General features: G+C 62.1%; 65 protein-coding genes and 2 pseudogenes (1 of these 67 running past the window's edge). 27 read left to right on the top strand and 40 right to left on the bottom strand.

The window, feature by feature from the left end:
• From CXY71_RS08300 to CXY71_RS08290, 3 genes are all read right to left on the bottom strand, one after another.
• Positions 1-350: the 5' portion of a carbohydrate ABC transporter permease gene (locus CXY71_RS08300; RefSeq protein ID WP_104135169.1), read on the bottom strand. It extends 598 nt beyond the left edge of the window; the window shows 350 of its 948 coding nt (coding positions 1-350); it begins with the start codon at positions 348-350; the stop codon falls past the left edge of the window.
• A complete protein-coding gene (locus CXY71_RS08295) occupies positions 347-1,372 on the bottom strand; it encodes a carbohydrate ABC transporter permease (protein WP_233204554.1) in 1,026 nt (341 codons plus the stop codon). Before CXY71_RS08295 ends, CXY71_RS08300 begins: the two co-directional genes overlap by 4 nt.
• Positions 1,373-1,433: 61 nt before the next feature.
• Positions 1,434-2,819 carry an ABC transporter substrate-binding protein gene (locus CXY71_RS08290; RefSeq protein ID WP_104135168.1) on the bottom strand — a complete coding sequence of 462 codons (1,386 nt, stop codon included), beginning with the start codon at positions 2,817-2,819 and terminating at the stop codon, positions 1,434-1,436.
• Between the two features lie 278 nt (positions 2,820-3,097).
• Between CXY71_RS08290 and CXY71_RS08285 the strand changes: the two genes are divergently transcribed.
• Genes CXY71_RS08285 through CXY71_RS08265 form a run of 5 tightly spaced genes read left to right on the top strand, consistent with a single transcriptional unit; the run spans position 3,098 to position 9,123 of the window.
• The gene (locus CXY71_RS08285) at positions 3,098-4,132 is read left to right on the top strand and encodes a zinc-binding alcohol dehydrogenase (RefSeq protein ID WP_233204553.1); all 1,035 of its coding nucleotides are present in this window, start codon (positions 3,098-3,100) and stop codon (positions 4,130-4,132) included.
• The gene (locus tag CXY71_RS08280) at positions 4,129-4,935 is read left to right on the top strand and encodes a sugar phosphate isomerase/epimerase family protein (RefSeq protein WP_104135166.1); all 807 of its coding nucleotides are present in this window, start codon (positions 4,129-4,131) and stop codon (positions 4,933-4,935) included. The genes CXY71_RS08285 and CXY71_RS08280 overlap by 4 nt, the downstream gene beginning before the upstream one ends.
• Complete coding sequence (locus tag CXY71_RS08275) at positions 4,932-6,227, top strand: hypothetical protein (protein WP_104135165.1); 1,296 nt, start codon at positions 4,932-4,934, stop codon at positions 6,225-6,227. Before CXY71_RS08280 ends, CXY71_RS08275 begins: the two co-directional genes overlap by 4 nt.
• Positions 6,224-7,207, top strand: coding sequence for a Gfo/Idh/MocA family protein (locus tag CXY71_RS08270; RefSeq protein WP_158253029.1), 984 nt, complete (start codon positions 6,224-6,226; stop codon positions 7,205-7,207). Before CXY71_RS08275 ends, CXY71_RS08270 begins: the two co-directional genes overlap by 4 nt.
• Positions 7,207-9,123: a glycogen debranching N-terminal domain-containing protein gene (locus tag CXY71_RS08265; protein ID WP_104135163.1), complete on the top strand. Its 1,917-nt coding sequence runs from the start codon at positions 7,207-7,209 to the stop codon at positions 9,121-9,123. The genes CXY71_RS08270 and CXY71_RS08265 overlap by 1 nt, the downstream gene beginning before the upstream one ends.
• A 131-nt stretch (positions 9,124-9,254) precedes the next feature.
• Here the strand turns inward: CXY71_RS08265 and CXY71_RS08260 are convergent, their stop codons facing one another.
• Genes CXY71_RS08260 through mobC form a run of 3 tightly spaced genes read right to left on the bottom strand, consistent with a single transcriptional unit; the run spans position 9,255 to position 12,270 of the window.
• Positions 9,255-10,124, bottom strand: a complete 870-nt coding sequence (locus tag CXY71_RS08260; RefSeq protein ID WP_104135162.1) for a hypothetical protein — start codon at positions 10,122-10,124, stop codon at positions 9,255-9,257.
• 14 nt (positions 10,125-10,138) lie between these two features.
• Positions 10,139-11,782: a relaxase/mobilization nuclease domain-containing protein gene (locus tag CXY71_RS08255; protein WP_104135161.1), complete on the bottom strand. Its 1,644-nt coding sequence runs from the start codon at positions 11,780-11,782 to the stop codon at positions 10,139-10,141.
• Positions 11,779-12,270, bottom strand: a complete 492-nt coding sequence (gene mobC / locus CXY71_RS08250) for a plasmid mobilization relaxosome protein MobC (protein ID WP_104135160.1) — start codon at positions 12,268-12,270, stop codon at positions 11,779-11,781. Before mobC ends, CXY71_RS08255 begins: the two co-directional genes overlap by 4 nt.
• Positions 12,271-12,404: 134 nt before the next feature.
• Here mobC and CXY71_RS08245 point away from each other — a divergent pair, with 134 nt between their 5' ends.
• The 3 genes from CXY71_RS08245 (at position 12,405) to CXY71_RS08235 (ending at position 13,430) form a co-directional block, all read left to right on the top strand.
• Entirely contained in the window at positions 12,405-12,713 is a 309-nt protein-coding gene (locus CXY71_RS08245; protein WP_104135159.1) for a hypothetical protein, read from the top strand.
• 248 nt (positions 12,714-12,961) lie between these two features.
• On the top strand, positions 12,962-13,222 hold the full coding sequence (locus CXY71_RS08240) for a glutaredoxin domain-containing protein (RefSeq protein WP_104135158.1): 261 nt from the start codon (positions 12,962-12,964) through the stop codon (positions 13,220-13,222).
• Positions 13,223-13,232: 10 nt separating this feature from the next.
• On the top strand, positions 13,233-13,430 hold the full coding sequence (locus tag CXY71_RS08235; RefSeq protein ID WP_104135157.1) for a hypothetical protein: 198 nt from the start codon (positions 13,233-13,235) through the stop codon (positions 13,428-13,430).
• 165 nt (positions 13,431-13,595) lie between these two features.
• Here the strand turns inward: CXY71_RS08235 and CXY71_RS08230 are convergent, their stop codons facing one another.
• From CXY71_RS08230 to CXY71_RS08220, 3 genes are read right to left on the bottom strand one after another with little or no spacing between them, the layout of a single operon-like run.
• Positions 13,596-14,213: a recombinase family protein gene (locus CXY71_RS08230; RefSeq protein ID WP_104135156.1), complete on the bottom strand. Its 618-nt coding sequence runs from the start codon at positions 14,211-14,213 to the stop codon at positions 13,596-13,598.
• A 5-nt stretch (positions 14,214-14,218) separates the two neighbouring features.
• Positions 14,219-15,016 carry a Fic family protein gene (locus CXY71_RS08225; protein WP_104135155.1) on the bottom strand — a complete coding sequence of 266 codons (798 nt, stop codon included), beginning with the start codon at positions 15,014-15,016 and terminating at the stop codon, positions 14,219-14,221.
• A complete protein-coding gene (locus tag CXY71_RS08220) occupies positions 15,016-15,252 on the bottom strand; it encodes an antitoxin VbhA family protein (RefSeq protein ID WP_104135154.1) in 237 nt (78 codons plus the stop codon). Before CXY71_RS08220 ends, CXY71_RS08225 begins: the two co-directional genes overlap by 1 nt.
• 506 nt (positions 15,253-15,758) lie before the next feature.
• On the opposite strand from CXY71_RS08220, the gene CXY71_RS08215 reads away from it, so the two are divergent.
• Complete coding sequence (locus tag CXY71_RS08215) at positions 15,759-16,685, top strand: aldo/keto reductase family oxidoreductase (protein ID WP_104135153.1); 927 nt, start codon at positions 15,759-15,761, stop codon at positions 16,683-16,685.
• Between the two features lie 295 nt (positions 16,686-16,980).
• Positions 16,981-17,319 carry a hypothetical protein gene (locus tag CXY71_RS08210; protein ID WP_104135152.1) on the top strand — a complete coding sequence of 113 codons (339 nt, stop codon included), beginning with the start codon at positions 16,981-16,983 and terminating at the stop codon, positions 17,317-17,319.
• A gap of 177 nt (positions 17,320-17,496) precedes the next feature.
• On the opposite strand, the gene CXY71_RS21945 is transcribed toward CXY71_RS08210, so the two are convergent.
• The gene (locus tag CXY71_RS21945) at positions 17,497-17,754 is read right to left on the bottom strand and encodes a hypothetical protein (RefSeq protein ID WP_104135151.1); all 258 of its coding nucleotides are present in this window, start codon (positions 17,752-17,754) and stop codon (positions 17,497-17,499) included.
• Between the two features lie 570 nt (positions 17,755-18,324).
• Here CXY71_RS21945 and CXY71_RS20670 point away from each other — a divergent pair.
• Positions 18,325-18,840, top strand: a complete 516-nt coding sequence (locus CXY71_RS20670; RefSeq protein WP_146072777.1) for a hypothetical protein — start codon at positions 18,325-18,327, stop codon at positions 18,838-18,840.
• Here CXY71_RS20670 and CXY71_RS08195 read toward each other — a convergent pair.
• The 5 genes from CXY71_RS08195 to CXY71_RS08175 form a co-directional block, all read right to left on the bottom strand.
• Positions 18,837-19,430 (bottom strand): hypothetical protein, encoded by a 594-nt coding sequence (locus CXY71_RS08195; RefSeq protein ID WP_104135149.1) that lies wholly within the window; start codon positions 19,428-19,430, stop codon positions 18,837-18,839. The genes CXY71_RS20670 and CXY71_RS08195 overlap by 4 nt on opposite strands.
• A 273-nt stretch (positions 19,431-19,703) precedes the next feature.
• Entirely contained in the window at positions 19,704-20,483 is a 780-nt protein-coding gene (locus tag CXY71_RS08190; protein ID WP_233204552.1) for an ATP-binding protein, read from the bottom strand.
• Positions 20,480-22,063 carry an IS21 family transposase gene (gene istA / locus CXY71_RS08185; protein WP_104135148.1) on the bottom strand — a complete coding sequence of 528 codons (1,584 nt, stop codon included), beginning with the start codon at positions 22,061-22,063 and terminating at the stop codon, positions 20,480-20,482. Before istA ends, CXY71_RS08190 begins: the two co-directional genes overlap by 4 nt.
• A gap of 394 nt (positions 22,064-22,457) precedes the next feature.
• Positions 22,458-23,006, bottom strand: coding sequence for a putative immunity protein (locus tag CXY71_RS08180; protein WP_199184251.1), 549 nt, complete (start codon positions 23,004-23,006; stop codon positions 22,458-22,460).
• Between the two features lie 142 nt (positions 23,007-23,148).
• Positions 23,149-23,796, bottom strand: a complete 648-nt coding sequence (locus tag CXY71_RS08175; protein WP_104135147.1) for a ScbR family autoregulator-binding transcription factor — start codon at positions 23,794-23,796, stop codon at positions 23,149-23,151.
• Positions 23,797-24,230: 434 nt separating this feature from the next.
• Here CXY71_RS08175 and CXY71_RS08170 point away from each other — a divergent pair, with 434 nt between their 5' ends.
• Genes CXY71_RS08170 through CXY71_RS08160 form a run of 3 tightly spaced genes read left to right on the top strand, consistent with a single transcriptional unit; the run spans position 24,231 to position 27,141 of the window.
• Positions 24,231-24,989, top strand: coding sequence for a hypothetical protein (locus CXY71_RS08170; protein ID WP_104135146.1), 759 nt, complete (start codon positions 24,231-24,233; stop codon positions 24,987-24,989).
• The gene (locus CXY71_RS08165) at positions 24,986-26,455 is read left to right on the top strand and encodes a hypothetical protein (protein WP_104135145.1); all 1,470 of its coding nucleotides are present in this window, start codon (positions 24,986-24,988) and stop codon (positions 26,453-26,455) included. The genes CXY71_RS08170 and CXY71_RS08165 overlap by 4 nt, the downstream gene beginning before the upstream one ends.
• Positions 26,456-26,466: 11 nt before the next feature.
• Positions 26,467-27,141, top strand: coding sequence for an ABC transporter ATP-binding protein (locus CXY71_RS08160; protein WP_104135181.1), 675 nt, complete (start codon positions 26,467-26,469; stop codon positions 27,139-27,141).
• Between the two features lie 157 nt (positions 27,142-27,298).
• Here CXY71_RS08160 and CXY71_RS08155 read toward each other — a convergent pair whose 3' ends face one another.
• Positions 27,299-28,117, bottom strand: a complete 819-nt coding sequence (locus CXY71_RS08155) for a GIY-YIG nuclease family protein (protein WP_104135180.1) — start codon at positions 28,115-28,117, stop codon at positions 27,299-27,301.
• A gap of 409 nt (positions 28,118-28,526) precedes the next feature.
• On the opposite strand from CXY71_RS08155, the gene CXY71_RS20665 reads away from it, so the two are divergent.
• Positions 28,527-28,946 carry a hypothetical protein gene (locus CXY71_RS20665; RefSeq protein ID WP_146072776.1) on the top strand — a complete coding sequence of 140 codons (420 nt, stop codon included), beginning with the start codon at positions 28,527-28,529 and terminating at the stop codon, positions 28,944-28,946.
• Positions 28,947-29,232: 286 nt separating this feature from the next.
• Here the strand turns inward: CXY71_RS20665 and CXY71_RS08150 are convergent, their stop codons facing one another.
• On the bottom strand, positions 29,233-29,571 hold the full coding sequence (locus tag CXY71_RS08150) for a hypothetical protein (protein WP_104135144.1): 339 nt from the start codon (positions 29,569-29,571) through the stop codon (positions 29,233-29,235).
• The gene (locus CXY71_RS08145; protein WP_104135143.1) at positions 29,571-30,038 is read right to left on the bottom strand and encodes a prevent-host-death protein; all 468 of its coding nucleotides are present in this window, start codon (positions 30,036-30,038) and stop codon (positions 29,571-29,573) included. The genes CXY71_RS08150 and CXY71_RS08145 overlap by 1 nt, the downstream gene beginning before the upstream one ends.
• 196 nt (positions 30,039-30,234) lie before the next feature.
• Between CXY71_RS08145 and CXY71_RS21940 the strand changes: the two are divergent.
• A pseudogene (locus CXY71_RS21940) lies at positions 30,235-30,390 on the top strand (GNAT family N-acetyltransferase); the annotation flags it as partial.
• On the opposite strand, the gene CXY71_RS21935 reads toward CXY71_RS21940, so the two are convergent.
• Entirely contained in the window at positions 30,373-30,522 is a 150-nt protein-coding gene (locus tag CXY71_RS21935) for a hypothetical protein (protein ID WP_233204557.1), read from the bottom strand. The pseudogene CXY71_RS21940 and the gene CXY71_RS21935 sit on opposite strands and share 18 nt — an antisense overlap.
• Between CXY71_RS21935 and CXY71_RS08135 the strand changes: the two are divergent.
• Positions 30,485-30,721 (top strand): annotated as a pseudogene (locus CXY71_RS08135) (transposase); the annotation flags it as partial. The gene CXY71_RS21935 and the pseudogene CXY71_RS08135 overlap by 38 nt on opposite strands.
• Before the next feature lie 998 nt (positions 30,722-31,719).
• On the opposite strand, the gene CXY71_RS08130 reads toward CXY71_RS08135, so the two are convergent.
• A complete protein-coding gene (locus tag CXY71_RS08130) occupies positions 31,720-32,007 on the bottom strand; it encodes an HU family DNA-binding protein (protein WP_104135141.1) in 288 nt (95 codons plus the stop codon).
• Positions 32,008-32,348: 341 nt separating this feature from the next.
• On the opposite strand from CXY71_RS08130, the gene CXY71_RS08125 reads away from it, so the two are divergent.
• A complete protein-coding gene (locus tag CXY71_RS08125) occupies positions 32,349-33,215 on the top strand; it encodes a DNA/RNA non-specific endonuclease (RefSeq protein ID WP_104135140.1) in 867 nt (288 codons plus the stop codon).
• 26 nt (positions 33,216-33,241) lie between these two features.
• Here CXY71_RS08125 and CXY71_RS08120 read toward each other — a convergent pair whose 3' ends face one another.
• Positions 33,242-33,802: a recombinase family protein gene (locus CXY71_RS08120; RefSeq protein WP_104135139.1), complete on the bottom strand. Its 561-nt coding sequence runs from the start codon at positions 33,800-33,802 to the stop codon at positions 33,242-33,244.
• A gap of 427 nt (positions 33,803-34,229) precedes the next feature.
• Between CXY71_RS08120 and CXY71_RS21065 the strand changes: the two genes are divergently transcribed.
• On the top strand, positions 34,230-34,400 hold the full coding sequence (locus CXY71_RS21065) for a hypothetical protein (protein WP_158253026.1): 171 nt from the start codon (positions 34,230-34,232) through the stop codon (positions 34,398-34,400).
• A gap of 96 nt (positions 34,401-34,496) precedes the next feature.
• Here the strand turns inward: CXY71_RS21065 and CXY71_RS21060 are convergent, their stop codons facing one another.
• Entirely contained in the window at positions 34,497-34,661 is a 165-nt protein-coding gene (locus tag CXY71_RS21060; RefSeq protein ID WP_158253025.1) for a hypothetical protein, read from the bottom strand.
• Positions 34,662-34,703: 42 nt separating this feature from the next.
• Positions 34,704-35,498, bottom strand: coding sequence for a GAF domain-containing protein (locus tag CXY71_RS08115; protein WP_104135138.1), 795 nt, complete (start codon positions 35,496-35,498; stop codon positions 34,704-34,706).
• A 246-nt stretch (positions 35,499-35,744) separates the two neighbouring features.
• On the opposite strand from CXY71_RS08115, the gene CXY71_RS08110 reads away from it, so the two are divergent.
• The 6 genes from CXY71_RS08110 to CXY71_RS08085 all read left to right on the top strand — a co-directional run bounded on the left by CXY71_RS08110 (position 35,745) and on the right by CXY71_RS08085 (position 40,693).
• Positions 35,745-36,479: a hypothetical protein gene (locus tag CXY71_RS08110; RefSeq protein ID WP_104135137.1), complete on the top strand. Its 735-nt coding sequence runs from the start codon at positions 35,745-35,747 to the stop codon at positions 36,477-36,479.
• A 249-nt stretch (positions 36,480-36,728) separates the two neighbouring features.
• On the top strand, positions 36,729-37,964 hold the full coding sequence (locus CXY71_RS08105; RefSeq protein WP_104135136.1) for a DNA sulfur modification protein DndB: 1,236 nt from the start codon (positions 36,729-36,731) through the stop codon (positions 37,962-37,964).
• Positions 37,965-38,171: 207 nt separating this feature from the next.
• Positions 38,172-38,819, top strand: coding sequence for a hypothetical protein (locus tag CXY71_RS20655; RefSeq protein WP_146072775.1), 648 nt, complete (start codon positions 38,172-38,174; stop codon positions 38,817-38,819).
• A 57-nt stretch (positions 38,820-38,876) separates the two neighbouring features.
• Positions 38,877-39,125 carry a hypothetical protein gene (locus CXY71_RS08095; RefSeq protein WP_104135134.1) on the top strand — a complete coding sequence of 83 codons (249 nt, stop codon included), beginning with the start codon at positions 38,877-38,879 and terminating at the stop codon, positions 39,123-39,125.
• 903 nt (positions 39,126-40,028) lie between these two features.
• Complete coding sequence (locus CXY71_RS08090; RefSeq protein ID WP_104135133.1) at positions 40,029-40,343, top strand: hypothetical protein; 315 nt, start codon at positions 40,029-40,031, stop codon at positions 40,341-40,343.
• A 95-nt stretch (positions 40,344-40,438) separates the two neighbouring features.
• Positions 40,439-40,693, top strand: coding sequence for a hypothetical protein (locus CXY71_RS08085; RefSeq protein ID WP_104135132.1), 255 nt, complete (start codon positions 40,439-40,441; stop codon positions 40,691-40,693).
• Positions 40,694-40,795: 102 nt separating this feature from the next.
• Here CXY71_RS08085 and CXY71_RS08080 read toward each other — a convergent pair whose 3' ends face one another.
• Both CXY71_RS08080 and CXY71_RS08075 read right to left on the bottom strand, forming a co-directional pair.
• Positions 40,796-41,167, bottom strand: coding sequence for a hypothetical protein (locus CXY71_RS08080; protein WP_104135131.1), 372 nt, complete (start codon positions 41,165-41,167; stop codon positions 40,796-40,798).
• A 58-nt stretch (positions 41,168-41,225) separates the two neighbouring features.
• Positions 41,226-41,594, bottom strand: a complete 369-nt coding sequence (locus CXY71_RS08075; RefSeq protein ID WP_104135130.1) for a single-stranded DNA-binding protein — start codon at positions 41,592-41,594, stop codon at positions 41,226-41,228.
• A 147-nt stretch (positions 41,595-41,741) separates the two neighbouring features.
• Here CXY71_RS08075 and CXY71_RS08070 point away from each other — a divergent pair, with 147 nt between their 5' ends.
• A complete protein-coding gene (locus CXY71_RS08070) occupies positions 41,742-42,734 on the top strand; it encodes an IS481 family transposase (RefSeq protein WP_104135129.1) in 993 nt (330 codons plus the stop codon).
• On the opposite strand, the gene CXY71_RS08065 is transcribed toward CXY71_RS08070, so the two are convergent.
• The 11 genes from CXY71_RS08065 to CXY71_RS21930 all read right to left on the bottom strand — a co-directional run bounded on the left by CXY71_RS08065 (position 42,705) and on the right by CXY71_RS21930 (position 48,732).
• Positions 42,705-42,953 carry a glutaredoxin family protein gene (locus CXY71_RS08065; protein WP_104135128.1) on the bottom strand — a complete coding sequence of 83 codons (249 nt, stop codon included), beginning with the start codon at positions 42,951-42,953 and terminating at the stop codon, positions 42,705-42,707. The genes CXY71_RS08070 and CXY71_RS08065 overlap by 30 nt on opposite strands.
• A 317-nt stretch (positions 42,954-43,270) precedes the next feature.
• Positions 43,271-43,618, bottom strand: coding sequence for a hypothetical protein (locus CXY71_RS08060; RefSeq protein ID WP_104135127.1), 348 nt, complete (start codon positions 43,616-43,618; stop codon positions 43,271-43,273).
• Positions 43,615-44,232, bottom strand: coding sequence for a ParA family protein (locus CXY71_RS08055; protein ID WP_104135126.1), 618 nt, complete (start codon positions 44,230-44,232; stop codon positions 43,615-43,617). The genes CXY71_RS08060 and CXY71_RS08055 overlap by 4 nt, the downstream gene beginning before the upstream one ends.
• 354 nt (positions 44,233-44,586) lie before the next feature.
• Positions 44,587-44,790, bottom strand: coding sequence for a hypothetical protein (locus CXY71_RS08050; RefSeq protein ID WP_104135125.1), 204 nt, complete (start codon positions 44,788-44,790; stop codon positions 44,587-44,589).
• An 18-nt stretch (positions 44,791-44,808) separates the two neighbouring features.
• Entirely contained in the window at positions 44,809-45,300 is a 492-nt protein-coding gene (locus tag CXY71_RS08045) for a DUF3846 domain-containing protein (protein ID WP_104135124.1), read from the bottom strand.
• Between the two features lie 290 nt (positions 45,301-45,590).
• Positions 45,591-46,028 (bottom strand): hypothetical protein, encoded by a 438-nt coding sequence (locus tag CXY71_RS08040; protein WP_104135123.1) that lies wholly within the window; start codon positions 46,026-46,028, stop codon positions 45,591-45,593.
• 139 nt (positions 46,029-46,167) lie between these two features.
• Positions 46,168-47,103 (bottom strand): DUF3560 domain-containing protein, encoded by a 936-nt coding sequence (locus CXY71_RS08035; protein WP_104135122.1) that lies wholly within the window; start codon positions 47,101-47,103, stop codon positions 46,168-46,170.
• Complete coding sequence (locus CXY71_RS08030; protein ID WP_104135121.1) at positions 47,103-47,291, bottom strand: hypothetical protein; 189 nt, start codon at positions 47,289-47,291, stop codon at positions 47,103-47,105. The genes CXY71_RS08035 and CXY71_RS08030 overlap by 1 nt, the downstream gene beginning before the upstream one ends.
• 18 nt (positions 47,292-47,309) lie before the next feature.
• Positions 47,310-47,462 carry a hypothetical protein gene (locus CXY71_RS21055; protein ID WP_158253023.1) on the bottom strand — a complete coding sequence of 51 codons (153 nt, stop codon included), beginning with the start codon at positions 47,460-47,462 and terminating at the stop codon, positions 47,310-47,312.
• 332 nt (positions 47,463-47,794) lie between these two features.
• Positions 47,795-48,526: a DNA-processing protein DprA gene (gene dprA, locus CXY71_RS08025; protein WP_233204549.1), complete on the bottom strand. Its 732-nt coding sequence runs from the start codon at positions 48,524-48,526 to the stop codon at positions 47,795-47,797.
• Entirely contained in the window at positions 48,517-48,732 is a 216-nt protein-coding gene (locus CXY71_RS21930) for a hypothetical protein (protein WP_233204548.1), read from the bottom strand. The genes dprA and CXY71_RS21930 overlap by 10 nt, the downstream gene beginning before the upstream one ends.
• Positions 48,733-49,653: 921 nt before the next feature.
• Here CXY71_RS21930 and CXY71_RS08020 point away from each other — a divergent pair.
• On the top strand, positions 49,654-50,622 hold the full coding sequence (locus tag CXY71_RS08020) for a hypothetical protein (RefSeq protein ID WP_146072774.1): 969 nt from the start codon (positions 49,654-49,656) through the stop codon (positions 50,620-50,622).
• On the opposite strand, the gene CXY71_RS21050 is transcribed toward CXY71_RS08020, so the two are convergent.
• From CXY71_RS21050 to CXY71_RS08005, 4 genes are all read right to left on the bottom strand, one after another.
• The gene (locus tag CXY71_RS21050) at positions 50,619-50,780 is read right to left on the bottom strand and encodes a hypothetical protein (RefSeq protein ID WP_158253022.1); all 162 of its coding nucleotides are present in this window, start codon (positions 50,778-50,780) and stop codon (positions 50,619-50,621) included. The two genes, CXY71_RS08020 and CXY71_RS21050, sit on opposite strands and share 4 nt — an antisense overlap.
• Before the next feature lie 245 nt (positions 50,781-51,025).
• A complete protein-coding gene (locus tag CXY71_RS08015) occupies positions 51,026-51,223 on the bottom strand; it encodes a hypothetical protein (RefSeq protein WP_146072773.1) in 198 nt (65 codons plus the stop codon).
• Between the two features lie 152 nt (positions 51,224-51,375).
• Positions 51,376-53,304, bottom strand: a complete 1,929-nt coding sequence (locus tag CXY71_RS08010) for a hypothetical protein (protein WP_233204547.1) — start codon at positions 53,302-53,304, stop codon at positions 51,376-51,378.
• A 213-nt stretch (positions 53,305-53,517) separates the two neighbouring features.
• Positions 53,518-53,787, bottom strand: a complete 270-nt coding sequence (locus CXY71_RS08005) for a hypothetical protein (RefSeq protein WP_092341922.1) — start codon at positions 53,785-53,787, stop codon at positions 53,518-53,520.
• Positions 53,788-53,924: the final 137 nt, after the last annotated feature.

Raw genomic sequence — 53,924 nt, 5'->3', positions numbered from 1 at the left:
CTGATCGCGACGATGCCACTGTTTCCGAGGAAGGTGAGGAACCCCTGCCCACCCTGGGAGACGGGCGCTAGGACGGTCCGGTACGTGTCGAAGGTCAGCTCGTCGAGCGAGGGCAGCAGCGAGCCGGGATCGCGCAGCAGGCTTTCGATGGGACGCACCGACAGTAGCAACATGTAGAAAAAGGGCAGCAGGACGGCGATCAGGAACAAGACGATCGTCACCCACTTAAGCGTCCCGAGCAGAGCGTTCTGGCGGCTCGAGCTCGGCGAACGGCGGCGCCGCTGGCGACGGCGCCGGCTCTTAGCCACGGCGCCCTCGGCTCTCACAACAGACGCGGTCGCGGTGGTCATGCTTTCTCCCCCCTTCGGCGAAGAATCAACAGATAAACCGCGAGCATAGCCACCAGCAACACCGCTAGGACGACAGACATGGCCGAGGCCGCGCCGACGTTGCGCTGCACGGTGAGAAGTTCGTAGATCTGCACGCTCGCGACCTGGGTACCTGCGGCGCCGCCGGTGAGTAAGAAGATGTCGTCGAACTCGTTGAAGGTCCAGATGGTGCGCAGCACCGCGAGTACGCCGATGATGGGGACGAGCTGCGGCCAGATGATGTAGCGGAAGGTCTGGAAGGGACCGGCACCGTCCACGAGGGCCGCCTCCTCAGGCTCAACCGGAAGAGCCTCAAGCCGGGCCATGATGAAGAGGTACGCGAACGGGAAGTAGCGCCATCCCTCGAAGGCGATGACAGTAAGCAGCGCCGTCGGCACGTGGATCTGTAGACCCAAAACTTCCCAAGTCGCCTGCGTCTGAGTGAGGAACGGGACCGGCCCTTCCCAGCCGAGCACATTCTGTCCGAACTCGTTGACAATACCGAACTCGGGGTTCAGCATGATCCGCCACACAAACGTCACGGCCACGACGGGCGCCACGTACGGGAGAAGAAAAGCGGCGCGCACGAAGGTGCGTCCACGGAAGGGCCGCCGGACGACGAGCGCGGCGATCGTGCCGAGCACGATGACGAGCACGACCGAGCCGATCGTATAGACCAGCGTCGTGCCGAGGCTCGACCAGAGCACGCCCGAACCCAGCACCCGCTCGAAGTTCTCGAACGTGAAGCCGCTGAACGGATTCGCGGTGCCGATCTGGATGAGCTTGAGCTCTTGAAACGCGATCACAAACGACCAGAGGAGCGGCAGGATCACCACGGCGACCACGATGATCAGTGTCGGGCTCATCAGCAGGATGCCAGTACGGGCGTCGCGCTGCGTCAGGGTGCGGCGACGCTTGGCACGGCCGCGAATGGTTGAGTGTCCAGGTGTCTTGCCCATACCTTTGGCGGAGCGGGTGCCGATCTTAGGTTCGGTTGTCGTCATAGTTTTCCTCCTAGCGGGTGCCGAGTCGTTTGTCGCGGCCAGCACCCGCCCGGTCAATCGGCTAGAGGCCGAGGTCGTCCTTCAGTGCGTTAGCCTCGTCGGTAGCCTGCTGCGCCGCGTCCTCCGCGCTCATTCCCGAGTTGATTGTCTCGGAAAGCACCCCGGGGAGCACGAACTGCGCGCCCACTGCGCCGGCCAGGGCACCCTGGCTCTGCGGAATTCCCCAGCGGCTAAAGGAGTCGAGTGACTCAACGACGGCCTGGAGGGTGTCCGGACCGAACACGTCAGACAGTAGCGCCTTCGTGTCAACGCCAGCCTCGAGGGTCTGCCAGCCGTCGACGAATGCGGTGGGGTCCTCGGCTGTCCCGAGTCGGGTGGGAATCTTGCCCTCGGGCGCAAGCGCGAGCCAGTCGACGTAGCCGTCGCCCATCATATATTCGATCAGATCCTGCGTGCCCTCGTGGGCGCCATCGAGCGCCGCCCATGAAACCAGCTCGCCGAAGGAGGCCGGCTCGGACCCGTTGGGGCCCTCAATCGCGTTAACAATTCCAGTGTTTGCGGCGAGGAAACCAGGGTCGGCCTGGCACTCCGTGCACGTGGGGAGCGCATCGCTGCGCAGGCCGGCGAGCTCGTCGAGAAGGAATGATGACCACACGAGCATGCCGGCACCGCCGGAGAAGTAAGTCGCGCGGGTCGTGTCGGCGTCCTGGTTGCCGGCGACGGACCCCTCGAGGATGAGAGAGCTGTAGAAATCGATCGCTTCCACGCACTCGGGGCTGTCGAGCGAGATCTCGTCAGCGTCGTTCACGAGCTCGCAGCCGTTGGCGAGGGCGAAGTACTCAAACGTCTGCTGCGTGAACGAATCACCCGGCGCTGTCGCGGCGACGATGCCCGCCACCTCAGGCGACTGCAGCGTGGTCGCCGCCTCGGTAATGGCCTCATACGTCGTCGGCGCCTCCAGACCAGCCGCCTCGAAGAGGTCGGTGCGGTAGAACAGCAACTGCGCCCAACCGTCGCTCGGAACGCCGAGCTGCTCACCGTCGGACTGCGTGAGCTCGAGTGCTCGCTGCGAAAAGGTGTCGACGCCGAGGGCGTCGACGATCGCCTGAGCAGCCCCGGTGTCGAGGACGCCGTCAGTGTTGAGTTGGTTAAGGGCATTCAGAGACACTGCGCCGATCGCGTCCGGCAGATCGTTCGACGCAGCAGCGGTTGCGAGCACGGTCGGCAGCTGGTCCTCCGCGAGGGCAACGAGCTCGACCTTGATGCCGGTCTCCTCCGAGTACGCATCGAGGATGGCCTGCTGAGCCTGAACTCGCTCAGCGACATCCTCGACAGTCCAGATCGTGATGGTGTTGTCGCCACTACCGCCACCACCGGCAGAACATCCGGTGAGGACGAGGGCAGCAGCCGCTGTCGCGGCGATGATAACTGCGCGGACATTACGCATGAGATCTCATTTCGGTCGCAGGATCGTTGATACCGCCCCTCGGGCGGAGCGCCTGGCCGGTTCTCAGCAGTACGAGGCCACAACCATGGAGCGCTGCGTTTATTGAACACCGATTTATGTCCGAATACAAGTCTTAATACGCCGATGAAAGTGAAACAGCCCTGATTTACAGACATTATTCTGCCCGATTACTGGATAAAAGAACTTGCATACGGTTCGACGGGCCGCGTATGGTGGCTCCGTTAGCGATAAAGGATGGTGCAAGAATGGGTTTTAGTGTGACATTCCCGGAGGCCCGGGTCGTCGAGGTCGTCGAGGTGCCGGATGCGCCTCTCGAACTCGGTCAGGTGCGGGTGCGCACGCTCTACTCCGGCATCTCCGCCGGCACCGAGCTCACCAGCTTCCGCGGCACGAGCCCGCACGTGACGAAGCGCTGGGATCCGGAGACTCGCCTCTTCGCTGGCGGAGAGACCGGCCCTGCCTTCCCCGTTACCGTCCTCGGCTACGAGGAGGTCGGGGTCGTCACGGAGATGGCCGCCCCGAATACCACGATCGCTCTTGGCGATGTCGTCTGGGGCACATGGGGGCATCGCAGTTCCGCCGTACTCGACGGTGAGGCTGCCGCCGCACGCATCCTGCCCGCCGGCGCCGACCCCCGGATCGGAATTTTCTCCCACATCGGAGCCGTCGCCCTCAACTCGATCCTCGACGCCGACATCCACGTCGGCGAAACCGTAGCCATCTTCGGCCTCGGCGTTCCCGGCCAACTCGTAGCCCAGCTCGCGCGCTTGAACGGTGCCCGCGTAATCGCAGTAGACGGTGTCGCAGCCCGACGCAAGCTCGCCACCCAGCTCGGCGCCGATGTCGTCCTTGACCCGGCCGAGCCCGTCGCCGAGCAGATCCGCCAGCTCACGGACGGTCGCGGCGCCGATGTCGCGATTGAGATCGCCGGCAACGCCCGTGCCCTCCACGAAGCTATCCGCTCCGTCGCCTATTCGTCCCGCGTCGTTGCGGCCGGCTTCATTCAGGGCGACGCCGCAGGCCTCCGTTTGGGCGAGGAGTTCCACCATAACAGGGTGCAGGTCGTAGGCTCGCAGATCTCTGGGTCGGCGCCCAACGTCGCCCACCGGTGGGACCGCTACCGACTCACGAGCACCGCGATCGACCTCGCGGCCAGCGGCCGTCTTCAGGTATTGCCGCTCATCTCACACGCCGTAGGTCTCGACGAGGTCGCCGACGCGTACCGCATGCTCGATGAGGGCGCGCCGGGCGTACTGCAAGTCGTCATTGACTTCGAGGGAGCTGGACGATGAGCGCCGTCAACCCGATCTGCGTGCAGGAGCAGGTACTCACCGGCGACACCCTCGAGCAGAAATGGGAACAGGCTGCCTCCTGGGGCTTCGACGGCATCGAGCTCCGCGGCCGCGGCGACGGCGCCTTCGCAGCACGGCTGCCAGAGCTGCGGCGCGCCGCAGCCAACGGGGTGCCGATGCCGACGGTCTGTGTCGAGATGTCGCACTTCATCGGCGCATTCGATCCGGATCTCCGCCGTGACGCGATCGCCCAGATGGGCGACCAGCTGCGCGTGATCGGCGAGCTCGGCGGCCGCGGCGCGATGACGCCCGCGTCGTGGGGAATGTTCTCGCTCCGGTTGCCGCCATTCGATCCGCCGCGCTCTCGCAAGGACGACACTGCAGTGCTGATCGACGGCTTGGGCGCGCTTGGTGAGCTCGCCGCCTCCCTCGGTGTCATGATCTTCCTCGAGCCGCTCAACCGCTACGAGGACCACATGGTCAACCGCCTCGGCGATGCCGTCAATCTCATCCGCGAGATTGGCCTTGACTCGGTGAGGATCGGCGCCGACACATACCACATGAACATTGAGGAGACCGACCCGGCCGCGGCGCTCATCGAGGCCGGCCCGTACATCGGGCACGTGCAAGCCAGCGACTCCAACCGGCTCGAGCCGGGGGCCGGACACATCGACTGGGCGATGTTCGGAGCGAGCCTGCAAGCTATCGGCTACGACGGCCCGATCGCGATCGAAAGCCGCCTCTCCGGCGAAGCCGCCGATGTTCTGCCCTCGGTCCCACCGCTGCTTCGGCGTTATCTGTGAACGACCACACTATCGCCGCCGCAACCCGAGTGCTGGCCTGCAACTGGCGCAGCAGCTACACCGTCCCGGCCGCCGGACTCTATCCACACCAGTGGAGCTGGGACTCTGCGTTCATCGCCATCGGGTTGCGGCACATCTCTCCGCGCCGCGCGCAGCAGGAGCTCGATGCCATCTTTAGCGCGCAGTGGGCTGACGGCCGTCTCCCGCAAATCGTCTTCAACCCCCGGCTCGACGTGCAGTACTCCCCCGGGGCCGCCTTCTGGCGCAGCGAGCAGATTCCCGGAGCGCCAGCGGTGCCAACGACGGGACTCATCCAACCGCCCAATCACGCGATCGCTGCGCTGCTCGTCCACCAAGCCGACCCCGAGGAATCAGAGCGTCGCGGCTTCCTGCCGCGCGCATATCGACGACTGCGCGCCTGGCACGGCTACCTCGAGAACCGCCGCACCGGAGTCTCGGGGCTCGTGCACGTCGTGCATCCCTGGGAGAGCGGCATGGACAACTCGCCGTACTGGGATGCCGCGCTGGCCGCGATCAGCGAGACCTTCGAGCAAGCCATTCCCCGCCCCGATCTCGACCACGCCGACGCGAGCCACCGGCCGTCGAACGCCGAGTACGGCAAATACCTATACCTCGCCGCCCGATACCGCGACCACGCTTGCGATGATCGCGACGAGACATTCCCGTTTCTCCTCGAGGACCCAGCGGTAAACACGATGTACGCACGATCAGAATTGGCCCTTGGCCACATCGCCGAGCTCATCGGCCTCGATCCGGGACCACACGTCGACCGGGCGCACGCCGTCACCGCGTCGCTCGAGTCGCTATGGTCGCCCGATCTCGGCTGCTATGTCGCGCGCGATGTCGTTGCCGACACGAAGCAGGAGTTCCGCACCGTCTCCGGGCTGGTCCCACTGCTGATCCCCGACCTGCCGCGCACGGAGGAACTCCTCACTACGCTCCGCTCCCCACATTTCGCGCTCGGCGACGTCGCGCTCATACCGAGCCACGACCTGACGGCCGTGACCTTCAACGACGCGCGGTACTGGCGCGGCCCATCATGGTTCAACACAGCGTGGCTCATCGCCCAGGCGCTGCACGAGCATGGTTACACCGATGACGCCAGCCGCCTCTCCTCACAGATGGTCAACCTCGGGATCGAGCACGACTTCCCCGAGTACGTGGACCCACGCACGGGCGAGCCGCGCGGCACCCAGCGCTTCAGCTGGACGGCTGCACTCAGCCTCGACCTTTACAAGCGCCTCCATCCACGGGACGGAGTAGCACTGTGAACGATCCGGAACCGATCGATTCCAGCCTCGAGAGTCTGCAGGCACAGCACTTAGCGCGTCCCGCGCCGCTGCGCGTTGGCGTGGTGGGCGCGGGGATATGGGCCCGCACGGCACACATTCCCATGCACCAGGGACCCGGCCCAACCGCGTTGACTGGAGTCTGGGCGCGCTCCGCCGAAGCCCGTGAACAGTTAAGGAACGACGGCATGCACGTCTTTGACACCTTCGACGACCTGCTCGATGCATCGGAGGCCGTCGACTTCGCCATCCCCCCCACGGTCCAGCCCTCACTCGCGATCCTCGCCGCCGAAGCCGGCCGGCACGTACTGCTCGAAAAACCATCAGCGACAAACCCTGCCGACGCCTGGCGGATCGCCGATGCTGTCGCGACGGCCGGCGTCGCGAGCGCGCTGACACTGACCCGGCGCTACCACCCCCTCGTGCGCGAGTACCTCGAACGGGTGGACGCGCTCGAAGATCCACCCACCGGGATCATGGGTGCGCACGTCCACGACGGATTCTTGACCGGAGGCTTCGTGGCCAAACCGTCGCCTTGGCGGGACGAACTCGGTGCGCTCTATGACCTCGGACCGCACTTACTCGACATGGCCGAGCAAGTCGCCGGTCCAATCGTCCGCGTCCGAGTCCGCGATCACCGAGGATGGACCACTATCGACGCCGACCATGTCGGAGGTGCCCTGGGACAATACGCCGTGTCTGGCTGCGTCCGCACGCGCCCCGCGACCACGCTGATAACCTCCGGGCCGTCAGGGCGCGAAACGCTCGATACCGCCGGCGTTGACATGGCGCCCGCGTTCGCGCAGCTTCGCGAAGAGTTCGCCCGCGCGGCGCGATCCGGATCGCCTGTGACGGCGGACGCCCTCCGCGGTGCCGAGCTCGCCGACCTGATCGACGCTTGCCGACGCTCTCTCGCCGAGCAAGGCGCCGCCGTCGCCGTTTCCCAGGGAAGATCGATCTGATGCCCGACCCCGCCGCGCGCTCCGGCGTCCCGATGCTGAACAACCGGCTCGTCTTGCTCGCCGCGCCCACGCAGGTGTGGTCCGAGTTCGACGGCACGACCCGGCCGGGCACGTTCGCCGGTCTTTACCACGGGGACTGGCGCATAGCCACCGGGATCGAGCTGACCATCGACGAACGGCGACCCGAACCACTCGGCCTGCACCAAACCACCGCCCGCGCCGTTTTCACCGGCGTCTGCCCGCACCTCGACGACACCACCAAGGATCCCCGCGTGGTCACCGAGCACACTCGCGCCGTGCGCCCGGGCGGCACGACCGAGACGGTGCAACTCGTCAACGCAACCAGTCAGACGGTCCGGACGGAGATCACCCTCGCTGTCACCCTCGCTTTTGCATCCCTCGACCTCGTGCGCGCTGGCAACAACATCACCGCGCCGTTCAACGCATCGTGGCAGGGCTCCCGACTCACGATCACCCAGGACACCCGCACTCTCGATATCACCGCCGACGACGGCGTCCTGCAGCTCGACGGCGACCGCGTCACCGCGACCTGGCCGATTGCCGTCGAACCGGGCAACACCACAGAGGTGCAGCTCGACCTGGCCATCGCCGATACGGCCGCAGTGACCGCGGGCACCACGGATCCGTTGTGGGCTGAGCCAGAACCCACGGGAAACCTGCGCCTCGACCGGTGGGTATCGACCGCCTCAGCTGACCTGACCGGCCTCCGGATGGTCGCGACCGACCATCCGGATGAGCCGTTCCTCGCAGCCGGAGCCCCTTGGTATCTCACTCTGTTCGGCCGCGACTCGATCACAGCTGCGCGCCTGCTACTGCCTCTCGGTACCGACCTCGCCCTCGGAACCCTCAGTGCCCTGGCCCGACGCCAAGGAACCAAGGTGGACCCGATCGGCGCTGAGGCGCCTGGCAAGATCCTGCACGAACTGCGCGCCGCACCCCTGCGGGTCCCACGCGAAGGCATCGTCCTGCCACCGGTGTACTACGGCTCGATCGACGCCACGACCCTGTGGATCTGCCTCCTTCATGACACGTGGCAGGCCGGTGTCCCGGCCGAGGATCTCCGTTCCCTGCTGCCCAGCCTGCTGCGCGCGCTCAGCTGGCTGCGCGATTCGGCAGACAGCGACGGCGACGGATTCCTCGAGTACATCGACCTCAGCGGACGAGGCTTGGCCAACCAGGGTTGGAAGGACTCAATCGACGCGGTCCGTCACCACGACGGTACCCGCGCCGAGGGCCCGATCGCACTCTGCGAGGCGCAGGCCTACGCATGCGAGGCCGCGCTCGGCGCCGCGGCGCTGCTCGATGCCTTCAAGGAGCCGGGCGCGGACGAGTGGCTCGCGTACGCGGGTGCGATCCGCTCGCGTTTCCGTGCGCAGTTCTGGGTTGAACGCGATGGCCTACGCTTCCCCGCCATCGCCCTCGACGGCGCGAAGCGCCCTGTCGCCTCGGTGAGCTCAAACATCGGTCTCCTGCTCGGAACCGGGCTGCTCGATGCCGACGAGGAACGTCTGATCGCCGACCTACTCCTGTCCGACCGAATGGCCAGCGGCTTCGGCGTGCGCACGCTGAGCGCCGACGAAGCTGGTTATTGGCGGCTCTCCTACCACTGCGGCAGCGTGTGGCCGCACGACACTGCGATCATCATCAGCGGTCTAATGAAAGCCGGGTTCGGCAGCCACGCACGGACGCTCGCCGGACAGCTCCTCGATGCCGCAGAGCGGTTCGATTACCACATCCCCGAGCTGTACAGCGGCGACGCCGAGCCGATCGCGTACCCGACCGCATGCCGCCCGCAGGCCTGGAGCGCCACCGCGTTCGTACCTGTCTGGCAAGCCCTCGTCGGCCCCACCGACGTCGAAAGCCAAAATTCGAGACTCACCCGACCAATTTCCTAACTTTGAACGGTGGCGTCGCCGGGCATGATCCAATCATCCTGATGCGATGTCGTAGAGGATGAGATCCGACAACGCCGATAAGAGGATGGAGTCACCAGATCAACGGGGAGAAACATCCGCGCGCCCCACGATTACCGGGAGAGCCCGCCCCGGTCACGTTGTTGCACGTTGCTCTTGCTATTGCGGCGTGGTTTGGCGGTCTTCCCTGGCTGGGACGTGACTGCTTCTCGCGGGTGCTTGGCGTTTTCACCGTCTGCGAGGATTCGTGCGTTGACGGTCTGCTGGTCTGCTTTGCCTTCAAGGCTCGCGGCGAATCGTTCGCGACGCTCTGAGCTGTCGTCTTCCAGTTCCCCCGAGCCGCTCTCGACGCGCGCCTGGTCGGTGGCTTCGGCGGCCTGCTTGCGGTCGTCGTCGCGAGTGTTGAGGTCGGTACTGTCGGCTCCGTCGAGTTCGCTGGTAGTCCAGTCGCGGTCGGCCGTTTCCTGGGCTTCGCGTTCGTGACGGTCGGCGTTGGCGAAGAGGAGCTGGCTCGCGGTGAGGTCGTCGCCCGCTCGCTGCCGCTCGGTAGCGGCATCGGCACGGTCGCGCTCAGCGTCCCGGAGTGCCGCAGCAACTGCAGCGGGGTCCGCTCCGGGGGCGTCGATGTCGATGCCGTAGCGTTCCTGCACTTCGTGCTTGATGGTGTCGCCGGCGTCACGGGCAACGTCGTCGAAGTCGCGCCAAGCCGTAGCAGTCTCATGGACGCCGGCTATGTCCTCGGGGCTGGCTTGATCCCACCACTCGGGTTGCGCAACCGGTGCGAGACTAGCTCGGGCGGCTCCACGCTCAGCCTCGAAGCGTGCTTCCAGCTCGCGCGCCTCCTGGGTTGCGCTTGCTTCGCGCTGTCGTGCCAGCTGCTCGCGCAGCCGGGCGATGCGTTCTCCGAACTGTGACGCAATGGTCAGTGCGATGCGCAGCGCATCGTCGAACGTCTCGCCAACACCGTCAGTTTCTTCGGCCATGATCTTCCTTTCGTCTAGTCTCTGCCCAGACCGTCACGCTCGCGCGGAGTAGCTGGGATCTTGCGCTTGGTGGGTTGCAGCTTGGTTGGCACCGGCGAACCGGTTCCCGGCGCCGCGAGCCCGTCGGTCGCCTGTCGCATGACGACCGGAACCTCACGTGTCTGCGTGCGTGAGTCCGGCTGTACGGTCTTGCTGGGGACAGCCGGCAGCCGATCGGTGATCGCGGCGAACTGGTTACGCAGCATCAGCGTGACTTGCTCGGCCCGGTGGGCGTCACCGACCGCGCTGTGCATGTCAAGAATCGCCACCGACACCCGGCCCAGCTGCCGGAGCATGATCGCCTCAGCCATCGTTCCCTGACCACCGCTAGCTGCCTGCATGAGAATCATGGCAGCGTTTGACGCCGACCCCAGCTGGGCCGGTTTTGGCCGGGACTGGTACGCCCGAAGATGCGCCGACCGGGCCAACTCCCGCGATGTCTGCGCGAGTGGCCCCGGTGTCGTCTCAACGCGCTGCGACCACGCGGCGAAGGCACCGGCCGTCTCACGGGCGACATGCGCCCACGTAGCCCGATCCGTCACGGGAACGTCACGGAGCTGCTTGCGCAGCTGACCAATTTCGTCGCTGTACTGCTTCCACATCTCCGGCGACGGCGTCGACTCTTCCCGGCCCGGAGCGACAGATCGGTACTCCCACGGGTTCTTCGCCGTGGCCCGCCACTCATCCACGGCCCCCTGCGCCGTCTGGGGGCTATCTGGCCACCCCTCCCGGAGCCTGGGCAAAGTGAGGTCACGAGCCAGACGGCCACCCCCATACCAAATCGGCTTCTCGCCAACCGGAGGCCTAACCGCTACCGAATAGCCCGCAACAACGTCATCGCGACCGGCCGCGTAGCGAGGCCGAATGAGTACACCGCCACGACGCAGCCGCCGAACAAATTCACCCTCATCGACCGAGGCGGTCGCCGCGGCCCGGACAGAACGCTCCATCTTGTGAGCGTCCACTTCAGCGGCGTTCGAACGCGTGGCACGCTCGCGCTCGGCAGGCTTCACGCCGCGCTCTCCGAGCCCCAGACCGCGGCTCTCCAACTGCTCGAGCCCATAGTCGCGTTCCAGGTCGCGGCACACCTCCTGGGCGCGCGTGAAGTCATTGTGCGTCGTCGCTTTGGTACCGTCCTCACGCACCAAAGACACCGCCAGGTGAATGTGATCATTACCGTTCGCGGACAGCCCGTGACGCACCGCAACCCACCGGCACGCGGCCTTTCCACTGCTCTCGGTAAAGCCCATCCGATCCGCGAAGTCCTCTGCGATCGTTCCCCATTTCTCATCCGAGAGCTGTCCCTCTTCGGCGCGTAACGACAGCGAGCAATGCCATACATCCCCGGCGACACGTTTACTTGTCACCGCGCCCGTAACAGGGTCGGAATCCTTCACCATTCGCAGCACCTCAACATCGAATGCACGGCGTGGAGCGTCCAGGCTCCGCGCAATCGCCAAAGCACTGTTGGTGTCCAACACGCTGTAACCGTGCTGCGCCATGATCGCGGAATCACCCGCAACAAGGTGCTGCTCCTCATGCTCATTGTGCCGCCCACCCCCAGCCAGGTAGACCATCAGGCCACCCATCTGGCCACCCCGCCGAATGTTCGGCATCATGACTCGGCCAGCCTGTCAATAACGTCCTCAACCTTGACCGCAAGAGCACGGTACTCAGCCACAACAACGACAGCCGTGTCCGGAAACTGGCCCTCCGTATTCGCGAACTTCGCCAACTGGTTGACGTTGTTCGAGACATTCGCCATCAACCTGGTCACCACGAACAACTCCGCAATCGCACCCTTACGATCCGTCGTCGTCTCAATGTTCGCGTTCATCGCAGACTCGAACAACAAACGCGGCACCGTCACATCAGCAACCACCGCACGAGCACGCAACTGAGCATCCTCCTCAACCGTCACGTACACCCGGTAACTCTTCTGTCGCCCACCATCAACATTGGCCCGACGCTGACGACCAAACAAGCGACGCTCGTTCTTCTCCGTCAACGTGTTCGCCTCCTCCTGCCCAGCGCAGCGCCCCCGGAAACCGGGGACATACAACCAGTATGCCAATTCCGGCGCGCGGCGTCCAGAATTCAAAGCCATTTACCACCGGTAAATGTATAGCTTGCTCCAAATCGGCACCGCCGGTATGGCACGTTTCCATTCTTGGTGCTTCGGCGAAAGGAGGCTGAGGCGCACTCGGCCGAGGCGTGTGTCAGGCCTGTAGCCTGGTGAGCATGAGCGATGCGAATGTGAAACCAGAAGATGCAGCAGCCCGAGCGCGGGCAATCATCGAAGCAAACGTGGACGCCCGCGTAGAAGCCGTACGAGTACTCGCCGATGCCGGCAACGAATACGACATCGCAGACCAGCAACTGAAGCTGGCGACCCTCGCTCACGAACACGCGTGGACTGCAGCCCTGGCTTCCGGATGGAGCGAAAAAGACCTCCGCGCTACCGGCGTGAAAGCTCCCGGTCAGTCCACCCCGAAAGCACGCAAACGACGCACCACTGCCCCGGTCACGACCCCAAACACTGAAGCGTAGCCTCCGGCCCCATACCTGTAACGAAGAAGCCCCGTCGAGCACAGCTCGACGGGGCCTATTCGTGCAACTTGCGTTGCCTTTTCGGCTGTTTATCGTACGCACCATTCCTCTCTTGGCAAGGGCTTTCGCGGCATATCCTCATTCGCTGCGCTCCCTTGCGGTATTCCACGATCCCTGGCCAATTCACCCGTGACGCTGTAAAGCGGCGTGCGCCAAAAGGCAATGGGGTTATAAGAGAGGACCACACCATGATTGAACCGCTCACCGTGTACACGCTGCCGAACTGCATGCAATGCACGATGACCACCCGAGCCCTCGACGCGGCCGGCCTGCCATACAGCGTGATCGACCTCACAACCGACGAGCGAGCCAGCGACCTGATGCAACAGTTCAGCTACACCTCAGCGCCCGTTGTCGTTACCCGCGTGGTGTCCTGCTCAGGCTTCCGACCCGACTGGATCGCGAAGATAGCGGCACTACGCGACCACCCGTCCCTCGCCAGCAAATAGGCGCCCTGAGATGGACTTCACGACCCTGCCAACGACCATGCCCGTCAGCGACGTGGAACACGCGGCGCGCGCACAAAAGATCGCAGAACGCCCCAACGACCTGCGCGCACACGGCCGCACCGGCTACACCCTCGCCAGCACACTCACCGTCACCGGAACCAACTACGTGACCATCATCGACACGCTCACAAAGGACCACGCCAAATGATCACAGTAACCTCGGCCTCACCGGCCTCACCTCTAATGACACCGGGCCAAGCCAGCGACGCCCTGGGCATCTCACTCACAGAACTCGTGACGATGAGAAGCGGCAACACCGGGCCCACCTTCCACCGAATCGGCTTGGGCCTCGTGCGCTACAACACGGCTGACGTTATGCGGTGGCGTTCGTCACAGACTGCGCAATAGGCGCATCCGTCGGCTCCATGGCGTCAGCGGCGGCCTTCTTCAATGCGCGACGGACGGTCGCCGTGCCGACGCGGAGTGTCTCGGCGATCGCCTCGATTTTCGCGCCCTTCTCGCGCATATCGACGGCCACGGCGATACGATCGGGCGTCATCACCGTGGGCCGGCCACCGACGCGTCCCTCTGACCTGGCGTGGGCGAGACCATCTCTGGTGTTCTGCCTGATCGTGTCGACGCGCAGCTGCGCAAATACGGCAACGATGCCATACAGCGCCTTACCCATGGGGCTTGTGGTGTCGATTGCAGGTTCGGTCAGCGACCGGAGGTCGATACCACGATCACCGAACTCGTTGATAAGAGAGATAAGGTGCGTGTCGGAGCCGAGACGGTCGAGGCGATAGACCAGCAGAACGTCCCCCTTCCGAAGGTGATCCAGGCACTTGTCGAACTCAGGGCGCGAGGTCTTGCTGCTCGACTGGCCCCGGTCGACATAGATGCGCTCGGCGCCGGCCGCTGTCAACGCTGCCTCCTGCTGACCAGGGTTCTGCTCGCGCGTGCTGACACGCGCGTATCCAATGATCACCATGCGCCCTAGTCCCCTCGTTCGAATGAGTTTCCCCGCCGCGTGTCGTGGCTGCTGCGGTGCGCCCTGCCTGCATCCGCAGGTGCCTTCTTCACTGCCTCAGTGGGCGACCTCGCCGACTCGCTGCGGTAGAGCGCCAAGCGCAGCTCGCTTGAAGTCTGCGGTCGCATAGGTACAGATCCACGCGGCTGCGCCAGCTCATAGAACACCGGCACGAGTGTGTCGGGCACCGGCCGGTATTCGCCCAGATTCGGGCCCGAGTATTTCGACGCTTCATTCCACCGATCGGGGGCAACCCGCGTGTAGTCGATCGAGAACTGTGACCGATCGGCAACATGTTCCATGAACAGTTTGGACGCTCTGCCGTTGCCCTCACGGAACGGGTGCGCCTGGTTGACATAGGCGAATACGTTCGCGGCCGCGGCCGCGAACTGGTCTCGATCTACGGATTCCCACGGCGTCGCCGCGATTATGCGGCGTACGTCTCCCAAGTAGCGGTCGATCTGCTTCACCTCTGCAAAACCCCCAGGGGTTCCCTTGAAGATCGGAACAGTGCGATACTCCCCCGCCCACTCGAAGATTCCACTGAACTGCGCCTTGTGAATAGCACGCAGATGATCCGCGTCGAAGGTACGAGGGATCTCGATACGCCCATCGCGGATCTTCTGACTCTGCTTGAACGTCTCCTTGTGCTCACGGCGCGCCAACTCGGCGTAGTCATGCTCGCCGAGTTTGTTGCGAAGAACTCGCCCGCCTGGCTCCCAAAGGTATGCGTCCCATTTGTGCTCGAGCGAATCCGCCGGCATCAGCCAGCGAGAGCGGCAGTGCGCCGGCGGGGCTTCGCCTCGCTCCGGCGGTCGTACTCTGCTTCATCGATCGCGCCCAGCGTGAAGTCAATGAGGTCTGCAACGTCCTCGCGGTTCGGTACCCAACCCTCATGCCAACCGCTCGCGAGTGTATTGAGGACTCCGTGGCGCTGCGCGAAACTCAGCGGAGCGAAGAGTTCCGGCCACTGCTCGTCGAAACGTGCGCTGTTGGCCATGATCCGGTCCCCTCTAAAACTGTCGTATGCGTCTGTGATCCAATTCTACCGGAAAAGGTCAAAAACCTCTAGCCAAGTTTTGATCGGCAACAGGTTTTGACCCCTAGTTTTGATCGCGGCGTCTGTGACTGTTAGCGCTTAGTGGCGGCGTTCTGTGATCGCTGTTTGGCGCATCGACCCGGTTCTCCGCGTTGCGTCAAAGGGCAGTCAGCGTCTTGTATCTCATGGGTTTCGACACACTCTAGTTACGAGACAGATTTCAGAGTCGTTCCGGGCGGTGCCTCGTCGCGCAATGTTAACGCGGAGGCGAAAATGGGGCCAGTAGTGCCGGGTGAGTTCTAGCATTAACTGGCCGATTTTTCGAAGAGCGCTGACAGGGCACGTCACGTCTCGACCGAATTGCCACTGGAAGAGTCCACCCGTGACAACCTCGCCTACGTTCGAGGCGCGTATCAGCGCGCAGGCACGGCGCAGAGTGACGACACGTAATAGGGCAGGATGGATCAATGAAGACATTCACACCTCCACAGACGAATCTGCAAGCATCCAACGTCATCCTCGGATTGATGCGGATCTCTGAAATGGAGGACGAGGAGATCCGCACCCTTGTCGGCACCGCCAGGGATGCCGGGATCAACTTTTTCGACCATGCCGACGTTTATGGTGGGGCGCACGGATGCGAGAAGCGGTTCGGTGACGCGGTCACGTTCACTGCCGCCGAGCGCGAGTCGGTCATCATCCAGTCGAAGGTCGGCATCCGCCAGGGCTTCTTCGACTTCTCGAAGGAGCACATCTTGCGCTCGGTCGACGAGTCCCTCGCGGCGCTGAACACCGACTACATGGACATCCTGCTGCTCCACCGTCCGGACACCCTGGTCGAGCCCGCCGAGGTCGCCGCGGCGTTCGACGCGCTGCACGCCGCCGGCAAGGTGCGCAACTTCGGCGTGTCCAACCAGACGCCGGGGCTGGTCGAACTGTTGAAGCGTTCGGTCAACCAGCCGCTCGCTTTCAACCAGGTGCAGCTGAGCATCACCCACTCGCCGTTGATCGCCCAGGGAATCGCCGCCAACATGGCGGGACTTGACCAGTCGATTGACCGGGACAACGGCATCCTCGAGTACAGCAGGCTGAACGACATCACGCTGCAGGCGTGGTCGCCGTTCCAGAAGGGCTTCTTCGACGGTGTGTTCATCGGTGACCGGGAGAACTTTGGCCCGCTAAACGATGCTCTTGACGAGATCGCCGCCGCGCACGGTGTCACACCGACCGGGATCGCGGTCGCCTGGATTACCAGGCACCCGGCCAACATGCAGGTGGTGCTCGGGACGACCAAGCCTGCGCGGGTGCTGGAATCTGCCGCGGGCTCCGACATTCCGCTTAGCCGTGAGGAGTGGTACCGCCTTTTCACTGCGGCCGGGCACGTCCTCCCGTAAGCGGGCTACCGGGCGACGTCGGCCAGGTAGGTAGGTGGCGGCTTCGCCCGCCGCTTCGGGGCCGGCGTCCCCCTCTACGGGGGTGCGGGACTGCTGTGTCGGCGGCTAGAAAGCGCCCTTTTGGTGCTCATTCCTCCCACCATGTAGCGTCTCGTAACCCTAGGGCAGTTTCAAGGGGTCGTCGCAACACTCGATTTTTGTGAGGTGTTGTACGTGTGGTTGAAGAATGAGCTCGTTGAGAATCAAGCGCCGCAGCCGTCGCGCCGCAGTAGTGCTTGATCGATAGTCTGGCTCTATGCCCATCCAGACCGTTGGCGCCACGCGCTCCCCCGCCGTCGCAGTGGGGACCGTACTCCTAGGATTACTCGTACTCTGGATGGCGCAACCGGTCCTTCCCAGTTGGGCTTGCGCGGCCAGTCTTCCGGCGGTGTGCCCGCCACAGTTGTTGCCCGTCCGTGCGTCGCTGATCAGCGCAGGCCTCCTGTTCGCGCTGCTGGCGACCGTATTGGTTGGGCTGCTGCTCCGGCCCAGATCAAACCGGTGGCTGGGCGGACAGTCGCGACGGATAGTGTTTGCCGTTCCGATCATCCTGGTCTTGACCGTCGTTGCGCACTTCGTGATACCGCAGTCCTGATTCCAGACTGCTCGGCCAGACCGCAACACCTCGCGCCCGCAAACCGAACGTCATCCGGGACACTCGAACTCGAGCGTTTCGCTGATGGCCGCCGGACCCAGGCTGATTTTGGCTAGTTCATGTCGTGTCGTCTTGTTGTAAGCGCGTCCGAAACCGCGACCGTTAGCGCTGGGGCGTTTACCGGACGCGTCGGCGCCTCTTGGCGACCAAGGCGGTCGTAATGAGAAGGCTGCCTGCAATGACCAGGCCGGCGTATAAGTAGAGCTGGAACGGTCCGCTCCCGAAGCTGCTGAATGGGGCGGGCCCGCTGATGATCCAGAGATATCGGTCTGGATCGCCGTGAATGAACCAATAGAGAATGACTGGGCTCACGACAAGCAGGAGTCCCGCCCCGATGAGTGACGGCTCAAACGTGCCCCGAGTCGATCTGGTCATGGCGTGGACTGTTCCCCCCTTAAGAATGCGCGTACGTACGAATGGCTCATCCTTGCACTAGCGCGGCCTGTCCGTCCAAAAATACGGCGAAGGCGCCGCGATCGTCATTAGCCGACCGGTTCAACGGCTTCCACAGGTCCTGCGGTGAATGGACTATCTCGGCACCAAGGCGGACGCCCACCAGCCGAGCCGAACAGCCGATTTTGCGCCATTCCCGCAAGGGGAACCCCTTGCGGGACGAGTCCGGATGAGTGCAACGAGGCAACGAATGACCCGTGGGGCCTCGGCGACGTGTCACGGGGATTGAGACGCGCCGGCGCACTGGACACGGCGCTGGGCGCAGTTCCCGACCCGAGTCAGGCGCGCAGTATCTGTGAGGGCGAGCCCGACTCATGATTGCTTAGCTAAGACGGAGAACTCCCGGCGTCTGGAGGGGGTGTGTTAGTGCAGTTTTCCCCGGTCTTCGGCGGGATTCGTCCACGTGTTGGCCAGCTCGAGTTGACCTGTGCATCCGGTCAGAAGGATTCTCCTTGGGTGGGTTTCCATCGCCGACTTCTTTAGGTTGGAGGTATGGGTGAAATTGAGTGGAAAGCCATTGCGATACTGACCGAGTGGCGTCTGGTATCTACATTTCGTTGTATCGCTGTAAAACGCTCGCGCTTCGACGATGAATCATCCTCGTACGAGGTGCACGCCGAACCTTGTCACTCGTCTTATTTCCTCACTGATCTGGCGACGGGGCGCGTCTCGTCGTACGACGATTATCGTCGCGAGCGAATCACAGGGGGTATCCCTGAAGTGGTTTATCCCTATCAGTTTCATGGGGAAGCGATACCTGCGCGGCTGGCCTTTCCGATGTCGCTCAGTGTGTGGGGACGACGAAGCGACACCTATCGGATGGTGAAAGCCGTCGAGGACGGAGAGCGCCTGACTGTGGATCTCGTCAACAAGAAGGACCCCGACGATGCTGGTCGTCTTGTCATTGATGTCGCGCGTCGTGCAGTCGTGGAGCTCGACACCTCGTCGCTCTGGCTGACGTACGAAGGTGTCGAGCCCGCACAAGACCGATTCTGGCCGGCTAGCTAGAGGCCAGCTTCTTGGCCATTCGGGTAGAAGCACCGCTGGTCGGCCGTGTCACAGGAGAACCGCGGAGTTACGACGTCCGGGTTGTCGACAAGAGCATCGAATCCATAGGTTGGGTCTGACACCTGAAGGTCCCCCATTTTGACGGAGTGGGAGCCACCCTCGGTAATGCCGCCCACCAGGAAACCGGTAACGGGTGCCCCGTTGCTGACCGTGAAGATGGCGCTGGTCAACTCCAAAGGAGGAGCGATCCCTCGCTGCTGCTGCACCGTAATAGTGCCCGTAAGTGTCGGAGACCCCTCACTAGGAATCACGTTGATCCGATTCTGCACTGAAGGAAAGCCAGGGAAGGCTATCCAGTCGGTTTGAATGGAACGCGCCCACGAACCGTTCGTCGGATGCTCGTTCTGCCCGTAGATCACGCAGAACTCCATGTTTACCTGTAACTCACTTACGATCGTTCGGGTCGGTGCGCCGGCGATGGTGCAAGTATTCGCCTGAGCTTGAGTGTTGAGCGATCGAGCGCTGGTGTCGGTAACCTCCTCAGTCAGAGTCGTGACAGTGCCGTCATTCCCGGTTGCTGTCACTGTCACTTCTCCTGCGGCGCAGGTGAAATCGAAGGCTGTCGTTGCAGCGATAAAGTTGCCATTTTCGAGCGCGGCAGAGGCTGCTGCAGAGCACGCCTGTTCTGCCGTACCGGGTGAACCCGGGTCGGCGGTTGCGGAAGCGGCGACGGGACTTTGGCGGATAGTCGTATTTGGTACGGGTAGTCCACGTAGTTGGTACTGCTATTCCACGGAGGTGGTACTGGCCGGGCTGGCGATGTGGCCAGCCCGGCCGGACCGTCTCGACGCGGGTCTGGGCGTTTACTCCCAGTAGTCCTTGGCGGCCTTCGCGTCGTCGCTGCGGAGGCGTCGCATGTCGACCTCGCCGAGGTTGAGGGTGCGGGCCTGGCTGGCGAGCCGGTTGACGGTGGAGTCGGCGGCTATCCGGTCTGGCAGGGCCTCGACCCAGTAGGCCGGCCCGGATTGGCTGACGATGATGGTCGGCAGCCGGTGGTCACGGTTGGCCAGGATGGAGAAGAGATCACTGGCCGCATTGGGGTCGATCCCCACCGTTAAGAAGTCGTCGATTATGAGCAAATCGACGTCGCTGAGCTTATTGAGTAGGTTCTGGTGGCCGATCCCGTCGCCTCGAGCGATGACCAGCTTGCGGGCCAGGTCATCCATCCGGGTGTAATAGACGCTGTGTTCGGTGTGGCAGGCGGCGATGCCGATCGCGCAGGCGAGATAGGTTTTGCCGCCGCCGGTTGGCGAGATGATGAGCAGGTTCGTCGGGTCGGCCTTCCATTGGTGGGCGGCGTAGCGTTTCATTCGCAGCGGGGTGATGTTGCGTCCCGGCGGGTAGTTCAGCTCAGCGACTGAGGCGTCCGGGATCGGGAACCCGGCCTGTCGAATCAGTTTCTCGATCCGGATCGAGCGGCGAAAGTCCAGGGCGTCGTTGACCGCGGTGAGGAACAGCTCCTCGGGTGCGGCCGTATCGTTGGCTTCGTCTTGGATGAGTTCTTCGAATCGTGCCGCGAGGTGCGTGATGCGGAGGGCCTTGAATTTGTCGTGGTCGACGCTGGTGAACACGCTGGCACTCATCCGCGATCCTTGTAGTAATCGGCCCCGCGGACCAGGACGCTGGGGACGAAGGCGGGCCCGGTCGGGCTCTTCTTATTGGTGGCCGCCGGCACCAGCGGGTGGCTTTGCTTCTTGTCGCCGGTGATGGACGCGATGATGCGTTTCAGCGTGGTGTAAGTCGGGTAACCGCGCTGGTTGACGATCTGCTGGCAGGCCGATTCCAGTCGCTGCTTGTTGCTCTTGCCCAAGGTCATCAGGATGTTTTGGCAGTCGAGGTAGGCCTGCGCTTCGATAACGGAGCGGTCCAAAATCATCTCGATCACCGTCACGGTCGCCGGCCCGAAGCTCTTGGCGCGGTGCACGAACCACTGCCGTGTCCACAACCCCTCGAGGTCCTGATGCCGCTCGGGAGCGTGCTCGACGATCGTGGAGTACTGGCCCTTGCGGCCGGACTTGCGCGAGTGCTCACAGACGACTGTCTCGCCGTCGAAGACGGTGACGGTGACGCCGGTCAGGCGCACCCGGAGGATCTGTCCGGCCAGCTTGTAGGGCACCGAGTAGTGCTGGTAATCGGCGGTGACGTGGTAATTCCGTCCCACCTTCAGCTGCTTCCACGCGACGGTGTCAAAGCGGTGCGCCGGCAACGGCTGGAGCAATTCGGCTTCGTCGGCGCGGAACCGTTCGGCCCGGGTGGTGCCGTCCGCCCGGCGCATCTGCTCGTTGACTTCGACCATCCGTTCCTCGATCGCAGCATTGAGCTCCTCGAAGGTTGTCCATGATTCTTCGGCGAGGTAGCCTATTACTCGTTTATTAATGGTATTTACCGCAGATTCTGCGGCGGCTTTGTCGCGAGGGCGGCGGACGAGGGCCGGGACCACGGCGGTGGAATAGTGCTCGGCCAGCTCCTGGTATCGGGCCTGGACGACGCGGGCGCTGTCACCCTTAACCTTTCGATGGGTCGCGGTCGCCGCGTTGTCCGGGACAATTATCTGGGTGGAACCCCCGAGAAACTCGAAGGCCTGGACGTGGGCGTTGTTCCACGAATCCTGCTTCATGTCGGCAAAGGCCGAGCAGTAAATGACCCCGGAGAACGGGAGGACTGCGACGAACAGGTAGCCCTTGCGGATCTCTCCGGTGGCCATATCAGTTACCGGCAGGGTGTCGCCGGCCCAGTCCACGAGCAGTGCTCGGCCCGGATCGTGGTGCAGCGTCGCGACGACGTCGTGGGTGTCGACGTACTCTGCGAAGAGCTCGCAGTACCGCGAGTACCCATACTTTTGGGCTGGCTTGGCAGAGTCCAACCCCACATACATTCGCCAACCCTGCTGCAGGGTGAAGTGTTTGTTGTTCTTCATCGACCTCAACGTCCCCGCGAAGTCCGGCTGAACGAATGCTTCCGACACGCTTCGGCGCCGATCGGGAAACAGTTCCGCCCACTGCTCGTCGCTCATCGTCGCGGTCGTCGCGGCGGTCAGCCCATTTGCCGTGACGGTCTTTTTCACCAACGAGATGTCCCGGCGTGAACACCCCACCAGGCCCGCGATTTCGTCGTAGCTGCGACCCTCGAACACCAACGCTGTAATGGCCTTGTAGTTCGCCATCAATGTCTCCTCCGTTAGGAATCGGCACCACCCGATGTGGTGCCGTCCTTTCAAGGGATCAAATCAAGATGGCCGCAGTACCAACTCCGTGGAACGGCAGTACCAACAACGTGGACTACCCGTACCAAGTCGGACTACTCGTCAACTTAACAACACTCCCACGGCGGCTAGTGCGGTAATTGTCAGGGAGTTTCTAAGAAATTTCATCTAGTTCTGCTTCCTGGTGTGTTTCAGTCACAGACCCGCCAATGCAGGCCCGTCCCTCAACGCTGGCAGTGACCAGGCGATAATGGTGAACATTCACACGCCACACTCAGGTCAACGTGTCGCCCGTCCTGCCCAAGACAAGAGAATGCTCTAGCCGTCGTGGTCGGCGCCGAAGCGGCCAGTAGCTTCACAGCCCGACCTGTCTCGAAACCCTAACCCTCAGCGGGATTCGCGTAGCTTGGAGTCCAAACTTGCTCATAAGGTGATCGACGCGACTCTTTCCCTCTGGTGCGTTTGGATAACGGCTGAGAACATCAATCAGGACTGGGGTGGCGTGGTTTTTGGCTCGCTCAACGAAGTTGTCGCCTGCCTCGGGATTGTCAGCTGCGACCAACTCGGCGATACGCGCCGCACTTGCGGGACCGCGCAGGATGTGACTCACCTGAGTGGCTTTCGCAATTGGGTGCAGGTAGGCGGCGGCTGCGGCGTCGCCCGCGGTGCGAGCGGCAAGTCGTCCTGATTCGGTGGCGGCTTCTCGTGCGGCACGCTGCAGGTTGGTCCTCTTTGCGCCGTTGACAAACTCCCACGCAGCGTCGACGGCCGCGCGTGGCCGAGGGTCATCTGGATGGGCGGCCTCAAACACCGGAAGCACTTCCTCTGCTGCCTCCACCACAAAGCGTGCCACGACTCGCAGTTCGTCCATGGTCAACTCGAAATCGCCGGTTCCCACAGTCATTATCCAATTTTCTCATTTCTGCGAAGCCCAGAAGGGGAACCTCCTACGGGACGAGCGCAGGATCCACTTGACACGCTCAACCGCCAGCACTCCGCTGAGTCAGTTGCGACGCGCCAGCGCGGGTGTTCAACCGCGTTGGCGATTAGTCGCCCGTCAGGTCGGGGACAATCTCATCGAGCCATCCCCGGGCGATTTCGAGTCTGTTAGCAGGCACTACTGAGGGGAGAATGTACTCCCACATTTCACGCATGCGCTGCAGCAAGTCTTCCCGCCCGGTGTACGTGTCCGAGACGAGTTGGATTCCCGTAAACGTGGGAATCAGGAATCGAGCAAACTTCTCCGGGTTGACGTCGCTTCCGAAGTCGCCGTCGGTAATGGCCTGCGCGGCTAGGTGTGAGAAGGTGCGCATCCACTCGTCATAAGGGGATCGAAGCGGGGGATCAAAGTTCGTCACCTCCGTCGTCAAACGCACCCCCGCTCGGACGACCGGATCGGCTAACAGCCGCTGGGCGAGGTCAGCGCAGAGAATGATCATCGTTTCCAGGGCGCTGCGATTCCTCGCGTGAATGTGGCTGCTCGCTGACAGTGCCAACGATTGTTCTTTCGCGATGACGGCCCTGGCTAAGTCTTCTTTCGACTGGAAATGAAAATACATCGCGCCGCGTGTTACGCCAGCTTCTTTCGCAATGTCGCCGGTCGTGGCCAGTCCGTATCCCAGGCGGTAGAACGTAAGGGCGGCGCCATCCACGATCTTCTCGCGCGTGGCTCGTGCTCGCTCTTGTTGCGCCATTCCTAAATCCCATCGGTTGCTATAAACACGGTACTCCGCATTCCTAAAAAAACAGGCGGGCTTGCTTTTTATTACACTGTCCTTGGATCATCAGGTAATGGAGTGGTTTGTAATACGCATCGGTCTCAGGGGGTAAAGATGGAGAGTTCACGAAAAACGGGGCTGGCATCAGCTGAGCGTGCGGGTTTCTTGAATGGCAGCGGCAGCGTTGCAGTCATCGGCACGGCGCATTACGGCGCTTGCGTTAGATCGTCGGGCGTTGGCGACTTCGCGTTCCTGGATTCGCCCTCATCAGGCTGGCTGTTCCCATCGGAGCGCGACGTGGCGATCGACGAGTGGAGCGGAGACGTCCTGTGAATAACAGGGTGGGTGGGTTATTCAGGTTACGGCTCCGACTTCTCGGGCTGGCGTGGCGTACCTCACTGAAATGGCCGGTGGCCATTCTTATTATCGTTGCTCTGATGGTGCCGACTCTTAGCGGCGTCAACGGCACGGTTGGTGTGGCGCTCAGGGATTGGCTGGACCTGTTCTCCGTGATGATGTCCTCCCCGATCGCGCTGATCTTCCCGCTCCTCGTGGTCTTCATCGCATCAAGTCGTCTCTACCAGGAGATGGGGAATCGGTACATCGTCGCTGTGCGAGTCCGCGTGAGTATCAGGCGTTATCTCGGCTCGAAGCTACTGGTCGCGTCGCTTCTCGCGTTCGTGACGTTTGGACTATCCACGTTCCTGGCCTTTGTCGTAGCGTTCTATGTTTGGCCGGCGATCGGGAATCCGTCGGTTCAGCCCGAACTTTATGACATGACGCCGGCTCAGGCCGCCACGGATTCGCTCACGCGCGTGACGTTCTCCTCCCTGCTGGGCCACGGCCCCTGGACCTACGGTGCCTTCTATTCGGTCTGGGTCGGATTTTCCGCAGCACTGTACGCGGCTTTCGGTACTGCCTGTCTTGTTCTGGTCAGCAGCCGAGTATTCGCCCTGGCCATTCCCTTTCTCGGTTACTTCGTTCAGACCGTGGGCGCGGCTTTATTGGGAACTCCGCAATATGGGCTGCTGTATGCCGCTTTCCCATTCGGACTGATTCAGTCGTCAGCGTGGGTGGCGATCGTGCCGACCGCGATCCTGGCCGCTGTGGTGGCGGCCCTGTGGGTGCACGTATTCGTGTACGTTCGGCGGTTGGAAACGCTTCAATGAAGTCCTTTCCGCCGCCATCCCGGCTTGTCGTGGGGTCACTTATCGGTCTCGCGGCGCTCGCCTGCGCATACGGACTCTATGGTCGTGCGACCATCGCCCGGCAGGCTCCCCCTCTGCACACTCCTGAGGTTCTTGACGTTGTCTTGGAAACGCTCTGCAGTCCCCAGTTCGTGCTCTTCATCCTGGTGCCGACCTGGCTGGGACGTGCAGTGCTGTCGACCCGCGTCGAGCTCGCTCCGGACCGATTGACGCGGCACGGGAGCTATCGAGCCGCACTGACGTCGTCGATCCAGTCCTCAGCTCGGGCGTTGGCCGTCTCCGCTGCGGCCGTGCTCGTGGGTCTCCTCACCGCGTCAGCAGGACTGCCCCTCATCGCCCAAGGCGATCATCACCTGCTGGTGCCCGAAACGGTGACTGCCGCATACAGCACGGATGGAATTCTCCCGTGGGTGGCTCTGGCCCTGCAATCCGTGCAGCTCGCCGGCGTTCTCCTGATCATTCACGCCGCTGTTATGTCGGCGGCCATGCTGGGGCTGCCCTTTGCACTGCGGGTCACGGCTGCTCTGGCCGTCTGGGTGTGGGCTGCGTCCGCCACACTGGGCGGGTTCACGGAGGGGTCCTTCCTCAGCGCGCAGACGTATGTGATTTTCCGATTTGTGCCGTCAGATCCGGTCAGGTCGGCCGGAGCATTGGTTGCCGCCGGAGCGATGATCGTGGCCATCGTCGTCGCCGCGCTCTACCTGGACTCCCGGTCCCGACACCGAGGCCGCCGGCTCCCTGGAGCTGCCGTCTTTGGGATTCTGAGCGCATCCATCGTGTTTGGTCTTGTCGCACAATCGCAGCCATGGACACGCAGCTTCCAAGCCGTGATAAAAGATGCCTTCTCCGGCGACGGCGGGACCCTCCTCCAGTACGCCGGCGGAATAGTTCTGCTCGTTGGTTACGTCTTCCTATTCTCGAGCCGGCTGGCGGAAGTCAGATCAGGATGGGCACTCCTCCTTCTCATCCGGCAAGGCTCGATGTCGCGATGGGCGCGTCACGTCGCAATGCGCGAGTCCATCGCCGCGGCGCTCTTCATCGTTGCGATCCTCGCGTGCAGCGCGGTGAGCTACGTCCTCCTTGGGGGCAGAGACTTCGGCGGCCCTGCAGGAAGCACGCCGCTGTGGTTGTTCCATTTCGTGGTGAATTGGACACTTCAGCTTCTCGTCTACCTAGCCGCAGTGTTTGCGGCCGTGCTGCTGTCCGGCCGTCGTCTCGCCGGCCTTATGGCAGTGGGAACGATCACAGCGCTCAGCGCGCCTCAAATTCAACTAGGACCGTGGCTGCCGGTGCAGGCCGCGGACATGTATCTGACCGCGGGAGGATGGGCCACTGTGCTCGTCTCGACAGCGTCCCTTCTGGTCTGGTCCCTCGCGATCAGAGCACTACTCGCACTTGTGATCCGCAGAAGGTTGGTTGTCCTATGAACGGAGAGAAAATGACCCAAGCCGAGGCCGTCATCGAACTACGGAACGTGGGCAAAGCCTATAAGGGCAATGTGCTCTTTAATGACGTCACAATTACCCTGGAACGCGGCAAGACCTATGGACTCGTGGGCGCCAACGGCTCCGGCAAATCGGTACTCATGAAAATCATCTGCGGATTCGTGATCCCCGACTCCGGAGAAGTCTGGATCGATCCGGAATTCCTACCCGCCAACAGAACCTTCCCCGATCGATTCGGCGTTACCATTGACGGCCCGGCCTATCTCGGCGGAGAAACCGCGGAAAAGAACCTCCTGACCCTGGCCAAAATCCAGAACCGAATCGGCAAAGCCGAGGTTCGGTCTGCTCTTGAGCAGATAGGACTCCCCGTCGGCTCGCCAAAAAAGGTTCGCACCTTCTCACTAGGCATGAAACAGAAATTGTCCCTCGCCCAGGCCTTCATGGAAGATCCCCAAGTCCTCATCCTCGATGAGCCCTTCAATGGCCTGGATGCATCCAGCTCAGCAATTCTTCTCCAGCTGCTGCGTGACTTCCAGGCTGCCGGAAAGACAATCCTGTTCACCAGCCACAACAAGGACGACATCGCCGCGCTGGCCGACGTCATCCTCGAAATCGACGGACAGCAAATCCTTCCGCGAGAGAACGACCAACGCTTGATCGCACAATAATCACCTCATCGCGCCAGTGTTTCCAATATAAATCAAGTAGTAGCAGGCCCAAACGAATGCACCCACGACCGGCCCAATTCATCTGCGCCCGTAAGGGGAACGCTATGCGCGAGGTCTGACATTCCTGCTCGTGGGCACATCTGAAGGTCAGTTGGCGTCAGCCATTATCGGCCAGACTCCTAAGGTCCACGTCGAAAGCCTCTTCCACAAACGCGATGGTGACAGGCTGATCGTCGAGCGAGGCGCGGATTCTTTGCGGTGCGTAGTGCCCTTTCTTCTTGCTAATTCGCTTGGCCTCCTCACGTGGGACAGTCACCCTCCAGTCCACCGACACGATGTATTCGCAAGTCTCCAAATCGGCTGCGTCATGAGAAAGGTTGGGCTGAACGAGGTCATGGGCTCCAAGGGGAACGCCACCGTACAGAAACTGTGAATAGGGAACTGCGCGATGCCGCACACGACCAACGCCGACGTATCCACGCCCCTTCAGATAGGCGGCCACGACGTCACCCTCTACAAGCGAACTGATTTGTTTGCGCCACGATGGGTTGTCGCCGCCAGCGGTTAGGAAGCCAAACTTCCGACAGTCATCCCAATTGCGGGATTCCCCCTCTCCGACATTGACATAGTAGATGCCGTTCTCGAAGTCGAAATGGGCCAGTTCCTTGTGATACGTGTTCGGCTTCCGGAAGCGTGAGACGAAGTGTCCGGAGGCGATGTTGTCAAGGGTCCGGCCTAGCTTCCAAATGAGGGTCGTCTCGACCATCAAGGCCTCGTGTTCAGTCAGGCCGCTAGCGATGACGCGAATGATGGGTCGCTCACCCTCATTTTGGATGTCTTTGATCCGAGCGGCCTTTGCGGAGTCACTGACATCCGAGAGATGGGCGTCTTTGCGAGACCCCTTGCCCTTTCCGTAGTAGAACTCTTCGTAGCTGCGCGGATCGATGTAGACATACACGTAGTAATTAGAGCTCATGTTCCGCGAGCCTAGTTGAGTCCCCACACTGTGTGATCGAGATTCCAGTTCCGGTGCCCGTAAGGGGGACCGCGTACGGGAACTGCATTCACGAGGACGCTGCTTCGATCTACGTCAACTGCCCGTGCAGAAACCCTTATGGCACGTGGCCAATCGACGTAAATGCGAGCGGGGTTCCGTACGACGGCTCGAACGTGAACAACCTGAACGTGATCCGACGGGTACACCTGGAAATGGCGCCTGGCAGTCCGGCCCGTCCATCGGCATCATCACCGCCTATGTCATCCTTGCAACACAAAGTGGAACGATGAGTACGTCGGGCTACAGCACCCCGATCGCTTCCTCGTACTATACGGGGGACACACTTCTGGAGAACATTCAGGCCCAAGCTCCGTGATTGCAGGCGAAAATGACTGACGGCATAAGTATTGTCAGGACCGCGTCCGGGGTGGAGGCGGTCCTGAGGCTAATGCGGTCTGACAAGTCGATTGTGCTGGAAGTCACGGCTGTTTCTTCCGCAGCTACGCGCGAATTCGATTCTGTTTACGAGCGCGCCTTAGAACGCTATCTGGAAGCAAGCGTGCGCAATGGAATCCGCTACGCTGGCACCCCTCCCTTATCCGGCGCCCATGGAGTGCTGGCGGAAATTTGCGTCGTAGCTCCAGCGGCGATGCAATCCATCGGACGGGAAGTTCGTTCCGTGGGCGGGACGGGTTCGGAATGGACGACTCGATGGGTATGGGATCTATCTGGAATCGAGTCTATTGACGGGGAATTAGTCGTGCAAACACACGTCGATGAAATCAAACTGCCCTTGTCTCGACCGTGAATAACCCCTACTAAGCCCACCCGGCGAGGAATCGCGACGCGGAAGTTACGGCGCTTCGCCAGGTTCATGCCTGCGTGTCCCCGAGCGAGTGCATCTGACACACTGAGCGAGTCAGATTCCGCTCGTGAGAACTACTAGCTAGCCAGTGGGGCACGTTCATCCACGCGGCGGAAAGCACTGGCCGCGCCGAGTGAATCGCGATCTCCCGAGCTCCGTTCCGTAAGCCGAACCTCTTGCGGGACGGGTGATGGAAAGCCGATGAAGTGGCGGTCGTGGACGCCGGCACCTACTTCGTTTGGTTGGGGTGCTTCGTGAACACGTTGACGATCTTTACTGTTTTGCCATCAATGTAGAACCAGATGCGTGCCCCACCGGAGAGTTCATATTGCCATTGATCGTGGACGATGCCGTCGCGAACAACAGTTGCCAGTTGGCCCTTGAGCTGGTGACACTTGGGGTCTGATTGGTTGGGTGCCTTCGTGAGTCGGTCCCAGGCATCCGCAGCGGAGCTTTTCTGGGTCGCGACGATGTCGCGCCATCCGGTTGCGGCTTGACTCGTGGTGTGCTCGATCACAAAGTCCGATGATTTGAGTGGCCGGGAAACGGAACCCTTCTTCGGAGACACTAGAGGCGGGGCTTCGTGACCGCCACCGGTTCGCGCAGCCAATCGGGTTCATCCTGGCCCCAGCCGGCAGCGACCGCCTCCGCGGTGTTCTGCCAGGCCCTGATCTCGGTGAGTATCCGTCCGGGCTGATTGACGACGAAGGCCCCGCGGGCAGTGTCGATGATGTCCCGGGCGCACGTTCTCTGATCCTGAACACTCAGAAGCTTGATCCACGGGAAGGGGCGCGCGAGGCGGTCCTCCAACGTGCCGTTGTCGTCCAGCGACACGGCGATCAGCTGCGCGGCGACCTCGAGGATCCGCTCGTGGGCAGCAGCCTCCCGCTTCGTCGTAAGGATGAGGGATTCGCCATCACGCCGAGAAACTTCGACGGGCGCTTCCTCTGCGGCAGCGAACACTGCTGCTGAGTTGCGGGACAGCTCCGAGGACTGCACGACGCGTTGCCCCGCCAGGTTGAGTGTTGTCGTCATAAAGCCATACTATTCCGAACATGTTCTGAATTCAATTCCGGCCAGAGATGGGTGACCGGCAGGCGTTCTACGCGAGCGATATCGTGGAGCACTGCTCGACCTGACACTCACGATGCCCCAAGATCTCGACGACGTGACCGCGTTCCTTCGTGTCGCTGACCTGACGCTCAGCGGACTCGATTCCCCCACTGTGTGATTGTGGACGGCACGCGACGCCGAAACCGGACGCATCGTCGCCAGCACGGTCTACGAGCGCAGCGACGACAACGAACACGTTCTTATTCGCAGCGTTGCCGTCGATCCGGCACTCCGAGGTCTCGGCATGGGCCTCCAATTAGCGCGCTTCGCGCTCGACCGAGCCGCCGAAGTCACTTTCGAGGCGGCCCTGGTTTCCGACGAGTACGCGTGCCAATATGCCCGCCCCTTCACGGCCGCCCACATGAGACCAGGTGATCTGCTCCACCAATGCGATCGAGTCGCTCAACGCACGGTATCGGCGGGCGGTGCGGGCTCGAGGACATTTCCCTACCGAGCAGGCCGCTCTAAAATGCTTGTATCTGGTCACTCGAAGTCTCGACCCCACCGGAGCGGGCCGAGCTCGTTGGACGATGCGTTGGAAGCCAGCTCTCAACGCGTTCGCCATCGCTTTCCGTGACCGCTGGCCGAACGCAGAATCCTACTAATGAAAAACGCCGGAAACACCGTTACCGAGACACTCCCCAGGATCTGCCTGTTCGCTTTTTCACGACGCGGGGCTTGCCCAGCCAGTATCCAGCCCACCCCCTTACCGTGAACAGTGGAGGATCCCACTCCACACGGATTAGCCCCGACACATTCCTCACCGCCGCCCCCCTGTGCAGTGACGCCGGGGCTTTTTCGTGGCTATCACTGAACTCGTCGGAAACTCTTCACCACCCAGGACCACGCGCACTTGGCCCTCTACCCCGCAAATCAGACCAGCAATCAGATCAGCCAATGCCAGCCCAGCTCAACGCCCGGACACAACCCGTTCAATTCGCCTTTAAGACGGTGTGATCATCGGCGTCGGATAGGCTACGAGCGAGGGCCCACCTCTAACGCAGTGGGCCCTCGCCATTTCAAACGCCGACCAAACCATCACACATAAGGTCGGGCCGATACTGAGGCACCGCACCCAGCATTCGCCCTGGTCATTGTTGTCGGTAGTGGTTCAAACTCGCTCAGCGTCTTTTCACCCGATCACGCCCGCCCATCCGTCCGTCCGTTCGTCCGTAGTAGCTGACGGAGCAACATCCGACCACTTGGTGCGCGGACTATCGGAGACGTGCCGGTTTGGACCGTCGGTAAGGAGGATGACTGGTGCAGCCGGAAACCGCTGCACGAAACGTGCCACCAGCCAGTGTCTCCTACCGCGAATGAGCAGGACACGACCACAGGCAGATCTAGAAGATAACAACACGCTCGAACGTCACGCCGCTCTCACTATCAGCGAAGGCCTCATTGATATCAACGAAGTCATACTTCTTGACACATTTGTCAAACAGGAACACACCAGCCTCGTAAAGCAAAATCAGCTACGGGACGAAAGTTTGCGACACGGAGTCACCCTCGATCACCATGCTGATCTTCAACCCACTCAGCAGCACACTGCCAATTCATCGGCGCCTCGGTCAGCGCCTTGGTCAGCGCCGCAAGCGGAACCTTACTTGGCGGCAGCCTTAAGCCTGCTTCCGGCAGTAAGCCGGACGCGGTGACCTGCGGCGATGGCGACCTCTTCACCCGTCTGCGGATTGCGACCGATACGCGCCGCAGTTGCAGTGCGCTCAACCCCGAGCCATCCCAGGATAGTGACCTTGCTATCGTTCTTCACGGCCTCAGCAAGAGTCTCAAAGAATGTGTTCAAAATGCCATCAACTGCAGCCTGACTCTGTCCCGAATCGGCTGCAACCTTCGCAACAAGCTCAGTCTTGTTCAACGAATTATCAGTCATTGAGTGTCCTCCTCGGACCATTGCCGGTAAAAAACCAGGCCTTCACATAAAACGGGCGACGCTTCCAAAAACCAGTCCAGTCGTCGGTGGGACCGATTTGAATCTAACAGAGTGTGGCATTCGGATTCATCGCACGGTTTCTTCCACCCAACAGAGCAACGTTGATGATCGGTCCACTGACACCGGCGCTCCCCCCGAAGAGAAGAACAATCCGCTCGAGGTTGCAGCACGGCGTGTCAGAGGGCGATTTCACATGGCGTACGCAACACAGAATTTCCCTATCAATACCGCCGTCGAAATCCGACAGCCTAATCGTCGGCTCGGGCTGCTTGACTGTCACCATGCACGCCGCATTACTTTATCCCGCTGGATACAACGCCGAGTTCCTTGCGACTCCTCTGCCGCTCCCGGCCCCTCCCGCAGGAACCCTGATTCGTGAACTGCTCTACACACATTTCACCGTGCTCTTAGGCCCCGCGCGGCGCCTCGCGATCGCGACCGGCGTCAACATCGACGGGGATCACCTCGTCACCGTTGACCGAGGCGCAGGCTGGCACCTCGACTCGCGGATCCCCCTCTACGAACAGGCCGGGGAGGGTCTCTACGCCAGAAACGACCTCGACCGCGGGCACCTCGTCCGCCGCCTGGACCCGGTCTGGGGCGACACAACGACAGCCCGGCGAGCAAATTACGACACCTTCGCCTACACCAACGCCGCACCCCAAGCCGCAGCCTTCAACCAATCGAAACAACTCTGGCTCGGCCTCGAGGACCACGTCCTCACCTACGCACGCACCAACAGTAACCGCATCAGCGTCTTCACCGCCCCCGTACTCTCAATCCAGGACCCGATATACCGCGGGGTGAAGATCCCGCAAGCATTCTGGAAGATCGCAGCATGGACCACGACCCTGCACGGCTCCACCGTTCTGCACGCTGCCGGATTCATCCTCGACCAAAGTCCACAGTTCGAAGACATCGACCTTGACACGGTCCGCGCCCCAGCCCGCATGTACGGCACTCCCCCGCCGCTTGGACCATACCGCACCTACCAAGTACCCATCAAGGACATCGTCGACCTCACCGGGCTCAACCTGACCGCCCTATCCGACGCAGACGTCTACGCCCCGGCCCCAACGATCCAGGAAGACGCCGACCAGCGAACGCGCTGGGTCGAACTGATCGACACCGCAGGCATCCACCTCTAAATCACACCGAATCGTCTACAGCCAGCTCAATCCCCAGCGCGAAGGTAGACATAGACGGTTTCCCGGCTGACCCCAAACTCCCGAGCAAGCACAGACTTCGGCACGCCCGCAGCAGCCTTCTCACGCAGCTCGGCCGCACGGACCGCGTCCAAGGATGGGGTGCGGCCGCGGTAGACGCCACGCTTCTTAGCCAGGGCAATGCCCTCCCTTTGACGCTCACGGATCAAAGACCGCTCAAACTCAGCAAACGCCCCCATAACGTTCAAAAGCAGGTTCGCCATCGCATTGTCATCGCCCGTGAAGACGAGCTGCTCTTTCACGAACTCAACCCGAACCTTCTTCGCCGTAAGCCGGCGCACGATCAAGCGAAGGTCATCCAGGTTGCGGGCCAGACGGTCCATGGAATGCACGAGAACAGTATCGCCATCTCGAACGAACCGAATCATCTCCTCCAGCTCGGGCCGGTTCTGATCCTTCCCCGACGCCTTATCCTCAAACACCCGATCGACCTCAACGCCAGCAAGCTGACGAACAGTGTTCTGATCGAGAGTACTCACGCGCACATACCCAACTCGTTGACCCGCCATGCGACTTCTTCCCCTGTTCCGTCAGATTGAAGTCTAAGACCCCGCCGCGACGGGTGTCCACCAATCAGAATATGACCCTATCTTGACAATATTAGATGAGGACGCCTGACGCCCCGTTGGGGTACACCCCAAACGGACAAATCACCGACGTGAAGACGAGTACTGACACTCGTGCAGACGTCCTCTGAAATGACATCGATTCGTAAAAGCCCAAGGACTGCATTGGGGTCACAAATGTGGCTTTCGGATTTATATGGCGGGGTTGTATCGACGATAAATGGCAGGTTGGGCCGGTCTTTCCGCGGAACGCGCAGGCATCAGCGGGATCTCCCAATCAACGCTGCCATTTAGCGTAAGCAAAAGACCGCCACGGAGCGCTAAAAGTCACAGGCGTCTTGCGCAACGATCGTCGCGTGACGCAATCGTCTTGTTCGCCCTAGACACAGCCCTCCCGTCCGCTACGACCGGGCAGTCCGCCGCGTGGCAAATCACGGGAAACACGTGGTTTGCAATCCTGTTTGCCGCCATCAAGGGCATCTCCTGGATACTCACGGCGCTGCTGCTCGCCGGGGTAACGGGATTGTTGCGCAAGGGATAGTTCTGTCCAGGAGCTCCGGTCGAATGCCGCCAACGAAGCAGGCGGCGATCAGAACCGAACGATTTCGGTTTCTGGTATCCCGTTGGAGGTCTGGGTTCAGTGAGCGGAGAGCTGCGACGAGCCCTTGACGCGCTGGCCCTGTGCGGATGCGGCAGGCTTCACGATGGTGGACTTGGTTACTTTCGCGCCACCGATCCGCTGCTGTACGCCGAAGCCGCCGGACGTTTTCACGATCCGCCATGTCGACTGTGAGGCTGCCATGCGTCCAGTGTACGACGCTGAGCCGTCATCGGGTCAGATTTGTTATGCCGCTGGCGACGGTGAGTCCTGGTCCTGGGCTACCTCGAACGCGGCGGACATGAACTCCGCAACGATCTCGGTGAGCGCGACGTCGCCGGCGTCGAGCGACTCGGATACCGGCGCGTCGAGGGTCACCATGCCATATGCGCCGGTCTCGGTCCAGATCGGAACCGAGACGAACGTCTTGTAATCGCTCATAGTCCCGTCGTACCCTCCCGGATTCTTGCCCTGGCTCAGGTCGGCGTAGTACGCGCGCCGGTGGCCGTCGAGGAAGTTCAGCGCAGCATCGCCGCGAACCGTTCCCGCGAGGAACGGCCCGGGCCGTTCACCACGGCCACTATGCGCGATCGACCTCATGCTCGGAGGTGTGTCGGCGTCGAGCAGGTAAACAACTGCGCGAGGCCGGTCGACGTGAGCGCCGACCATGGCAGCTAGGGCTGACGCGGCAACCTTGGCCACACTTTCGAGATACGGTTCGCGCTCGGACAGAGGATGCCTGGCCATGTCGGCGGTCGTCGACGCCATCGGCATTAGCTGGTCCCGCAGCTGGACGAGAAGCTTCTCCCGCGCGTCCGCGATCGTCAAAGCCCGACGGGAGTCGAGCACCTTGGCAATAATCGCGATAGCCAACGCGGCCAGGAAGACAACGAACGCGGCGAGGGAGTAGAGCCAGCCAAGCACTGGGTTGATCTCAGTGCGGGCGATCGTCAGAAGCTGGGCAGCACCAAAACCGCCGGCAATCGGAACGCCGGTCGAGATGATGACCCAGGAGGTTCTGAGTTTCTTAGTCGATGCCACAGGTCAACCGTAGGGGGAATTGCACCATTAGCGTAGCCGTGCATGAGATCAATTTTCGGTATCAACTGCGGATAGAAACACCGTTATTATCGGATAGTCAAAGAGACTGTAGCAGTAGGAGGCGACACCTGTTGCGGTGCTACACACGTGCTTATAGCGGAATCTAGTAGGTATTGCAGTGACTCCAATTACTCCGGTGACCCCTGTTACATCTAGTCGCACCGCAATAGACGTAAAGGAATAAGCATGCCAACCGAGCTACAATTTCAAGCCATCGCCCTGCTGAAGCAGGAGGTGGACCTCGCCAAGCGGACTAAAGGCGTGCCTCTGGCACCGTCGTTCCTCAAGAGCACAGTTCCGGACGAGCCCCCTGCGCTCGCGCGGCTGCTCGGGGCGGGCCGCGGTGGAGAAGTTCGTCTGAAGCTCTTCCTCACCTTCGCACTGCGGGCTGCTCGCGGGCGGCCGATCCTTACCGCTCGGCGCCCACCGGGATTAGCGAGAATGCTCGCCCTTCCGTCCGATACCGGGCCGCGGCGAGTAGCAGACGCGATGAGGTGGCTCAGAAGTAACCGTTTCATCCAAGTTCAACCAAGGGTAGGTCAGGCCGGCGAGATCACCCTGCTCGACGGCGGAGATCCTCCCAGCGATCTGAGCGGTCGCGACCGACACGGCCACTACGTATCGGTGCCGATCGAGCTGTGGACCAGCGGCCACATCTTAGAGATGAAAGCGCGGGAAGTCGCAGTTTTCATCGCAATACGCGACATCACCTCAAACTCTCTGCATGAGGGATCCCTGACCGGATACCGGAAGGCACAATACGGAATTTCCGACGACACCTGGACCAGGGCGCTCAAAGAGCTGCGCGAGAGGAACCTCGTCGACTATCGAACGGAGGTCGACGAGGGCGACGACAGGATGCCCCGGAAGCGCCAGATATACAGCCGCGTGCCGTCAACGAACTGGGAGAAGCTGCCATAACGAAGGCCGAAGCCGTCCTCTCGAATCTCCGGATCACATCGCTGTAGCAACAGCAGTTCGGAGGGCCCAAGAAATCTGGTCTCGGCCTATTTTGACGCTGTTTCAGCAATACTGCTGACACTCATTGGCGTCACCCCAATCCGACATGGGTCTATAGCGCCAAGCTCTTAAGACGTTCCGTTTGCAATTAAGGTTCTTAACATGCTAGACTAGTCATTAACGAGCAGATTAAAACCTTGGAGGCACCTTTTGGAAGTTACCGGCTACGACCCAGATGAGAGATTTTACGCAACTCGATATCGGCAGGGAGGGAGGGTCGTCTACTCTCTCGATCTTTCACTGACGCAGATCGCATCCCTCATTCCAGCGCCTGCCGTCGACAAGGCGACGGAGGGCAACCGCATTGTGAAAGAGGCCCATGCCCGAGCATTCGGCGACTACGTCCGGACTAAATCCGAGTGGGTCGCGCCAGCCTTAGTCCTTCGGGCACCAAGTATTTTCGAGTTCGACGTTCGAGAGAGCATCGGTGGAACAGAGTTCGGAGTCCTTTCGTTTCCCAAAATGGCCACAACTGATCTCAAGATTCTTGACGGACAACACCGCACCCTAGGGATCCACATGGCAATTCGCGGGATCGCTGATGACCTGGAGAAGAAACGGTCCTCACTCGCGGCTGCGCGTCGCAACGACGACTCGGTCGGAGTGATCGAAAACGTGCAGGCGCAGATCAACGAGCTTATGTCGCAACGAGAGCGGTTCTCCAAAGAACGGACATCGCTCCAAATATTTGTTGAAGACGACCAGGTGGCTTACAAGCAGATGTTCTTTGACATTGCGGACAATGCACTTGGTATTACGTCCTCAGTTCGCGCCCGATTCGACAGTAGAAAGGTCGTTAACCGCAGTCTCGAAGAAGTGATGAAGCATGCACTGCTGAAGGGTCGGGTTGACCCTGAACAAGACCGAATCGGTAGGAACAACCCCAACTTGGTGGGTGCAAAACAGGTAGCCGAAATAATTCGCACCCTTATAGTCGGACTTGACGGGCGAGTCAGCCGACGGCTCGAAGATGAGCTCAATGAAAATGCGCTGGTCCAAAAGGCCAATGATTTCCTCGATACCCTGCTGGAGTCATTCCCCCCACTCGCGCAGGTGGCGGACGATGACCTCAACCCCGAGGACCTCCGGAAAACGAGCATGCTTGGCTCAACAGTGATGCTGCGTGTGCTTGCGGGCGTCTACGCAGAACTTGTCGATCGCCACAAATTCGACGACCGAGACGTAATCGACTTCTTCTCCCTCCTCGCCCCCCACATGTCGGGACCCGCGCAAGAAAACGGCATCTGGATTGAGCATGTGGGAGGAGACATCTTCGCAGTCGGTTCTCTCGCACCCACCGCCCGCCGGCAAGATCTAAAGGAATTACGGGACAAGCTCGTTACTTGGGCAACGACAAATCCCCCCTGGCTCAAGGGTGAGGCCTAACGACGTCGGTCGCAACAACACCAGCGTGTGGTCTAAGCCCGTTCCAACGTTCAACCAACTGAAGGAGGTGATATGTATATGGGGAAAGCGAAAAGCTCCGGCCACGCGCGAAGCGCGATTACCGGACGGTTCGTGACGAGGGCCCAAGCTAAGCGGAGCCCTCGCACGACGATCGTTCACAAGGCCAAGTAACTATCGGATCAAGCTTTGACTCTTGAATCGGGTGCTATCTCTTCAGGGGTAGCACCCGACTTGAATTGTACGACGCTAACTCCGTTCAGCCTGACTTCGGCCGAGCTGGGCGGGCTGCCGGCCACCCCGGCCAGCGAACCTACGTCCGTGCGCGCCTGGGTGAGATACCCCGCCATAGCCCGCCACGTTCACGGCCTGGCCCTGGCGTGGACCCCGCGCGCCGTATACGTCGAGTGGGAGGACGCCGGCACTCACCGCGCCTGGGTGTGGGCGCCGGCCGTCGAGCGCTCAGCACCGTGCCAGAGCCCACCGGCACCCGCTCCCCCGCGGCCACCGGTGGATATGGTCAGCGTGCGGGACACCCAACCACTGGTCGAGCTAATCAATACCCACCTGGCTCAGAGCGGTACCCAGTTTGTCACCGCCATGTCGCAGCCCGGCGGCCCCTTCGGCGCGGTCGTGTTCGGTTCCATTGAAGACCACGGCGTACGCCTGGAATTCTCCGCCGATCCCGCGACCAACATGTGCGCGTTGGTCCTGTTCGGCATGACCGCGCGCCGGGTGCTTGCTGAGCGCGTGGCGGCTCCTACATTTCCCGAAGCGATCGCCGCGTACCCCTGGGCCGCGACCCTCGATGCTCTCGACGCATCCATGAGTGAGTAGCCCACCCTCCTTGGCAGCGTTGCTGAGTGGGTCAGTCCTTGCCGCTAAGGTCGGCAAATGGCAATCGACATTAGTGAATTCTCCGTTTCCGACCTTCGCCGCGCTGAGGATGGCGCCGCAGCGCTCCTTGCGCTGGCGGATCTACTTGAGGAAAAGGGCGCCGTGGCCTACGCCCAGCAGATGCGCACGGATTCTGCTGCAATTCGACTTCTCATCGGCGAACACCCGAGCGCGAACGACTTTAGGCCCGGCGCGTCGATCGCCGTCAACGAGCACCGGTCCGAACTGCGTCACCAGCTCGGGTGATCGAGTCAGCCGGCAGGGGGTCGATGACGGATTGGGAAACGTCCTCGAACCACGTCACCGACTCATCGACGGTGCATATCTGACACACTCGACCGAAAGCGCCTGACTCGGTGTGCGCTTCATAATTTTCGTAGGCCATGTCGCCCACTTTAACTACGCCCGCCGACACCAACCAGGACGGTTCTACCCGACCCGGAGCCGAGCTCCCGGCGAGTGCCAACGAGTGGGCTCTCCTGGCCGGTGTCGCGATCAGTCGAACATATAAAGGGGCCCCGGCGCTTACGCAGCCGGGGCCTCTCTGATTTCTAGCTAGGACATGGTGAAGGGCTGTCCGCAGCCAGAGCACCGGACTTTCGCGCCACGCTGATAGGAAGCAATACCACGGTGCGCGTGGCGGCAGTGCGGACAGGTGATAGTGAAACTGGGCTGCGTAACGCGGATGGTGATCTTACGTGCCATAAGGAGTACCTGAATGCACAGCATCAACACGCGCCAACCTGGGAGACATGCCCAGGGTTGGGCACAGCGCACCTTGTCGGTTTAGGATTACGGGAGATTCGGCCAGAATCCCTAAACCCCTGATTGAGCCTTCCCCCCTGTGGGAAGTCCGTCAGGGGTTTTTGCATTCACTTTCTTTTCTCTCTGATCCTACCAGTGACCACTGACACGCTGCGGGGCTAGGTGACATTCTGTGATGCATGTAACGCATAAAGACCAAAACACCCACGGTGGCCACCTTTAGCCTCGTTATACCCCCGTAGCGGGCCGTTGAGGGGTAAATTGCGGGAGGTGGTCAAGACCAAGTTGTTGCGGAGTAAGCCCCATCGTCGCTCGTGTCCTCATTAATGAGGACACTCGTGATGCACCGAAAAGTACTTGCGATGAGTGCCCTACGGTGAGCGAATGGGAACCATAACAGCGGGCACCGCAGCACTTATCCAGTTGGTCAACACTGAGCTGGCCAACAATGGCACGGAGTTTGTGCCAGCGATCGAATCGGCCATGGGGCCGTTTGGGACGAGCGTCACCGGGTCGATCAAAGGTCACCCAGTTCGGCTCGATTTCGGCATCAACCCGGCGAATGATCGTCGAGCCGTGAATCTGTTCGATCTACGCACCAAACAAGTCTTGGCGGAGCGGTTAGCGGTTTCGACATTTCAGGAATCAATTACCGGCTACCCGTGGGCAGTGACGGTTGCTGCTCTCGTCCTCGTCTAGGCGGTAGGGCGTCCGCCGCCGACACGACTCGGGGGTGCCAATGGGGCTGAGCTGGGCTCCTGGTAGATGCCAGCGAATCGGCTCACAATGGGTCAATGGAGCCGCAGAGTCGCGCACACAGCCCCTGGGCCTCCCCTTGGGGTGAGTTCGTCTATCAGGCCGCTGTGTTTCTGCGCGTCGTCGTCCTCCTGGCCGGCGCCGTGATCGTCGGGCTGGTGCTCGTGCACCTGGTGCGCGACGGCTGGGCGCCGTTCCTGCTGCAGGCGTGTGCCGATGCGGGCGCGTTCCTGGTGGGTGGGTTGCTGCTGCAGCTCGTGGTGGTCGTGCGCAACCATGCCGTGCGGCCGTAGGCGGCCGGTGGGCAGAGAAACGCCCCCGGCCGAGAGAGAGGGCGGCCGGGGGCGTGCTTGTGGGCTCGTGACCAGGTAAAGCCGGGTCGATCGAGGATTGGCTTATTCAGTGGGAGCGGGGCGGTAGCCCTGGCCCCTGATCGCACCTTGGGCTTTGTCCAGCTCATCACCGAGCTGATCGGCCAGCTGGGCGGCGCGAGTGAGGTGGTCAGTCGCCGTGGCGATGCTCTGGACGGGATCTCTCCCGTCGTCTTCCTTAACGTCGTACTGGTCGAGTGAGCGCCCGAGGCCACTGGCGAGGTGCTGCAGCGCCTCCGGGAGCCGATGGCCAACCCACTTGAGGTTGCCCAGAACGTCATAGACGAGCGGCGCAGGCAGGTTAGCCGCGTGCGTTGCGTCCACGAGCGACCTGATGGACTCGGCCGCGTCATCGGCGTGCTGGACTGCTGGTGCTCGTTCGTCGTCGCTGTTCATGTCTGATGTCCCTGTCGATCGCGTGGGGGCGAGGCCGCCGGCTGGCGGCCCGCGGGTGTTAGGCCTGGTCGTCGGGCTTGCTGTTGCGGCGGATCTGCGCGACGGCGCGGCTGAGGTCGGCGCCGATGTAGTCGGCGTCGATGACGCGGCCGTAGGTCTTGGATCCTTCGGGGCCCCAGCTGTTGGTGTGCTCTCGGCCGACGACGATCACCGCGTCTCCCTTGTGGAGCGTGGCCGCTGCGTTCTCGCCTAGCTCGAACTTGGCTTCAACGAAATGCGTCGTCGGGTCAACGTGTTCCATGTACCTTCCGGCGCGGTACTCCCCCGTGTTCTCGATGACTCGAAATTTCGTGATGTTGAGACTGCCGGCCTTCACTACGTCGACGTCGGCGGCGAGGTTCCCAGTGATCGTGCGCTGAGTTGACATGGGTTCTGCTCCTTCGATTGGTTGTGCGGTTAGGTACGGGTTTCGAGCTACTGGGCTAGTTGTACTGCCCAGGCAGGTTGTGGGTGAGGACCTCCGGTTGTGGAGTGGAGCTGTCAAAGGCCAACCACTTCAGACCAGGAGGTCCTCGTGTCTCACGCTAATGCTGCTTTGACTCCGCGTCACCGTCTTCGCTTGGCGCGTCTTGTCGTCGAGCAAGACCGCTCGATCGTCTACGCCGCCCGACTGTTCAACGTGTCGTGGCCGACCGCGAAACGGTGGGCCGACCGCTACGCCATGATGGGCCCGGGCGGGATGGAGGATCGGTCCTCACGCCCGCACCGCATGCCCACCAAGACACCTCAGGACCAAGTGAGGAAGCTCGTCCACCTGCGCTGGAAGAAGCGTTTGGGGCCCGTGGCGATCGGCGTAAAACTGAATATGCCGCCCTCGACCGTTCACGCGGTTCTGACCCGGTGCCACCTGAATAAGCTGCACCACGTGGATGTGCGCACCGGGGAGGTCGTCCGCCGCTACGAGCACGCCACCCCGGGGTCATTGATCCACGTCGACGTGAAAAAGCTCGGCAATATCCCCGACGGTGGCGGATGGCGCTACGTGGGTCGGCAGCAAGGCGGCAAGAATCGAGCCGCGACGGCGACCCAGAACCGCAGCGTTCATCACAACCCACTGATCGGGACCGCGTTCGTGCACACGGTCATCGACGACCACTCCCGCGTCGCCTATGCCGAGATCCACAACGACGAGACCGCCGCGACAGCCGTCGGGGTCCTGCACCGCGCGGTGTCCTGGTTTGCCGCCCGCGGCGTGACCGTGGAACGGGTCTTGTCGGACAACGGCTCCGCCTACAAATCACACCTCTGGCGCGACACCTGCCGAGACCTGAACATCAAGGTCAAGAAGACTCGCCCCTACCGCCCGCAGACCAACGGCAAGATCGAACGCTTCCACCGGACCCTCGCCGACGGCTGGGCGTTCAGCCGCTTCTACAATTCAGAATCTGCCCGTCGAAACGCCCTGCCAGCCTGGATCCACGAATACAATCACCACAGGCCCCACACCGCCATCGGAAACCACCCACCCATCAGCCGCTTAACTAACCTCCCTGGGCAGTACAGCTAGTGCGGTGATGAGTTCTGGTTGGAATCCGGACCAGCTGGTCGATGCCGTCTCGACGACGGGGGCCTGCAGGTGTCCTAGCGCCCGTATGTGCTCGAGCGCGGCTTCGTTCTGCGACAGGTCGACGACCGCGTAGCTGATGCCCTCCTGGTCAAGCTTCATCTTCGTCATTCGACACGGCTGGCACTCCGGCAACGTATAGACGACCACTGACGCACTCATGTTCCTGCCCCTTCCCCACCAACAATTCTTTGTACCTGTCTGGCAAAGGGAATCGATTGAGAGCGGGAGTGCCGTAGTGCAGGGTCGTGGAATACCGAAGCGAGAGCAGCGAGCGAGGATATGCCGCGAAAGCCTGGAACGGAAGGCGCGGAGCGAACTACGGTGAACGGCCAGACAGGTGCAAGCATCACAGGCTCTACAGTGCCGCGCAGCGGCTCCCCAGCCAGCCGGCCTCCGTGCCGGCTGGCTGCGTTGTGCGCTCCCCGTGACATGACTCCGCGTTTACTATTTACTTATTTACTTATTTACTTATTTACTTATTTACTGAGAATCTTGGCGACTGCTTGGCGAATGGTCGCCTGCAGTTCCGGGTTGGCGTTGAGTTCTGAGATAAGGGCTCGGATTACCTCTACGTGTGGGACTTTGGCGCGGCCTAAGTCCTCCGCCATTTCTGCACAGTAGGACAGAAGCGCCCGGTAGCTCTGTGGGGCCAGGTCGGTCGTGACCCGTACGGGCTTGGCGCGGGGTGCCAAGCGCTGGGGGGCGCGGGGAGCCGGAGCCTCTGCCGCGACGTCGGGGGCGTCTTGCGCTGCAGGGGCCGGCGCCGGCGCACGCCTGTTCGACAGGGCCGCGGCCCGGGCCTTCATGTCGTCTGCCTTGCTCACGGATTCACTCCAAGCGCGTCGATTTCGCGGGCAGCGTCGGCGTACTTGCCGAGGTCAGTGACGGGTGCGGCGAACGCCTGCGCGATTGGTTCCCGCCGCGGGATAGTCGTCGTGAGCACTGTTCGTCCGCTGTCGGTGATGAGGTCCCGGAACATGGGAGTCGAATTGGCGTTCGTGATGGTGCGGTTCAGCAATACGGCAACCACCGGCGGGGTATCTCGAAGTACTTCCATCTCGTCAATCGCCGCCCACACGTCGGGCAGGCGCTCGAATTCGAGCATGGTGGGCGCCATGGTCACGATGATCGTGTCAGCGGCGCGGAGCGCGGAGTACACGATGCCGGCCTGCTCGTCCAGCGGGGGTGTGTCGATGATGACGATGTCAATCGCCGGCGGGACGATGCCTGCGAGGCGAGTGTGAAGGTTCTTGACTGGCATGGCGATGGTGGGGATCTCCCACTCCCCCTGCTCACTCCATCGGAGCGATGACCCCTGCGGGTCAGCATCGATAATCAGGACGCTCTTACCTTGTGCCGCGAAGGCATGCGCAAGGTATGCGGTGCTGGTCGTCTTGGCCGACCCGCCTTTGAGGTTGGTCACGGTGATTACTTTCATGGTTTCATCCTAACGTAATTACGCGTTTCAGTGTTTACTGACTCACTGAACTACGCGTAAGCGTATTTGCGTAATTACGCGTTCACTGAATGCAGTGTTTACGCGAGTACGTCTTATCCGGGGGAGTGTGAGGGGGTCACCCCTCACCGGCTGGCCCGCGAGGGCCGGCCAGCAGCCGGTCCCGGCTAGTCGGCCTCGACAAGGCACTGGGGGCAGCCCTTGGCGATTGACAGGGCGCGGTTGAAGTCGTCCATGCGGTGCAAGCTCTGGTGGTCGGCGCATGGGGAGAATCGTTCGGTCATGGTGTTGCCTTCCGGCTGGGGGAGGGGCGGCCGTGGCCGCCCCTCCGGATGGTTAGTCGTTGACGCGGGTGAGGGTGTCGACGAAGGTCACGTATTCCGGGCTGTCGATCGTTGCTGTGTGCGCCAGGGTGTACCCGGCTTGTGCGTGGTTGTGCAGATCCTCGCCGCGTTTGGCGAGCTGACGGGTACGGCTCCACGTGTCGTCGTCGCTTTTGGTGACGCGGGTCTGGATTGTTTCGATCCTCATGGCGGCCATTGCTCTTCCTCCCGTTTGCTAGATGTTGCGGAGCATGCTGACGATGGTAGGGAACGGCGACAGGCTCTCAATGAGCGTGTCGACGGTTCCCGAGTCGGGCTTTTGGGCGAAAGCTATCTGGACCCGCGCGAACTGGGTATCGCTCAGCCCGACAGCTTGGCCCTCGGGGTTGGTGCCGACTGCGATGGCGGTTCCAAAGATCACGGTCGGGTTGCTGAGCAGGTGGGCGAGCACGGTTGCGGGCAGGTTCAGGGTTGACCCGTTGATGAGTCCCTCATCGTCGACGAAAAGGTCGATGCTGTCGGCCAGGTCGACGACGGCGAACATACGGCAGTCGATGGCGGCCGCTATGTCGTTGCCACCCTTCGCGCTGTCCAGGTCGAGCGTGGTGATGGTTTCGGTCGGGTTGATCTTGACGCTGCGGATGGTGGTGGTCATGGTGTTTCCCTCTCCAAGGATGGTGAGATACGCGGGGTCCCGGGCTCTCGTGGGCAGTGGTTGTGTAGTCATCCACCGTTTTTCTGCCCTTGGTGGCAAGAGAAATCGATTGAGAGCGGGAGTGCCGTAGTGCACGCAATCTGGTGCGAAATAAGGGAGCTTGCGACCGCGTGCCAGATTGTGGGTGACGAAGGCACGGAGCGAACTACGATGACCGGCCACCAAGGGAAGAAAAGTTCTGTCAGAGTCAGGCCGGCGCAGCCGGCTCCGCGTGGATCCGGTCTCCGTGCCGGATTCACCTGGGGGAGTGTGAGGGGGCGCCGTCCCCCTCGCGGCCGACCCCGTGAGGGGCGGCCCGGCGGTCAGGTGGTGGCCGTTGACCTGGCGGTTACGTCGTCTTGGTCGCCTTCCCAGAAGTGGCCTAGTCCGGCGTCGACCATGCTGCGGATCAGCGCGGCCGCGTTGATGCCGTGTGCAGCTCGGTCGGGAAACGACAGGGTGACGGTGATGCTCTGGGTGGGGGCAGCCTGGTCGACGTCGCCGTGCTGCGCGTCGGTGGCGTATTGGTACGTCCACGCGATGGCCACGGCGCCGGTCGGCCCGTCGCCTGGGGGAGTGAAGGCGGCGCGGTGTTCGTCCTGGCCGGGGTGAGGTGCTCTGCTGCAGCGCCACTGGATCCCGAGCACGTCGACGGTCGTTGCCCCGCACTTCGCCCCGGTGGGGCTGTGGTCGGCGTCGGGGGCGTCCTGGTCGACCTGGTGCGCCTCGAGCGTGGCGGGGCGTTCGTAGGTGATGATCATTGCCGGATCTCCTGTGGTCCCTGTGTCGGGACCGTTCTCGATGATGGGTGCCGGGCGGGGCCGGCTGCACTTGCTGGGGGAGGGTGAGGGGGATGCCCCCTCACGGCCGGCCCTGGGTGGGCCGGCCGCTGCGGCGGGACTACTCGGGCCGCAGGAGCTGCTGAATCTCGGCGTAGGGGGCGGTGTCGGTCCAGGTGTAGCCGGTGGTGACGCTGACTGTTTTGAGGTTGGCGCGCACGACTTCGCGCCACTGGCCGCGAATCTTCACCCGGTCGCCCTTCTTGACGGTGGAGCGGTCGTAGCCGGTGGCTTTGCCGCTTTCGACCTGGGCGGCGCGGACGGCTTCCCAATAGGCGATCTGGTCGCGCTTCTCGTCGATGTGCGGGGCGAGGCGTGTCGCGCGGGCCTGGATCTGCTCGGCGGTGGCGTCGATGTAGCCGCGTGTGTCGTCGTAGCACTGCACGGTGATGCGGCGTTCGAGCTTGCGGAGCTCAGCGCCCAACGTTTCGATGCGGTTGGCCACAGTGGCCGGGTTGTAACGGGCGTCGGTGGTGTGGGTGGCCGCGTCGGCGCGGGCCTGGGCGACGGTGGCCTCTGCGCTGGCTTCGACTGATTTACGCATGGCGGTATCTGCTTTGGCGATCGCGTTGCGGTGTCGGCCTTCGGAGTGGTGGCCGACCTTGATCGGCTCGCCTCCCTCGGGCAGCCGGCCCAGCGCTGCGCGGGCCTTGTCGTAGGCGACATCTTCCGCGCTGGTCTTGCGCTCTGCTTTCGCGGCCAGGGCGTCTACCCGGTCGGCCTGACGCTCGATCTTTCCGGCTTCGACGTCGGCGGTTGTGCGGTGGGTGCTGTCGATTTCGGTTTCTACCTCGAACCCGGCGGCTTCAAGTGCCGTCTTGGTGCGGGTGATGGTGTGCAGCTTGGGCAGGCGGTCGCGGGACTGGGGGACGAGCCATGCGCTGATGCTGCGTCCCCAGCGCCATCCGGCGGCTTTGAGGACTTCGGCGGTTCCGTCTCCTCGGCTGGTGCCGTCGATCATGGTTCCGGCTTCGTGGGTGTGGGTGATGGTGAGCATTAGCGGGTTCCTCTCGGGGTTGCGCTGGCGTTGACGCGGGAGCCGTTCGGGGTCATTACGATGACGAACCGGCTGCGGGGGTTGGGGTAGCTCTGGCTGTTCCAGTAGGTCGACATGTCGGCGCTGCTGAGCAGGTTTTCGGCCCCGAGCACTCCGGGAGTCAGGGGCGGAAGCTGAGTGATGAGCATGAGTCTTTTTCCCTCGGTCTAGGCGAAGCTGTCGGCGTAGCGGATGGCGGTGCAGGTTTCGCCCGGCTGGGTGTCTGCGGCACCTTCGGACCGGCAACCGCTGCAGGCGCACCCACCGGCGTAGCGGTCCCGGGGATAGGTGTTCTCGTACGGGTAATCTGACTCAGCCATGGGTTCTCTCCCTCTTGAACAACTGTTTTTTTGCCCTATCTGGCAAGAGAAATCGATAGCGACCGGGAGTACCGGAGCGCCCGGATTCCCGGGCGAAATAAGCCCGCAGGGCGCGTCCAAGAATTTGGGTGACGGAGGCACGGAGGGAGCTACGGTGAAACGCCAGAAAGGACAAAAAAGTCTTTTAGACAGTGCCGCGCAGCGGCTCCAATTTGCTCTTGACGGCATCGCCGTCTTGGTTTCAGAGTGATATCACTGTGATATCCCGACGTGGGGGAGCGCGAGGGGGAGCGCCCCTCGCCGGCCAGCCGTGAGGATGACCGGCTGTCCGGTTAGAGTGCGGCGGCGTCCTCGGCGTTGGTGACGAGCTGCGCCCCGTATTCGCGGATCAGGCGGTGGCAGCCTGCGCTGGCTGGTGAGGTCACGAGGCCAGGCACGGCGCCCACGGGGCGGTTGATTCCGAGGGCGTGCGCAGCGATATTCAGGGCACCTGAGCGCCAGCCGGCTTCCGTGATGACGGTCGCCCGGGCCACTGCGGCGATCAACCGGTTACGCATGAGGAAACGCCATTTCGTGGGCGCTGACCCACAGGCCATTTCTGAGGCGACGACGCCGTTGGTGGCGATTCGGGTGAGGAGGGCGTCGTGGCCGGTGGGGTAGAACCGGTCGACACCTCCGGCGAGGTATGCGACGGTGTGGCCGTCGCTGGCGAGGGCGGCGCGGTGCGCCATGCCGTCGATGCCATACGCGGCCCCCGATACGATGGTGTGCCCGCGGCCGACGAGCCCGCCGACGATGTCCATGCATACGTGCTCGCCATACCCGGTGGCCGCCCGTGCGCCGACGACGGCGATGCTCGGCTGGGCGACCAGTAGGGCGGTATTGCCTCGGGCCCAGAGGGCGTGCGGGGCGCTCACGCCGAGGTCGGCGAATCCGGCGGGCCAGTGAGGGCGTTCCGGCGTAATCAGAACCGCGTCAACCTTTGCCGCTGCAGTGAAGGCTGCCACGAAGGCGGTGTCAACGACGGGAGGGAGTACGCGCTCACGCAGGCCGGTCAGGTCCACTCCGGCAGCAGTGTCCTCGCCCTGACACAGCAGGGTGAGCGCGTCGGCGGCTCCGACTGCAGCAATGAGTCTCCGGCTTGGGTGTCTCCGGGTTCTCCCACGATGGTCCACACGGCGCGGGCGATCGCGTCGGGACTCAAGTCCTGGCCCGTCAGTGATGCGGGCGGGGTGGTGAGTTGGCGGGTGATGGTGGATGTGGTGGTCATGTGTTTCTTCTCTCTTCTCGGGACAACTTGTTTTTTTGCCTTCCGGCGAGAGAAATCGAAAGCGACCGAAGCGGTGGAGTGCCCAGAATTTCAGGCGAAATAAGGGAGCGTGCGACCGCGTCTGAAAATCTGGGAACGCAGCCGCACAGGAAGCTACGATGACCGGTCGGAATGGTCAAAAAAGCATCAGAAAAACAGTGCTGCGCAGCGGCTCCGCTCCATAAGGGCTGAAGGCGGCCGCGCCGCCGTTCCGCTGTAGGAGAGAAGGGCTGCGGCTGCCCGTTGCTTCCGTTGTGCTGCCGCCGGCAAGGCTTGTTTTCCAGGCGGTGCGAGACGTGACAACTGACAACTGACAGCTGACAGCTGACAGCTGAAATCGCACAGAGGTGCGCCCGGCTCAGAAGTTGCACTCGCCGCTGGCCGGCGCGGCCAGTGGCGCGTGCGGTATCCACGAGGGAATTTCGGGTGGGTTACGGCTATCCTGTTGCAAGCTTGCTCAGCGCAGCCGGATTAATTCTCCCGGGGACGGCGTGCAGTAGCGGCCCTCTTGCTTCGGGCTCGTACCGGCGACATGGCCACGAGTGCGGCGGCGGCGTGCGCAGCGACGGCTCGTGCGCGCTTATTCTTGGCGCTGATCAGGCGCACCAATTCGTTGCATGCTGGGTTCGGGCATTCAAACCGCACCGCGGCCGATCTGCGTCATGTCACGATGTTCGTGGCAGCGGTAACACTCCGACCGACCCAAGATGATGAGCAGCTCGGGATCGGTCAGCTCCTCAAACGTGGCACGAAAACACTGGGAGCAGAGGGTGCGCAAACGCATCAAGAAACCCCTCTTTATGGGGGGGTGCTTCAGTGGAGCGTGCCTAGATAGCCTTGATCCGTAGCCGTCATTGGTGGCGGCAGAAAATGGAGGAATCCATGAAGAATCATTCACGTATTCGGGGAATGATGGGGGCTGTCGCAACCTGCGCATTGTCTGCCTCGCTTTTGGTGGCCGGCGGAGGGGCCGCCTTCGCAGACGAACCGTCGGAGAACGTTCTCGAAGCTCTGGTCAGCGCCTCGCCGACAACGTTGGACGACGTGGCCGGTGTTGCGACAACTGATTCCGGTCAGCTCGCCATGGACGCCGTGCTGCCCTCAGCGCTGGTCTCGGTGCCGGTCGAACCTGCGGCCGGGATCGTGGCGGAGTCTCCGCGCTCGGACACTTCGTTGACGATCGGGCTTCCGTTCGCAGGCGAGGCATCGAGCGCCGAGGTGGAAGCCGAGGGAATCGTTTCCTACGACAACCAGAACGGATCCACGACCGTGCCCGTGGTCAAGGCTGACGGCACGATCCAGATCAACACGGTCATCGAAAACAGTGACGCACCGACCCGCTACGACTACCCTCTCTCGCTCCCTGAGGGGGCCACGATCGTGGACGACGGCGCTGGTGGCTTCATCATCAGCGACGCCACGCAGGTCATCGCCGCGATCGCCGCACCGTGGGCAAAAGACGCCAACGGTGTTGAGGTAGCAACCCGCTACGAGCTGACCGGCACGACGCTAACCCAAGTCGTTGAACACCGGGCAGTCGGCGTTGCCTACCCCGTCGTGGCTGATCCTAAGGTCAGCTGGCTGTGGTGGGGCGTTGCCATCAAGCTCACCCACGCCGAGACTGTTAAAATGGCAAACAACTTCACTCCGGCCTACATTTCTGCTGCATTCTGTGGCTTTATCCCGGTGCCGCTTGGTAACGTCGCATGTGCGGTGGCCGTGGGTATTCGCCTCTGGACGTGGGAAAAGCCCATCCTGGACGCGGCCTCCCAGGCAGGTCGATGTGCGCAACTTAACGCACCATACGTAGGAGGTGTCATCGCTTGGAACGTCACAAACGAGCGCTGCTAGTTGATGTCCTGACCGCCCTGGCGGTCGCCCTGATCGTTGCAGTCGCCACGTTGAGCCTGCAAACTCCGTTTGCTCAGGTCCTCGCGGTAACGGCCGTCGTAGCGATCGCGGTTTTCGTGATCAGGTTCACAATGCGGAATCACCGAGATCGTAAGCACCAGACCACTTCAGGTCCGGACGACGATTTCAAGAGTCAATAACGACACGACTCTGCACAAACTCCAACCAACCCAAAGGATGTCCCGTCAGTTCTGAACTGACGGGACATCTAGTTTGTGGGCTGACCCCTACGAGTCGATTGGGGGATGGGTTGTGGCGGGGTGGGGACTGCGCCTTCCGGGGTTGGTAGCGGTGCGTGTCGCTACTCTGTCCGGATATTCAACGACTTCATACGTCACTTTTTCTACGGTCGAAACGTCCGGACCGACGGTGCCTCCACTAGGAGGCCCTCGAACTGGGCGTCATCGTCACTGCCGACGCTGCCGCTGCCGCTGCTGGCACCGAGGAGCAGGGGTATGGATCGAGTCAGGGCGCCGACCCGGTCCGGGTATACGCCGAGCGACACCAGATGTGTGCTCCCGTTCGAGGTGGTCAGCTGCACGCAGGGATAGTGCTCTTCCGGTGCGAGTCCCTCGCACACAGCGTCCGCGAAGGTGTTGCTGTCGAGCAAATCCGCAAGATCGACATGCGCAACGAAGCAATAACGCGACTATCAACCACTTCATGACATGACTCCCAGGCTGTCGCTGATGGTTAGGCGGCGTCGCCGAGGTACTGCCACCGATTCTCCGGATTCAACACACCCAAATCCACCAACTCCCGCGCAACACGGTGATCACCACGCTGATCACTCGAGCGCGGATACCGCGGCCACACCCGCTCACCCGGCGCATTCACATCCCGAAACAACGGCCGGCTCGACACGTCCACCCGTTTCGGCCGACGACGCGGAGCAGCATTCATCGTCGCCACCTCCGCCTGCCACCACTCCCACACCTCACGCTCGACCCGATACCGATTCGCCCGATCGAGTAATAGTCCAGCGACACCGATGACGCGAGCAGCCACGTCGCGCAGATCCCGTTTCGCCCGCGCCCACCCCTCCACATGCCTCACAATCAATCGGTGACGACGAAGACGACTAAAGATCGTCGCGGTATGACGGATGCTGACCCCCAGTAAACGAGCAGCCACATTGATAGTCAACGCAGGGTGCTGAGCGAGGAGGGCATAGACCTTGCCCGCGAGATGTCCAAGCCCAGGACGGGTAAAGAGATCGTGACGGCCGTCGGTCAGCTGACGCTCCAGCCTGGCCACCAAGGAGCTACGGAGGTTGAAAAGTTCGGAGGGGGGGCGGGGGTTATCTATTGGTTGTGACGCAACCGTACGAGAGGCTGTGGAAAAGTGGCCTGATAAGCGCCATTCGGCGGCGTTGCCGCTGTCGCTGGGTGACGCCCGGACGAGGAAACCGTCACTGGCGAGGGCGGTGAGGGCCCGCCTGGCGGTGTCGCGGCTTAGTCCCACCATCAGGGCCAGATCCCGGATCGACGCCGCGACCGTGCGTTTCCCGGTCTGCAAGCTCAGGTAGGCCACTGCGGACAGGATCGTGCGGCGCGACACCGCTGCTTCGGACTGGCCCCAGCGGCCGGGGGAGACCCGGAATCGGGTCAGGAGGTCCTCGACACTGTCGACGATGACGCTCAGCTCCGTCAGATCGGCCGGGGCACGCGAGGTGCGAAGCGGCGCCTGCAGAGCCGAATACTGCTGGGCTTTAGCCCACTGCCGTTCCAGACGCGCCGTCGCCTCCGCCGGGGTGCGCGGCTTGCGGGTGCCTCGGCTGGTGTTCTTGGTCCGGTAGTGCTCCATCCCCGGCGCAGTCCGTGCCTCCAGGGAAGCGTCGGCCAGGGTCCACCCGGCCGACGCGGCCGCGAGCAAGCACATAAACCCCGTCCAGCTGGGGTTGCTGCCGCCGTTGACGGTGGCCATGTGGCCTTGGCCCCACGCGCTGAGCGGGCGGTGCGCGCTGTAGCGAGCATCAAGAGGACCAGACGGCGTCGTATCAGCCGGCCTCACCGCCGGCCTCGCCCGATCAAGAACCCCCGTTAGGGCATCAAGATCACTGCTGGTTACCGTCGGCGACAACAACCCTGCCACAGCACCACGGAGAACAATCGAGCTACTACCGTCGCGGTGCGGAGCCAAGGGTGGACGGGCACCACCCTCCCGCGGGTTACAGAGCATCCCATGGTCCAAGGTCGCATAATTGGCATGCGCTGCAGCTGCAAGAGCAGCCACCGCAACAGCCGGCGCGCCCCCCTGCACAGCAACCCAGATGTGACGACCACCAGTACCCGAGGACTGACACACCACGTGCGCAATCCCGAGGCCATCAAGGATCCCCGAGAGAGCATCACAATCGTCAACAGCGCGCTCCATCAAATCAGGCGAGACCACGCCGGCTTCCTTACCGTCGAAGTCAAAACACAACAGACGAAAAATGCCCGCCTCATCGGCCAAACGCACCAACCACGGCGTCGTCGGTTCCGTCGGGCCAACACGGAAGATCAGGGGGTAGCTATTCTCGTCCAGACGCCCATAAACATCACGCTTCATCACCCGCACCTGACCGCGCGGACTCAACCGACGCGTCACATCCCACGCCGTCAACCACTCGGAAGACACGCCCAACGAAGTTCCATCGTCAGAAACTACGTCAAAACGGTATACATCGGTTACTATGGTGTCATCTCCTTCGATTCAACTCTTGGGGGCATAAAAGAACCTCCCGTGAGGGCTGGTGATTTTGATTAGCTCGGACCTCGGCGCCTGGAAGCAGAGAGGGTTTGAGCTACGAAACTTATGTCGGCCCGTCGCGGAAGCGGCGGGCTCTTTCGTTTAAGCCACGTCTAAGATGGGCAGCTCCAACCTGTTTGCAGCAAAACGAGGCAAGCCGCCGTGCTGCTTGGCGATTTGCCGTAGGAGAAGGTCAACGTAGAGCGCTTCTGAGAGACCGGAAGCCTTGGCGGCCTGCTCGGCCTCTTCCTTGATTTCCTTCGGAATGCGCCAGCGCGCCTCTACGAGATCATTGCGTTTGGCAACGCGTGAGCGGCGCTGTACTCCCTTGTTTGCTGACATGAATCCATCATGGACGTTAAATGCGCGCATCTACGGCTTCTCCGACGGCGTGTCGGGCGTTTTGACTTGTGAGAGCTGCTGGTTGTTGGTCTCTTGGAGTCGTTGGCGTAGTTGGGTCTTGTGGATGATCCAGCGATTTCCGACGTGATAGGCGGGAATTTCGCTTG

It is taken from the genome of Cryobacterium sp. Y62, assembly GCF_002929785.1.
GTDB lineage: Bacteria > Actinomycetota > Actinomycetes > Actinomycetales > Microbacteriaceae > Cryobacterium.
Note: the sequence above shows the minus strand (reverse complement) of the source record. Positions and strands in the feature narration are given on the sequence as shown.

Bases quoted from the DNA above. Each gene is read 5' to 3' on its own strand.
- CXY71_RS08230 (WP_104135156.1), bottom strand. From the start codon at position 14,213: ATGGTGATCATTGGATACGCGCGTGTCAGCACGCGCGAGCAGAACCCT.
- CXY71_RS08020 (WP_146072774.1), top strand. From the start codon at position 49,654: ATGAAGAATCATTCACGTATTCGGGGAATGATGGGGGCTGTCGCAACC.
- CXY71_RS08190 (WP_233204552.1), bottom strand. From the start codon at position 20,483: ATGAGTGCCAGCGTGTTCACCAGCGTCGACCACGACAAATTCAAGGCC.
- CXY71_RS08065 (WP_104135128.1), bottom strand. From the start codon at position 42,953: ATGAGTGCGTCAGTGGTCGTCTATACGTTGCCGGAGTGCCAGCCGTGT.
- CXY71_RS08095 (WP_104135134.1), top strand. From the start codon at position 38,877: ATGGCAATCGACATTAGTGAATTCTCCGTTTCCGACCTTCGCCGCGCT.
- CXY71_RS08240 (WP_104135158.1), top strand. From the start codon at position 12,962: ATGATTGAACCGCTCACCGTGTACACGCTGCCGAACTGCATGCAATGC.
- CXY71_RS08160 (WP_104135181.1), top strand. From the start codon at position 26,467: ATGACCCAAGCCGAGGCCGTCATCGAACTACGGAACGTGGGCAAAGCC.
- CXY71_RS08220 (WP_104135154.1), bottom strand. From the start codon at position 15,252: ATGGCCAACAGCGCACGTTTCGACGAGCAGTGGCCGGAACTCTTCGCT.
- CXY71_RS08005 (WP_092341922.1), bottom strand. From the start codon at position 53,787: ATGCGCGCATTTAACGTCCATGATGGATTCATGTCAGCAAACAAGGGA.
- CXY71_RS08075 (WP_104135130.1), bottom strand. From the start codon at position 41,594: ATGTCAACTCAGCGCACGATCACTGGGAACCTCGCCGCCGACGTCGAC.
- CXY71_RS08125 (WP_104135140.1), top strand. From the start codon at position 32,349: ATGCACGCCGCATTACTTTATCCCGCTGGATACAACGCCGAGTTCCTT.
- CXY71_RS20670 (WP_146072777.1), top strand. From the start codon at position 18,325: ATGGGTGAAATTGAGTGGAAAGCCATTGCGATACTGACCGAGTGGCGT.
- CXY71_RS08055 (WP_104135126.1), bottom strand. From the start codon at position 44,232: ATGAAAGTAATCACCGTGACCAACCTCAAAGGCGGGTCGGCCAAGACG.
- CXY71_RS08255 (WP_104135161.1), bottom strand. From the start codon at position 11,782: ATGATGCCGAACATTCGGCGGGGTGGCCAGATGGGTGGCCTGATGGTC.
- mobC (WP_104135160.1), bottom strand. From the start codon at position 12,270: ATGGCTTTGAATTCTGGACGCCGCGCGCCGGAATTGGCATACTGGTTG.
- CXY71_RS08295 (WP_233204554.1), bottom strand. From the start codon at position 1,372: ATGACGACAACCGAACCTAAGATCGGCACCCGCTCCGCCAAAGGTATG.
- CXY71_RS08265 (WP_104135163.1), top strand. From the start codon at position 7,207: ATGCCCGACCCCGCCGCGCGCTCCGGCGTCCCGATGCTGAACAACCGG.
- CXY71_RS08040 (WP_104135123.1), bottom strand. From the start codon at position 46,028: ATGATCATCACCTACGAACGCCCCGCCACGCTCGAGGCGCACCAGGTC.
- CXY71_RS21055 (WP_158253023.1), bottom strand. From the start codon at position 47,462: ATGGCTGAGTCAGATTACCCGTACGAGAACACCTATCCCCGGGACCGC.
- CXY71_RS08180 (WP_199184251.1), bottom strand. From the start codon at position 23,006: ATGACTGTGGGAACCGGCGATTTCGAGTTGACCATGGACGAACTGCGA.
- CXY71_RS08175 (WP_104135147.1), bottom strand. From the start codon at position 23,796: ATGGCGCAACAAGAGCGAGCACGAGCCACGCGCGAGAAGATCGTGGAT.
- CXY71_RS08210 (WP_104135152.1), top strand. From the start codon at position 16,981: ATGCCCATCCAGACCGTTGGCGCCACGCGCTCCCCCGCCGTCGCAGTG.
- CXY71_RS21945 (WP_104135151.1), bottom strand. From the start codon at position 17,754: ATGACCAGATCGACTCGGGGCACGTTTGAGCCGTCACTCATCGGGGCG.
- CXY71_RS08165 (WP_104135145.1), top strand. From the start codon at position 24,986: ATGAAGTCCTTTCCGCCGCCATCCCGGCTTGTCGTGGGGTCACTTATC.
- CXY71_RS08120 (WP_104135139.1), bottom strand. From the start codon at position 33,802: ATGGCGGGTCAACGAGTTGGGTATGTGCGCGTGAGTACTCTCGATCAG.
- CXY71_RS08225 (WP_104135155.1), bottom strand. From the start codon at position 15,016: ATGCCGGCGGATTCGCTCGAGCACAAATGGGACGCATACCTTTGGGAG.
- CXY71_RS08215 (WP_104135153.1), top strand. From the start codon at position 15,759: ATGAAGACATTCACACCTCCACAGACGAATCTGCAAGCATCCAACGTC.
- CXY71_RS08260 (WP_104135162.1), bottom strand. From the start codon at position 10,124: ATGGCCGAAGAAACTGACGGTGTTGGCGAGACGTTCGACGATGCGCTG.
- CXY71_RS08045 (WP_104135124.1), bottom strand. From the start codon at position 45,300: ATGACTACACAACCACTGCCCACGAGAGCCCGGGACCCCGCGTATCTC.
- CXY71_RS08050 (WP_104135125.1), bottom strand. From the start codon at position 44,790: ATGGCCGCCATGAGGATCGAAACAATCCAGACCCGCGTCACCAAAAGC.
- CXY71_RS08080 (WP_104135131.1), bottom strand. From the start codon at position 41,167: ATGAACAGCGACGACGAACGAGCACCAGCAGTCCAGCACGCCGATGAC.
- CXY71_RS08035 (WP_104135122.1), bottom strand. From the start codon at position 47,103: ATGCTCACCATCACCCACACCCACGAAGCCGGAACCATGATCGACGGC.
- CXY71_RS21930 (WP_233204548.1), bottom strand. From the start codon at position 48,732: ATGACCACCACATCCACCATCACCCGCCAACTCACCACCCCGCCCGCA.
- CXY71_RS08245 (WP_104135159.1), top strand. From the start codon at position 12,405: ATGAGCGATGCGAATGTGAAACCAGAAGATGCAGCAGCCCGAGCGCGG.
- CXY71_RS08130 (WP_104135141.1), bottom strand. From the start codon at position 32,007: ATGACTGATAATTCGTTGAACAAGACTGAGCTTGTTGCGAAGGTTGCA.
- CXY71_RS20665 (WP_146072776.1), top strand. From the start codon at position 28,527: ATGACTGACGGCATAAGTATTGTCAGGACCGCGTCCGGGGTGGAGGCG.
- CXY71_RS21060 (WP_158253025.1), bottom strand. From the start codon at position 34,661: ATGGCAGCCTCACAGTCGACATGGCGGATCGTGAAAACGTCCGGCGGC.
- CXY71_RS08290 (WP_104135168.1), bottom strand. From the start codon at position 2,819: ATGCGTAATGTCCGCGCAGTTATCATCGCCGCGACAGCGGCTGCTGCC.
- CXY71_RS08110 (WP_104135137.1), top strand. From the start codon at position 35,745: ATGCCAACCGAGCTACAATTTCAAGCCATCGCCCTGCTGAAGCAGGAG.
- CXY71_RS08280 (WP_104135166.1), top strand. From the start codon at position 4,129: ATGAGCGCCGTCAACCCGATCTGCGTGCAGGAGCAGGTACTCACCGGC.
- CXY71_RS08030 (WP_104135121.1), bottom strand. From the start codon at position 47,291: ATGCTCATCACTCAGCTTCCGCCCCTGACTCCCGGAGTGCTCGGGGCC.
- CXY71_RS08145 (WP_104135143.1), bottom strand. From the start codon at position 30,038: ATGACGACAACACTCAACCTGGCGGGGCAACGCGTCGTGCAGTCCTCG.
- istA (WP_104135148.1), bottom strand. From the start codon at position 22,063: ATGGCGAACTACAAGGCCATTACAGCGTTGGTGTTCGAGGGTCGCAGC.
- CXY71_RS08090 (WP_104135133.1), top strand. From the start codon at position 40,029: ATGGGAACCATAACAGCGGGCACCGCAGCACTTATCCAGTTGGTCAAC.
- CXY71_RS08085 (WP_104135132.1), top strand. From the start codon at position 40,439: ATGGAGCCGCAGAGTCGCGCACACAGCCCCTGGGCCTCCCCTTGGGGT.
- CXY71_RS08155 (WP_104135180.1), bottom strand. From the start codon at position 28,117: ATGAGCTCTAATTACTACGTGTATGTCTACATCGATCCGCGCAGCTAC.
- CXY71_RS08235 (WP_104135157.1), top strand. From the start codon at position 13,233: ATGGACTTCACGACCCTGCCAACGACCATGCCCGTCAGCGACGTGGAA.